The organism is Trinickia sp. Z7 (genome assembly GCF_056498045.1).
This window is the reverse complement of sequence record NZ_JAUEQW010000006.1, coordinates 287336-345006: the sequence shown is the minus strand read 5'-3', so window position 1 is coordinate 345006 and position 57671 is coordinate 287336. Positions and strand designations below refer to the sequence as shown.

The window sequence follows — 57671 nt, the reverse complement described above, 5'->3', positions numbered from 1 at the left end:
TCCGCCAGGTACGCCAGGAGCGCCGACACCTCGTGCGGCGCCTCGGCACCGCTGATGTAGCAGGCCACGTCGATGTCGTTTAGGGAACGCAGCGCCGTGCCCTTGGCGAGACTACCGGCAAGCAGCATCTTCTTCAGCGTGAAGTCCGGGTGCTCGCACAGGTAGGTTTCAAGCCGCTCGCGCAAGCGCTTAGCCTGGGCGCGGAATTGGTCTGCCTTGTCCTGGGGCAGGTTAACCCTGTCCTGAGCGAAGCGTGCGATCTCGGCATGACTAACGTGTTCTCGGCTCATCGGTTTTCTTCCTCGGGAGGCATGTCTAACTCGACATACAGAACATGTCCAGTATATAATTATCAGAAAATATGAGTCAACTTTTTTATGGCTAACTAGACATGATCGATGAACGCACCCCCTCCAACCTCTTCCAGGAGCGACTGAGGGCGGCCCGAGAGTTGCGTAAGTGGAGCCAGAGCGAACTGGCCGAGAAGGCGAGCATGCCGCCTAGCTCGATTGCGCATTTCGAATCCGGCTCGCGAAAACCGTCCTTCGATACGCTCAGGCGTCTTGCGAACGCACTCGAAGTCACAACGGACTACCTGCTGGGCAGGGTCGACGACCCGACACTGGCACAAGCTGCTGACCCGCTCTTCCGAGATGTCAGCAAATTGACGGGCAACGATCGCGAGCTAGCCAAGGACTTCTTGAAAATGCTCGCCGAGCGAAACAAGCAAGGGAAGTGATTAATGACGAGCCTGCTGCTGCGCCTCAAACTTGCAAAACAGCGCGGCGAGGCCGTCCTTGCCGAAGAGAAGGTCACAGACCTGCCGGTCGACCCGTTCGCGATCGCCCAAAAGCACGACATCGTGGTGCAGGCGAAGCCAGACACCGAGTCCGGCGTGTCCGGCATGCTGCTACGACACGGGAACGCCTTCGGCATCCTCTACGCCTCGGACATTCCTAACGAAGGATTTCAACGGTTCAGCGTGGCCCACGAGTTGGGCCACTACTTCCTCGACGGTCACATCGATCATGTGCTGCCGAACGACGGCATACACGCATCACACGCAGGCTTTTCATCCGGCGACCCTTACGAACAGGAGGCGGACAATTTCGCGGTCGGCCTCTTGATGCCAGCGAAGCCTTTTAAGAAGCTCATGGGCCGGGCCCGGCTTGGCCTCGCCGATATCGAGTCCGCACGCGAGGCATGCAAGACATCGCTGACCTCCACCGCGATCCGCTACGCGGAACTGACGGACGACGCCATTGCGATCATCCTGAGCACTGGTCGCGTCATTGACTACTGCATTCTGTCTGAGGCCATGAAGTCGCTGCCGGACCTGATCTGGCTGAAGCGCGGCTCGCCCGTGCCAACGAACACGGTGACGGCGCGCTTCAACGCCGACGGCAGCAGAGTGACTCGAGCAGAGCACGACGAGGATGAGATCGATGTTCTGGACTGGCTCGGTGGCAAGCGTTCAAGCATCGTTAAGGAAGAAGTAATCGGGCTCGGCCGCTATGGCAAGACACTCACGGTGCTGTCCTCTCGCAAGATCGGCCAGGAGACCTATGCCGACGAAGGCGGCGACGAAGACGATCTCGTCGAGAGGTGGACGCCGAGGTTCAAGAAGTAAATAGCGTGCGCACCGAGTCGCACCAAAACGGCCGTCCATCAAAGACGGACGATCTCCACGGCCGTCCACTTCTTGCGTAGGTATTCGGCCACGAGCCTGCGGTGACAGTGATGCGGCTTGTTTTCGCTGCAAAGCAGGCATCCCGCGCGCGGTCGGGTGCTCAGTCGCCAATGCAAGGACCTATACTGAATAGCCCACTCGGTCAAACTCCTTTTAATTTTGGAAAAATATGTTCACAGCCGAAGATGCACAGTTGATCCAAGAGGTTGATGATCATGAGGTGCCGCGCACCGACCCGACCGATAACCGGATCGAGGGCACCTTGCGCCGTTCCATTTTCGATATGAAGGCTCGTTCGCCTGATGCTCAGACCACTCTCATGTCGATCATCGAACATGGCGATTCAGACGATCAATTCGATGCCGACGCCGAGACTTTGCGCAACAACAAGTTCGACGTTCAGTTGGAACATGGCTATCGTCCCGGTGAACCAGCGCGCTTCCATCGGTTTATCATCAACTGGCATTACAGCGTGACCGGCGGGAAACTGTACTAAGTTGCCTACTCCCCTCCGCCATTACCGAGCGTTGCTGCTGCGAAAATTCTCGATATGTACGGCGTGAGGCTTGCGACCATCCAGAGTGTCAGCGATCCAGGCCAAGCTATCGAACAGCCGGTTGTGGCGGCGACACCGGAAGCTCGCTTTCGTCGGTCTCAGCTCGGCATTCGCCCAAGGAAACCGTTTTGTCACGGTTACTCGTGCTAACATTTTCCTCGCAAAAACCCCATGACTAATCAGTCTCAAGTGTATTTCTTGTAAAACTTCGCCAAAGTTCGAATCGAAGCAAAGACGGTCAGCGACACCGGCCCTAACAACGCCGCGATCGGAATGCGCAATGGAGCTATGAGCCAGATGGTCGACAGCAGTGGGATCAATCCAAACATCAACAACCGCTTGGCGTGGTGATAGCGTGTCGCCGATTCGTGCCCTGCCTCAGCTCGCCGGATACAACGGGCAACAAGCCCATCAGCGAGGCCGACAACAACGGCCAGGACGAACTGCGGAAGCGTCATCACGAGCATCGCCGCGCGAATCGCAACGAGCTTTACGCCATACATGGCCACGATGACCGCGTTGCTACCGTCGCCGAACAGCAAGCGTGCGAATGCGGCGCCTAGCCCTCGTTGCGGCGCTGCACCCGCGAGGTAAGCTCGTGCGGATGCATCGATCCCTGTCCAACCGAACCACATCCAATAGAGCCCGTCAGCCGCCTGGCGCCCGATTTCGGGCGCTGTTGTCTCCGCAAGGTAGTAGCGCACTAGCCCTTGGATGGCGCCAACCGGATCCGCCCGCCAGACTGTGTACGCCGCAGCGAGGTCCGCCACGACAGCTAGGAACGTGATCAGAATGAGCCAAAGCGCGAGATGAATAGCTAGGTCCACGATCCAGAAAAAGGACTTTACGCCATCGGCGTTTGCATCGCGTTGTCGTGCGTAGGTCATCGCGCGTCTCGCCCGAGTCAGCTTACAAATCGCTTCCGCGACCTTTGATCGTCAGCGCCGACCGCCAACCCGATTGCACTTCGGGCGGTTGTCGGATCCAGTCAGGCGGCGAGTACTCACCCGACTCCCCGTTGAGCTCGGCACCCGTTCCAAACGGTTCATCGCCGGCTCCGTCGGCCGTGAGGTCAACCTCTTCCCCTGTGTGCGAATGAAGCAGGTACTTGGCACGCATGTCGGCAACCACGTCATCCAGCCCGGGAACGCCGCTTAGCTCGTCGTTCGCAAGGATCGGCAGCCGGACCTTAACCAGTTGCCCTCCCTCGATGAGCGCGAACGCCTGTCCCTTGGGCAACTGCATAAGGTCGGCCGGCTGGAGCATCGGTGCCTCGCGCACAGCGATCCTGTCGTGCGTCTGCGCAGTGAACGCGGTTCCTTCGCCGCGCTTAACCGCATCCGTCGCGCTGGAGGCCGGCGTCAATGACTTCACGTCGACCATCGGCAATTGATCTGTGAGGATCTTCGCGGTCGCCGGATATTTGACCCGCAGCATCACCAGCGTATTGAAGTTGCCGAAGATCTGTTCCGCCTTGGCCCGCGACCCTACCTTCGCTTCGAGATCGGCGCTCGTCTGCGTATACGCAGTCACTTGGAAGTCCGCACCGCCCGCCTTGTTGACGAGAGGAATAAATTCATCTCCCACTAGCTCGTTGAACTCGTCGGCATGAATTGATACCTTGCGCTTCTGCCCCGTCATTCCCTGCCCGTACGCATGACCATATTTGTAGATACGCCCTGCGGTGGACGTCAGGTCAGCAAACATGGCACTCCCGACGACGCTCGCCACTTCGAAATCCGATAGCGCATCCAGGCCGACGTAGACAATCCCGCCGCGATCAATCACGCGATTCCAGTCGAACACTGGTCGCTCGTCGTTCGGATCGTCATAGTCCGGCGACAGCAGTTCTCCCATCTTTCCGGAGGTGAGCTTCTCCAGGAGCGGATAAAGCGAAGAAACGAGCTTTTCGAAGTACGTCCTGTCATTGTTAAGCACGGAGGCTAGCCCATCTGCGACGGGCTCATGCCAGTTGTTCGTCTGCATCAGCGTCAGCAGTTGCACCGCGTAGAGCGAGCGTCCGGTCTTCTTCGCCCGTTCGGCGATATCCTTTCCCTCATCCGGCAACTGGTCGCGCCAGCCCAGATGATCTCGATCGAGCCAGAATTCGAGGTACTGAAGCGCGAGGCCGTCGATGTTGACCGCGTTCTGGTAGATCAGCGCATAGGTGGGCCGCATACCGAGCGCCGTCATCGCGCGCGCCATCACGTTGACGAAGCGCCACACAAAATCACGGAACGCCGCCGATTGCCCTTCGTCCGGAAGATTGCCTGCAATCCGCGTGGCGACCTCCGTAATCCGTGAAAACGTGCCGATCGGACTGTATCGAGCGGATTTGTCCGGGTAACCGAGATGAAAGAAGGTGAACTCGCGCTCCCGGCCGCATCGGCAAGCTTCCGCGTACATACGAAGCAACAGGTCGACATCGCCCTTGGGATCGAAAACGATCACAACGTCACCCCGTCGGATGTCCTGGCAGACGAGAAGCTCGCATAGCCTAGTCTTCCCAACTCTTGTCGTTCCCAACACCGCCATGTGTCCCACGCGCTCCCCAACGTCGAACCAGATTTCGCGCTCGTTTGGCTCGACGCCATGTAGCTCCGCCGCGCCGCCCAGATTCGGCAGAGGGGCCACAGGATTCCACCAAGCGTTCCGCCTTGTCATTCTCGAAATCCATCCATCGGGCCATTCGCGCTCAAGGTCACGCGCGCGCTCGTAAAGGCGTCCTCGCGCTAGCAAATGTCGGTTTTCTGGCTGCCGCGCTTGATACAAGCGCTGACTGTGCAATGCTGTCCAACGAAAGCCCTTACCGAGGAATACCTCCGTTTCAGACCATGGCACCTCGGTAGGGAAAAGTCGGTAGTCCCGCAACTGTCGCAAGTTGCGGCGAAATCGCATTAGGAAGAACGCTTGCTTGGCTCTCACGATCGCAAGCAGTAGGAGAGCCGCGGTGGCCAGTCCACCGGATAACGGAGTAACCAGGAACAGCTGCGGACGAATCCACAAGACCCCGGCTGCGGCCAACGCGATCAGTGAAGATGCCAGTTCGACCGGCTTGCGAAAGTTATTCTCAAGCGGGTACGCCATCAAGACCGCCCTCGTTCGTTCGCGCGGTCGTCGACTTGCTTTGATTGAATCAGCGCATTGGCGGGAGGAACGGGGTTAAAGAACCGCTCCGGTTCCGGCACACGCATGACCATCAATTGCCGGCCACCAGCACCCTTGATGTTGTAGTGGAGTAAGAACGATCGTGCGACCCGTTGGCCGGCGCCGGTTGCGCCAATCGGTTCGCCGGGAACCGGATACCCTGATTTCTGAAAATCCCTCTGAACAATCTTCCAGCGCTCCGGCTCTTTTCCGTCGTTTGTAGGCTCGGCTTCGATGACATCGGGATGCTCGGACGCGTAGTCCTTGAAAATCCCCGGCGTAACAAGCAGCATTCCTTCAGGAACGAAATGCACCCGTGCCTTCGATTCGTTGTACGCCAGCTCACCACTAGCGACGCCCTCTTGCACCCAAGCTAGAAACCGCTCAGCGTTCGGCCGTGGTTTCGCTCGGCCCATGACATCGGCCCCCGAGGCATGCAGCCGACGAGCCTTCTGCTTCGGGCGCACAGGCTCGCGCAACTGAGTCGGCACTTCGCTCTTTGTGCTACGAGCCGATTGATCATCCTCGAGCAAAGCAGACGCCGTCTCGGCATCGGGCAGATACACAGGCTGCTCGCACGCTGCATCGGCATCGTCGCGAGGTGACACGCGCGCAGATGCGTCGGCTGGCTCATGCCGCAGGTCGATATCCTCAGACCCTGCGCCGGCGGAGCATTGTTCTGCGACCGTCCGCTCCGCATCTGGCTCACCGATCGTGTTGCCGCTACCAGACCCTTGCATTTCAGTCGGCCCGCTTTCCTCACAGGGCTCCTGTTCGGCAGTTGTCGCCTCCCGGCCCGCGATCGCATCCGCAGCATCAGCCGTATCCACCGGTTTCTCAGCAGCGTTGGGCACGATCGCTCCCGTCGGTAGCGGCTGCGGATACCGCGCAGGGTCCGCGTACAGCTTCGATAACGGAAAGCGTAGAACGGTAAAACACTGGCGCCACTCTCCAATGGAGACGTTCACTGTCCAGATTGCGCCGCCATCCCGCGCTGGAACGAGCGCCGCGTACTCCTGCCAAATATCGAACAGTCGATTGTTGTCTGCCGGCACGCCCGCGGCGCCTGTCTCTCGGATCTCGTTGTCAGCGAGGTATTTGCGCACCGCTTCGGCGATCGTGCCTGCAACGAACCACAGCGATTCTCCATCGCAATATCCGACGGCCCCTGCGCGGTTCAGCGCGAGTCCGCCATCGGCCAGCAGCCGTCGCAAAGCTTCCATCAACCTTTCGATTAGTGGCACTGTCCTGGCTGTCGCGAATCTTGTCCGGGAACCATATTTAAGGTTCTCTGCGACCGACCGCCGGTCCGCGTCGCTGACAATGCGATGTATCGCGCTTCTGGTAACGGGGCCCGTCTCATCACCAGCGGGTGCGCCGTTGTTGCGCGAGCTAGCGTGCCCCTCACTGCCCTCGCCTGCAAGGTAGGCGTGGAGTTCCTCGACAATCGGCGGGTATTGCGCCAACCACGCCAATGCGGCACTCGGCACCATCGGCTGGATCAACATGCAAGCCAACCGCGTATGAGCGCGGTAGTTGCGCTCCGACGGCTCTGGGAATGAGACGCTGTACCACGCCGCGCCCTGTGCTTTCATACTCCCGCCGAGCGGTACCCAGGGCTGCGTGTTTTGTCCCACCATCACTTCGACCTTCAGATCCGCCATCACTTTGCCGATGTCATGCAGAAGCGCGGCGATCAGCACCGCGTAGCTATAGCGGGCGGCATGCTGCAATTGCTCCTGTGCATCCGCCCCAAGAGGCAATCTCCAAGCGTTACGCGCATGTACCGCGTAATACGCAACTTCAAAACCATGAGCGATCAACCCGCCCGGTTGCGCATGATGGTGAGACTCGGACGCCGGCAAGAGCTGCACAAATTCTGTGAAGCGCTGCAGCAATGGTTCGACATCACGCGCCCAATTCTCCGGTGCAAACCCGAGGCTCGCGCGGATCCGTTCGATGCGTCCGGCGAGGCCTGTGGCAGCGATCAGCGAAGCATGATCCAGCACCGCCAAATGCTGGGCCGTCGGCGGCGCAACTTGGCGGCGAGCGGGCGCGTTCCCAACAACGGCCGGTGTTCCCTTGGAGGCGCAATGCGTAACCTGCAGACGCGTCCTACGCGGTCCGCACTGCAATGCGCCGACGCCGGCAGCGCACACCACCGCGCCGGCGAGTAACCAAGTATCTATCGTGGCCATGTCATTGAAGAAGCCGCAACCTTCCTTGAACGATCGCCACCAATCTAAAAACGGCCGTCGCGATTCCTTTCGGTTGCTCCCGTCCGGCCAATGCACCCCATGCGGCTATTCACTTGCCAAACTACTTTCCGGCTGCTAGCTACCTCGGACAGTTCTGCACTGCGGGATCCCTTTCCGGCGCTTTTGGCCGATCGGCCTTTCCCTTTTTCCCCGTTACCTCGAGCCTCTTTGCCCTTAAGCCTTTGCGGCATTTAGCGCGTGAAGCGATAGCTTCCGAGCTTCACGCGCGGCCTTTGGATAGGGCCCTTCTCCTTTGGCAGCCTTGGTTCCCCTTCCCCGCCTCTCCCCGCCTTTCAGGTTGTGCCGCCTTTATATCTCCGCGTCATGAACCACCGTCGCTTCCCACATCAAATGGCGCTTAGATTCTCGCGGGCGGCTTGCAACCATCCAGGCGAAGAATCGCCCTCAAAGCTGTTCAATTGAGCCGTCGGGTTCCCCTGAACCGACACGCGCTGTTGCCCGCCGTAAGAGGCACTCCCTCGCACTCTTCGGCGGGCTTTTTCTTTACGTCTCTTCAGAAATGACTCCATGAAAACGATCGCCGACGCCCTTCTTGTGGCGTTCGCCGCGAATTTGGTTTCAGGCACAGCACACGCTGAGGCATTCACCGCTCCCGAGCGCGCCTGTATCGCCGATGCGGCGCACTACCACTATGTCAGCCCTCGGCTGCTAGAAGCGATCGCACGCGTTGAATCCAATGGAAACGCCCATGCGGTTCACCACAACACAAATGGATCGTCTGACATCGGACTCATGCAGATCGATACCGCATGGGTGCCGACACTGTCGCGCTACGGCATCCGGCCGGATGCTCTTTTTGATCCCTGCATAAGCTCGTACGTCGCAGCATGGCTGCTCGCACGCAACGTCGCACAGTTCGGCCTCACGTGGAACGCCGTCGGCGCCTACAACGCTCGCACCCCGCGTAAGCGCGTGGAGTACGCATCGAAGGTGTACCGCGCGTTAAACGACCACGCTGACACAGTCCCCGTTCGTCAAGAACCTGCGAATCTGCAACATGCCCAAATGACTGTTGCCGGGTCGACGCCGTGAACAAGCTCACCCTCGCTACCGCGCGCGAAGTGCTACAGGAATACCTCAGCAGCGTTTGGGCGCTTGCGCAAGAGGCGGGCATTCAAGAAGTGATGGTTAACCGCGCCGATGACATCTGGATCGAGCGCCTCGGCACGATGTTGCGTGTGCCCGACTGCCACGTGCATCCCGACGCGTTGGACCGAGCGATCACGATACTCGCCAATATCAACGCTAAAGAACAAACGCATCTGCTCGACGCAAGGCTGCCGGGCCTTCGCATTGCGGCCGCCCGCGCCCCTATAGCGATCTATGGCGACATGCTGTGCATTCGCAAGCACACGCGTCATAGAGTCGCACTGACCGACTATGAGAAAGCTGGCGCGTTTCGCGTGCTACCCGCTTCGGTGCGTCCCTCTTCCACCCGGACCAACGAGGCACTTCTTTCTCGCCTGTCGACAGGTGGAAGCGCCGTGCGTGAGTTCTTCGAATGGGTTATGCGCGAGCGCATCAACGTCGCGCTTTCCGGCGGTACGTCATCTGGCAAGACGACGCTTCTCAATGCCCTTCTCGACGCGATGGATCCAGACGATCGGACCATCACAATCGAAGACACTGCCGAGCTTCAGGTCCGACTGCCGAACTACATCGGCCTTGAAACCAACCACGGCATATCCATGCGCGAGTTGGTGAAATTCTCGCTACGCATTCGACCAGATCGAATCATCGTGGGCGAAGTACGAGGCGCTGAAGCCTTCGACCTGATGGAAGCGCTGAACACCGGGCATCCCGGCTCGGTTGTTTCATTTCATGCGGATTCCTCGGATACCGCCCCGGCGCGCCTCGAATCACTGATCCGTATGAGCGACGAGGGGCGACTTCTTCCGCTGGAAGACCTACGTCAAAAGATCGCCTCCACATTCCGCTTCTTTGTCCATGCCGCGCGTCACGGCGCTTCACGCGGCCCTGTCGAGATCCGCGAAGTTCTCGGAGTATCAGGCGGCCGCTATGTGACGCGGCTGCTCTTTTCGAAAATCGCAAACGAGGAATTGATCGATGCGTAAATCGCTTCTTATGGCTGTGCGCCACCTCTCAAAACGTCTCAGGGACGTAAAAGCGTTACTCGCATGGCGGCCTTGTTTTCCTGCGGACAAAGATCGAGATGGAGAACGCCGTCTTCGGCTAGTAGCTGTGGCATTGTGGCTTGCGACCATTCCGACATTGGCTCACGCAGGCATATGGAACGGCGGCCTATGCAACGTCTATCAAGAGGTGCTCGACAACGAGCTGCTTGAAATCGTGTCCCTCACCATGCTTGTCGGCTCTCTGATCCTGTGGGGCTTGGACGACGGCCGTCACAACATCAAGACGAGCATCATTCGTGGCGTCGCGGTCACCATGGGCGTCCTCAACATGCCGTTGCTTTGGGCGCAGGTCTTTAACCACGGCGCCGCCTGCACCGGAACAATGTAACAGGGTACCGAGCCGATGAACGAAGACCTCGTCACCAGTCGCGACGACAACCATGCCGACAACGGGTTGGCAGTCAAAGTCGACAAAACGACCCTCGAGCAATTTCGCCTTCTCGGCGTCGATCGGCCGTGGACAGTGATCGAGGTCGCAACCGTGCTCCTGGTCGCCATCGGCCTCAAGAATTGGTACGTCTTGGCCGCACCGCTTTTGACGCACCCCCTGCTGTGGCTATCGGTGCGCAAAGATCCTGACCTCATCAAATGCTATCTCCGGTACCGCAAGCAAGGCGACTACTATGAGCCGCGCCAATTTCAGTATCAGCGTATCAACTGTCGCCCCAAAGGTTTCGGGCGCGGAGCCCTTGTATGAAGCGTCAAAGCGCCCCTATCACCTCACCGTTTGACGCGGAATCGCTCGCACAAATCGCACGTCAGATAGACGGCGATCGGCGCGCGGTGGCGGAGCTCGTGCCGTGGCTGTTCAAGTTCAACGATCAGTTGATCGTCAATAAGGACTCGGCTCTCATGGCGTCGTATGCATTTACCGGCCCCGACACCGACAGCCTATCGACGGCACGCGTTGCTGAATTGGTCCGCAATGTCATCCAAGCAATGCGGCCTCTAACCCGCGCGCCGATCTCGCTATGGTGGACGGTCCATCGTCGTCGAACCAGCCGCTACCTGACGGCCCCGATGCCGGACCCGATCGCCCAGCGCGTCGACGATGCGATGCGTCGAAGCTTCAGTACATCGTCGAACTATGTGAATCGCCATACCCTTTCGATCTGCATGGCGCCAGAGGTCGGAATCGACCGGTTTGCACGGCGGTTCATGCACGGAGTCACGCACGAGCGCATGCCAGTTCTCGCGTCGCTCTGGCAAGGCGTACGCGCCACGCTGTCGGACCAATACCTGTTTGCGTACGCCGCCGGTGAACTTGCAGTCGCGGTAGATGCGTTCGAGCGCATGCTGGAGGGTTTCATCGCGTCCAATCCGGATCTCTGTTGCGAGCGATTGGAAAACGAAAAACTAGGCGCATTCCTCCATGCTTGCGCCTCCCCTTCGGCCGATCATATCAACGCTCTCGCGCTTCCAGACACACCAGCTCTGGATGGGTCTATGTGCGACGCCGAGATCATTCCGGGCCACGACTACCTAAAATTCGACGCGAACGCACGCTGTCGAATCGGCATCGCGACCGGCATTCCAACCGGACGCGAGTTCTGGCCAGAGACGGTCTCACCTATCAGTCTTGATGGGTTGCTTAAGATCCCCGGCGAGCTCACGATCAGTCACGTCTTTCGGCTTGCGACACCGGGCGCTGCAATGCAGTTTCTCAATCGCATGCGCCGATACCACGAAAACCGGCGCCTCGACCTCCGGGGATTGTTCGCTGCCGCGATCCGCGGCGGCGATGTCGAGCATGCGCCACGCCAAAACGAGTCGCGGCGCCAGGCCGCAGCACAAGCCAATCGGCAGGCCGGAAAGGTCGAAATGGCCGAAGAAACCTACGGCAACTACAACCTCTCGATCCTCTCCTACTCAAGCGTCTACGAATGCCCCATCGGCGAAGGTGCCATTCTGGAAGCCGATGCGCACGCTCGCCAGGAAGCGCTTGCGGCGCACAAAGCTGTCGAAGAGGCGCTTCACGCCGCTCATATGGTGCCCGTGCGCGAGACATTGCACGCGCTTTCTGCGTTCGCTACGACGATCCCCGGAATGTGGCGTGAATGCGCGCGTTGGTCATTCCCCGAATCTCGCGTCGCGGCTCGACTGTTTCCGCTGCGCGGCGTCTCTCGCGGCGACCCGATTAACCGGCACCTGACCAAGGAGACCGGCCAGCTTTGCCCCGCTCTTGCCGCTTTCCCTACCGAATACGGAACACCGTTCTGGTTCACCGCATTCGTACAAGACGTAGGCCATATGCTCGTGTGCGGCCGGACGGGCTTCGGCAAGACACTGTTCCTGCTCCTTTGCGCGACGCTGTTTCGAAAGTATCCGAACGCGTGGACGATCGGGCTAGACAAAGACCGGTCCATGCGCATACCGACCGTGCTCCAGGGTGGTCGGTATATGACCTTCGAAGCCGAAGCGAACGAGGCAGAGCGTGCAAATCTAAATCCGCTCAGCCTACTCGCGAACGCAACGCATATCGACTTCCTCGTCGAGTGGATAAAGACGCTCGTCGAGGCTCGCGCCGCTTATCGACTGACGGCCCACGACATGCGGGAGTTACAGGCGGCGCTCTTCGCTGCCCGCACTTGCGGTAAGCGGCTATGGCGGCTGTCAACCATCCACGCGTCGATCGCGGCAGGGCCGATGGCTGACGAGTTATCGCTATGGGTCGGAGATGGTCCCTACGCCACCTATTTCGACAACCTCGAAGACAGTTTCGAACTCGCGGCGGATGACGATTCCGGCCGCTGGATCTCGATGGCGACCGATCGACTGCTCGCCACACCCGTCACTGGAAAACCGTTTCTGGCGTACCTGGCTTACCGCATCGAACAATCAATCGTTGCGCGTGAAACAGCGGGGAAAATCGGTCCGACGCTCGTTATGCTTCCCGAGATTTGGCACTTGCTCGATGACGACGCTTTCTCCGAACGCATCGGTAATTGGATCGTCACAATGCGCAAGAAGCTCGGCTGTGTCTGGATGGACGCGCAATCCCCCGAGCAGGTGTCGACATCCAAGATCTGGCCGCAGATCCGCGACAACGTACTCGTGCGCGTATTCGTCCCCACCGAAAACCTGACGCCTTCGGCACGAACGGCGTATCAGCGTGACTTCGGACTGTCCGACTCGCAAATCTCCGTCATACAGTCGCTCGTTCGAAAGCGCGACTACTTCATTACCGAGGTCAGCGGAGCGTCGCGCCGCATCTCGACTCGCCTCGACGCCGAAACAATCGCAATCCTGCGCTCCGAGATGAGCGCGCAAGTCCTGTTTGACCAGCACCTACGCTCCGGTGCGGCCGACTGGCGCGAAAGATACATCGCGGCGGCTATCGAGCGAACGCTACGTCAAGCCGAGGACGACTTGGCCGGAGCCGATCATGCCTAACACCGGAATCCAAGGTCGGCAACTGCGGATGCGACGGACTCGGGCGGTCGCATTGCTCCTCTATGTGGTCGTCGTCTTTGCTGGCCCAGCGCGTGAAGCCCGAGCGGGCGGCGGCGGGATAGCCGGCGGAGGTGCAACGGAGGTCACACAACTGGCCAACCACGCCGAGTTGGTCTCCTCGGTGGCGAATGAAGCCCAGATGGTCGAGCAGAACGTCCAGGCACAGATCACTCGGCTTCAAAACCTCATCCAGGTGCCGGGCGGCCTGATCAACCAGACCTTCTCGCCTTACCGCTCTCAGCTATCGAGCTATCAATCGCTATTCACCGCTGTATCTCAGCTTCGGGCAGCCGCCAATTCGGCGAACTCCCTCTTCGGCAGAAGCATGTCGGAAATGGGCACAACGGGCATGACACCCAACCAGTGGCTTTCGGCCTACACCAACCTGGCGGCCACCCGCGGCGGGCTCTATCGCCAGCAACTGAATACGGACATGTCGAGCCTCGACAACCTAGCCTCGCGTGCGCAAAACCTTCAGCAGATCCAGAGCCAAATCCCCAATGTCACCGGCAACGTCCAGGGCCTGCAGATGCTCAATCAACAATCGAACGTCCTGGCGGGCGAAATGGTCGACTTGCACGCGTTGGTCGCGCGGCAAGTCGCACAACAGATGCAAGACCGTGCCACACAAGCCGACGTTCAAGCCAACGCAGCCCGGCTTGCGCAAGCTCGCGCGGCGATGGCCAATAGCGTCAACGGACAGGAGCAACAAACGATTCAGGGGGCACCAGCCTTGAATCTGCTGCAGGATCAGTAGTAACCGCAGCCAACGGGTAGCAACCGAGACGGAGGTTCACATGCTCAAATCGTTTCTGCTGTCGCACTGGATTGCCATCGCCATTCTCGCGATGCTCGCGGCTAGCGTCGCGGGCTTGCTGACCGTGTACGCGGACCGCACTCAACGCGAGCAGGCCGCCTTAGTGCGGGATCAACAACTCGCCCGCGAACGGGCCGACAGAGCGGCGGCAATCAACCGCAAGGAGCAGGAGACTATTCGCAAGGCCCCCGCTTTCAAGTTATTGCACGACTAGGACGATTGACATGTTGCTTCGCTGGCTCATTCTGCACGTCTGCATCACGCGCGCCGAGCTCAAGCTGGTGTTGCGCGCTGTCGCGGACCAGCACGAGTCCGAACAAGCAACTGGCGATGCGAGGAAAGCGCGGATCGATAAGCGCATTGGCAGGAGCGCTCGCCTCGCATTTCTCATGGGCGTTTTGACAGTCCATGCGGAGAATCCGCGCCTGGTTGCCGCCGCCGTTGTCGCCGTACCGATGGCGACCATGTTGCTCGTTCTTCGAGTAACCGGGCTTCTGCGCTGACACCCAGGCGGCACAGCCCAATGAATGACGTTCTGTCCGTTCTCAATACTCTCTTCGCGCTGATGCAGTCTCAGGCGCGAAGCCTGGAGACCGTGTTTCTTCCGGACGGACTAGATTTGCTGGGCACCCTTGGCCTGATCATGGCGGTTTGGCACATGTTGATGTGGGGACTCGACGGCGACTTTCCGAGCTTCTTTGCCAATCTTTTCCGGCACATCATCAAGTGCGCGATTCTCTTCGTGATGCTGATGTCATGGACCAGCACGGTTCACGACTATTTTGTCGGCAACATGCAGACGATGGCCAGCCGAGTCGCAGGAAGCGAAAACGATCCGGCAGAGCTTGTCCGCGTCCTCGTCAGCGCGGGCGCAACGATCATCGAGGACGCACGGGGCGAAGCAGCGCAGACATGTGAACAGGTGCCCGACACCACTCCGGAGGGCATGGTCATTCCCGGCGCCACGCACCTCGAATGCGGCACGTCGTCTGCCGATACCGGCCAAGGGTCAACAGGCGCACTCGGCTCGATTTGGACGCTAGTCAAGAACCTTCCGCTCATCCTGTTGGCATTCTTCGCCAAGGCGCTGGCAATGCTTGCGGTTCTGATCATGACGCTTGTATTCGTGGTCGTGGTGCAGTTCGGCTCGCTGCTGCTCAGCATCGCGTTGTGCCTCGGCCCCGTCTTAGCCCCGTGGTATTTGCTGCCCGCGACCGACTTTCTCTTCGACGGGTGGCTAAAGTTCACCATTTCGGCAGGTCTCTACAAGGTGGTCGCGTGGCTCATGATGGCCATCGTTACTCGAGGCGTACTTCCTGCAATTCGATCGATCACTGAACAAGCGGCAGCGCATGCTGGCACCAACCCGGACGCCTACTACGCTGCGAACTACCTCGCAGCGTGTGCCATGGCGCTTGTGGCAGGCATCGGCGCTTACATGATGTGGCAGGTGCCGGAAATCGCGAAGGGGCTTGTTACCGGCAGCGGCGGAGGTGGACTCGGTGGTTTCGGCCGAGGCTTTATCGCAAGAAGAGTCATCTCGGGACAAAAGAGATGACCCAGTGCCGATCAATCCGGATGCCGATGATGCAGTCGTTCCGATTGCTGCATCGTGTAGTACCCGTCCCAATCTTCATCCTGACGGCGAATGTCGTCGCGAGGATCCTCTTGTCGCCGCGTGTTGATCAACACAAGCACCGCCGCGACGATCAAGCCCGTCAGCCACAGGGCCCAGTTCAATTGGTCGATCCCCACTTGCGATACGACGTACCCGGCAAATCCGAAGATCGGCAAGACGAAATACAAAAGAATGATTTTGGCGCGTTCCATCACATCACTCCGCTGGCTGCCTGTTGCATTTGCAGTCTAGGCCGCGAGGCTTTGATATGACAAGGAGTCGCGTCAACAATGTTCGAGTGGATAGGTAGTAAAACGATCGCTTACCCCGACGGGGAAGAATCGTTGGAGCCGGGTGCGCTGGCCCCGTCTTCGGCGAGAGACAAGTCCCGATCGCAAACGGACCGAGGTGTCTCCGCGTGGTTTGCCGCGTTTCAGCGCCCCATATGGGAAAAAAGGCTCGCGATCAAAGTCGCGACGTTATTTGCGCTAATCGCCATGGCCGAGGGCGCGGCGCTCGTCGTTCAGTCCGCGCATAGCGGACCAAAGCCCTACTTCGTCGAGCACGACCCCAAATCCGGCGCCGTATGGCGGTCGGACCGATATGCGCGCGACTACACACCCGATTCGGGAAACAAGCGCTACTTCCTCGTGAAATGGGCGTCGCGCGTTTTCACTATCGAAGCGGACACGCAGGATACGCTGACACGTGAAATACCGGCGGCATCCGCTTGGACATCCGGCGCCGCCACCAAAGAGCTCGAGACGTACATCACGCAAACGGATCCCGTCGCTCGGCGCGTGGTCGACACGCCCGGGCTGACGCGGCAGTTCATTGAGAACTCGACGTCGTTCTCGCCTGACGGTCGCCAGGCTTACATGATCGTGACGCTTGTAGAAAGCGTGGGCGGAAAGCCCCAACCGCCGAAGCAGTTGCTCCTGACGATCGACTCCCTCTTCGCACCAGAGCAACTACGCCCCGGCGAGGAAAAGGACAATCCCCTGGGGCTTCGCATCACGCATTTCACCGTCACGCCCTATACCGGCGTAAATCCCGGAGTAACGCAATGAAGTTGATGACGCTATCGAGAGCAGCGCGCCTTGCGATCGCACTGACTGCTGCGATGTCCGCTTGTGCAGCTCACGCGCAGGCGAGCGCCCCTATCCCAGTCTCGGATTCAGCGATCGACGCCGCAAAGACAGCGCACGTTGAGAAGCCGCTACGGCCCTCTCCAGCCGCCTTGGCCGGAGGGAACAGGAAGAGCATCGTCCCTCGTACGATTTCCAAATCGTGCGCGCCGCATGGTCCGACGGCGGCCGTCGGCGATCGATCACTCGTCAGCTACGACTACGATCCAGACTGCACCTTCCTCGTGCGGCTAAGGACTGACCAAGAGACGCATATCGTCTTCGCGCCTGACGAAGAAGTCGTTGGTGTCTACCTATCGAACACAGGCAAGCGTTGGCTGTATCACACGGCAATAACAAAGCGAGACCTTTTCATCGAGGCGCGCCTCGGCGCACTATCAAATGCGGCCACGATCATTACGAGCCGCCGACGCTATGAGCTCGAGCTACGCTCGACGGATTCCGGCTCGTTCAACCATCGCGTCTCGTGGGACTATGGCGACAATGACGCGGGCGCCGCAACAAAAGACTCGCCCTTCGGGGTCGAGTATGGCAACAACGTCCCGGCCACACCACACCGTGATGGTGATAGCGGGTCCGGCCCACGGATCGATTTGACTCATGCGAACTTCGACTACAAGGTCGAAGGCGATGCTCCATTTACCCCAACCCTCGTTGTCGACAACGGGCGCTTCACGTACCTGCAGCTGCCGCACAATGCTCGACTGCCGGCGGTCATGGTGCTGGACAGCCACGGCGACGGTGAAATCACGGACCTCATCTCGCTAGGCAACGACATCTACGAAGTACCGCAAATTACCGAATACGGGCTGCTGCTGGAGCGCGACAAGGTAAAGGTTCGCATCTACAACCAGAATCGAGATCGTTGCGGCACGCACGGCTGTACCCACAGCAACGATACATATCGACAGTCAGACGGCGACTCGCGCAACGCGAGCTTGTACGGCAGATCCTGAGGAAGGCCGATATGAATCAGCCAGCGCCACTCACCCCACAGCCGCTGCGGCGTACACGCATTCGTCGCGACTTCGTCAAGCTCTTGCTGCTTCTTCTAGGGTGTACGTTGTTCGCGATCGTCATCGTGCGGTACCTTTCGCATTCACATTTGACGGCAGCGGAACGCCGCGAACAGGAAGAACTCCGGGCTGCTGCCAAGGAGCCTGCCGCTCGTCCGGAGGCACTCGCTAAACGCCTTGAAGATCAGCGCAATCTAGCTCAAGCACGGTTGCACGCCGCTACCGCCCCTGCTGGGGGTACTCCGTTCGACGATTCAGGAATACCTAAAGGCAGGCCGGGCGATGGACCACTACCGCCAGGATTCAAAGTGCCAAGCGCGGATGGCGAGCGCCTTTCAGCGCAGGACCGCCTGGCGCTTCAGCGTCAGGCAGAGCAACTGGACAATCAGTCTCTGGTCGCGTACGAGGACACGTCTTCGCAGCAGGACACTTCCGCTGGCGGATCAAACTCGCTTTCAAGCGTTGTGGCGGGACTGACAGCCGCAGCGGAGGCGAATTCCCCGAACGCATCCGCAAATCAGGGCGCGGAAGGTGAGTCGAATGACGCCGTGGGATTGAGCCGGCTTGATGCCAACTTGCCGAACCGTGCCCGCAAAGGCAGCCGGCTCGCTGCCGGAATAAGCAATGCCTCATCGGCGCCGCTGGCGCCGACGCCCGCTCCATCGCCGTACATGGTCATGGAGGGAACGCCGATCAACACTGTGATGCTGGGAGGCACGAATAGCGATCTTCCGGGCACCTTCCGAGCGCTGGTTGACCACGACATCGTCGACAGTATCCGTGGCGAATGTGTGCTCATCCCCAAAGGCACAAAGATCGTCGGCATCGCACACAGCGACATCGCGATCGGCCAAGAGCGGCTACTGCTTGCGGGGACGCGCATGATTTGGCCAAACGGCGCAAACATGTCTCTGACGAAGATGGCAGGAGCGGACCCGAACGGAAACGCTGGGTTGACGGCCGATGTTAACAACCATTTCTTCAAGATATTCGGCTCGACGTTGTTGATAGCTGGCGTAGCGGCCTGGGTTGGCCACAATCAGTCGCAGCCAACGGGTACGACGATCAACATCAATGGTGGTTCGTCAAACGACATGTCCTCCGCTGCAGCGGAATCGTTGTCGCAGACGACTCACGCGATGCTGCAGCGAAACATGAACATCCAGCCCACACTCACTACCCGCCCTGGACAGCGCATGGTGATCGTAACGACACGGGACATGGTGATCCCGCCTCGCATTGTCCATAGCTTCTGCGATGCCTCAGCAGGAGGATCGTGAGACGCACATTCTTGGAACGCCGAACCCCTCACATCGATTCGGAGACTTGATTTCCATACGTGGTTGCCTATTATGGGCAATTGAATATGCCCTCCGGAGCTTGTCCGGCACCTTTGTAGTGGCAGTGCGAATGCGGTTCGTCTCCGTCCAGCGTAAAGCAATATCTGGATAGCCGCAGATCCTCGTGATTCGGAGTTTTCTTGCTAGCCCAGTTGGGGAATCGACCATTCCCCGCTGGGGCATCTTGGCGATTCCCCATTTCTTTAGGAGAGTCGTCATGTCTGAAGCCAATCAAGCGAAGAAGTATTTCGATCTGCACCTTTGCGGTCTCGGCTACCTTTCGCGCGTGCGCGAGGTTGCTTCGTCGGGTCGCGCTAAGGCGAAACCGTTTCTTGCCTGCTCGATCGCCGCGTTTCATGGTGATCCGGACGTCGAGAACGGCATCGTCTATCTGAACCTTGATCTGATCGTGTCCGGCGATAAGGCGAAGGACGTCATCATGACCTATGCCGACGACGCCAATGACCGAGATCGGAAAGTCCTCGTTTGCTTTCGCGCCGGCGACCATTACATCAGTACCTACGAGATCAAGAAGGGCGATCGAGCGGGTCAGATGGGCACCGTGTTGAAAGGGCGTCTTTTGAAGGTATCGTGGGTCAAAGTCGATGGCGAGCTCGTGTATCGCGAAGAGCAAGACGGGGACGATGAGAGCGAGAACACCGACGGCGAGGCAGACGATCGTCAGGATGGTGAACTCGATCACCACGATGCACGCGAGGAAGTCTCCGAGGTCAAGAAGCCTACCGTCAACAACGCTCGTCCTTCACCATCGGCCGAGCGCCGCGAAGGCGAACGCCACGGCAGCGGTTTCCTTCGCCGATCCGTACGCCGTTCGGCGGGAGCTGCAGCCTAAGCCTCTGCCATAGTTGATTTCACTTCTATGGGGATCTCGCTCCTAGCGGGATCCCTCTTCCATGCGACCTGTCGTCAACGATCCTCGGACACGGCATCGGCTATCGATGCCTCGTGCCCGCTTGCCGGAGCGAGCTTCGATTCGCTCGCTCCGGCAAGCGGGAGCTCATCGACGCTTCGCGCGCATTACCAGCAAGCCTTCATGTCCACCGCGGGCCTACAGCGGCCTCGAAACGCTGTGCCGTTAGCGCGCACTCGCGCTTAACAACTCCTGGCCGTGCGCTGAGGCGACAACGCGTACGCCAGGAGACATCCCCTAGTGCTCGGGCGCAGCCCTAAGGAATGTCTTCACCCGTTGATTCGCCGGTTCTGCGAATCCGTGTGTCGCACGTCACGCGACATGTTCGCAGTAACGCAGCCCGGTTCCGGCGCCTCGCGATCTTGGGGGCGTGGCTGCTCGCTTGAAGAAAGCGAACGGAATTTCTTGTTCAACCCCGCGGGGACCGCTCCCCGCCAGGGGTGCGCTCCGCGTCTCTGGAGCTCAACACCATGCAATTTCTGCAAAACTTGTCGGCTACGTTTAAGCGCACGGCACATCGAGGTCGGCTGCCGTTTCTCCCTGGATTCAACGAGGATCTTCCCGCCTTCATCGCAACAATCGACGTCGACTACGTGCAACGCGTGGTCGTAGGCGTGGAAGCGTCACATCGAGAGCACGCAATGCAGTTGCTGAAGCGTGCATTCGATGCGGGCACCTTGTGGAATGACTCGGCCACGCTGCCCATCCTCATGCACGCGTTCGAGCCCGTCAATCCTGACGGACCGATGCAGCTAGCGTCGCTCGATGAAGTCGATGAATTGCCGCCGGCGGATCCGTCGGTCGCGACGATGCGTTGTATCGGCGCCTCGCATGCCCTCTTGCGGTTCGCACGCACCGTCGATGCTTCCTACGTAGAGGCCGGTCCTCAGCCCGATCGCGATAGCAAGCATGTCGCGATTCAAATCCCCATCGATGAACTAATGCAAGTTCGGAAGCTGCTTCGCTCGCTGGAGGCCTGCTGATCGGCATTACGTGTGTGGTGTTTCCCTCGCTTCGTTCTATGTCCGCGGGGGAAACGACTTTCAATCTACTTCTTGGAGAATGCCATGACGTCCAATCACGCATTCACCGATAGCTGCCCCAAGATCGAAGCTCAACTGGTGCCCGTTCTGCGACGGATGCAGATATTTCCGGAGTACTTCGGGCGTCATATGCTGACCGCCGAGGCGATGGTGTATCAAACGCTCGGGTCGCTTTGTCAGGACTACGCCGGTGGGTACTGGGATTTTTATGAACTCAGTAACGGTGGGTTTTACATGGCCCCGAGCACCGACAAACGCATGCGGCTGCAATGTTCGGGGAACGGCTTCGACGCTGAAATGAGCGCTGACGCCGCTGGCATTGTTGCATGTCTTTTCGCGTTTAACGGGCTCGTATGGCGAACGCGCGATGTCCGGTTCGAGCGGCTGTTCTATAGCCTACGAGAGTTTGCAAGCGATCACGCGGAAGCTTGCGCGATCAGCGCTGCGATTGACTAGCGGTTTTCTCCCAATGCGAGGGTGCCCGGCGTGGCGCCCTCGCTTCACAACGTCGATGCCTGTTCCCGGCGGCGCACCCTCCATCCTCAGCAACACACGAACCGCGACACAATGCATATCCGACTCCATCGCATATGGCCCAGAGCAACCCCGCGGCGTTTGATTGCTCCCCCGTGCCTCGAACTTCGATCTCCAACCCGAGTCGTAAGCCATCGTCGATTGACAGCGCTCGCGGCTATCCGGTGTTTGGTTACGGCCACCGCGGGAGCAGCCATCGCGCTGATCGCTTGGTTTCCCGGCCATTGGCTCATTGCGCTGCTCGCGTTGCCAGCGATTTGGTCTCTCGCCAAGGGCCGCTGGTCAGCGACGGCTGTATGGATCGGGTACTACCTGACCGGCGCACGCGACATTCCGATTGCCAGCGAACGGTTCTTCTCTGGACATGGCGAACTAACTCCGTCGTCAGCCTTTGAGCTCGGCATCCTGCTTTGGCTTTCGCAAGCGATCGCGCTTGCAGCGCCTTGGGCGCTAGCAAAACCAAACAATTGTCAACGCGGGTATGCGTGGCGAGCCGCAATCGCAACGCTTCTGACGTGCGTCCCGCCGCTCGGCATCATCGGGTGGCTTTCGCCGTTCCACGTCGCTAGCGCGCTATTCCCCGGGTGGCAACTTGTCGCCTTGCTGCTCGGACTTTCGGCGATCGCAATCGCAGCAGCTGCGCCGCGAAACTTGCAGGCTCGTCTCGCGGCCTTGCCAATAGTGGGGTTGGCATTGGCGGCCCATCTCTCCTCGCAGCCGCATGCACCAACCGGTTGGGCTGCCGTGAACTCCAGCTTCGGCAAGCTCGATCAGTCGAATTACGGTGCCCTATTCCGCCGCTCGCAAGAGGCGATGCTTGCGGCGCAAGCTGCCTTCGACAAGGGCAATCACGTCGTGATCCTGCCCGAGGAGACCGTGGGACTGTGGCGCCCCGCTGTCCGCTTCTGGTGGCGTCCGTTCATCGCCAATCTTGCAAGTAGACAGCAAACTGTGGTTTTCGGTGCCGACCTGCCTAGCGACGAGGCGCACGCCACCGCCCCGACGCCAAACAACTACTTCCGTTATACCGATAGTGCGATCGTGCTCGGAGCGGCTCACGGACGATTTGACAGCCGACAGCCTGTGCCCGGCGGGCTTTGGCGTCCTGGTGCGCGCGTCAGTGCTCGCCTAGGTACGCTCGGACAACAATACACAAGCGTCGGCGAGAAGCTCGTCGGCTTTTCGATTTGCTATGAAGACTACCTTCTGTGGCCGCATTGGCGGCTTTACGTTCGCAGGCCCGATGTTCTCATCAGTATCGTCAACGACTGGTTTGCGCCCGACCTTGCACTCGCGAAAATTCAGCGACAAAGCATTGAATCGGTCGCTCGGCTGTCAGGCGTCCCGCTTCTGCGCGCGGTGAATCTGTAGTGCCACTCTCGCTCCGCAGGCACGGCCGGCGGAGTGCCTGCTCGACTGGCCTTTTAGTACATCCCTCTTCCAAAGTCGGCCACTATGCGCAGGTCGCAACTATATGCAGATCATGCGCTGGCACGTGGCCGATTCAGCGCCGGCGCGGCTTCCGGTGCGGTCGTTCAGCGTGGATCTAGACATAGTTTCTGGTAAGTGAAGTAGTCGCTTTGGCTTGACCATGATGGCAGGACGAATCATCACCGCTAGGTCGAGACCGACCTAGCAATGAGAACGAGGGCACATGCACGGCTCGAACCGCTCAGCAGACCAATATCGCCGTATGTAGCGCGAGGCCCCGGATTCACTCCCGGCAGCACTGCGGACGCTATAACTATGCGAAGAAGACCTCGGCCCAAATCCTCACCGAATCGAGCGCGGCGCCGTCGATCTCATGGCGTGTGCGCATAGTTGCGACCTGAGCATAGGGGTCGCTCTATGCCTCTTGCATGAGGCGCGCGCCCGAGACCATCGTCGTGCTCGATCTTGGGACGCTGTGCGGCCAGAAGCCGACGTTTGCTCATTGCCTTGCATGGGGAGCCTAACGGCCGCCGCATGTAGTAACTCCCACGCAGAGGCACGGCCTCAGCATCCTGTGACGACGCCCATCCTTGTTGTGGCCAAGACCGACGACTCCCTCCCGCTGGTGCCGGCGGCGGCTGCGTAGCGGCTGCCGGCAGTCTCGCCACTGCGAGCTCGTATCCCTTCGCCGCTTTCGGACATGCAACGGCGGCACACAGAACTGTTCGATGTTTTCGAAGCTTCCCACACAACCTGCCCTTGGCGGAATTCGCGCACTGGATCAGCTACGAGGTAAAGGCAGGCAACCTGCTGGCCTTGAACGTGGGCAATCGTAGACAGCGTGTTCCGTACCGGCATTTTGATCCGCTTGAGCACGGCCTGATCCAAGCGATGATGAAGCTGAACCGGGACGCCGATCCGTGGACGATCTACCACGCGCTCCTCGAATCACGTACAGCGTTGAGCCGCCGCAACGCGCTGTAGATCGTGACCTCGACCAATCTGAGCAAGGTCATCATGGCCGTTTTCAACGCCGTCAAGGAGGCCACCATGTTTGAGCGCATTTGGGGCGATCGTCAGCAGCCGTAGTGCCCGGCGAAGTCTCGTCGGAAGGCTAGATACTTGCGCACGGCGCGCAAACATCCCGAGCGTTCAGATTGCCACGGGGACTCCCTCTGACGTATCCCGCCGCGGCCTTCGAAAGGACCCTCGATTGATTTGACTACTGGTAAAATGGCGAACTCAAGATGGGTCGAGGCGAGCCAGGTGGTCGCCGCCGAGGATCAATATGAACGTAGGACAAGCGATTCGCTGGTTTCGCCAGCATCGGGGCATCTCACAGGGCGACGTGGCCCGCCGCGCCGCATGTTCCGTCTCTTACCTGTCGCTTCTTGAGAACAACAAGCGCGACCCTACGCTTTCTACGGTCGCGAAAATTGCAGACGCTTTGCATGTGCCCGTCGGGACATTGTTTCTGGTGGCTGCCGAGCCCTCCGACCTTGGGTGCATCGACAAACGTCTGGTTGATGAATTGCGGCGCGCGGTGGTGTCATCGGCGCCGGCTGATCGGAATGAGGGCGCGCATGGCTGATTCGCAGCTTGCAACGATTCGTAGGGAGGTAGCCCATCATGGCCAGCGCTGATCAACTCAGGGCGCTCGTGAAGTCACATATCAACCGTGACGATGGCCAGTTTTATTCCGTGGCGATGCAGGTGGCAGCGCATGAGGCCAAAGTCGGCCACGGCAAGTTGGCTGAAGAGATACGTGACATGATCGACGCCGCGAAGTCCCGTGGGCTCAACGCAGAGCCAGGCAAGCTGGTGCCGCTTGCCAAACCACGCGGCGAACTGGCCAATCTGCTCCATGTGACCTATCCCAAGAGCCGGCTGGTCGACATGGTCCTGGATGCAGGCGTCGTCGAGCAGATACAGCGCATCCTGAAAGAGCAGCGCTTGAACGCGCGCATACGCGAGCACGGGCTATCGCCGCGACGCAAGCTGCTGCTCGTAGGGCCCCCTGGCACAGGAAAGACGATGACCGCCTCGGTGCTAGCCGGCGAACTTGGCGTGCCGCTCTTTCTTGTGCGCCTCGATGCGCTGATCACCAAATTTATGGGCGAAACCGCGGCCAAGCTGCGCCAGGTGTTCGATGCCATCAGTGACGTGCGCGGCGTGTACTTTTTCGACGAGTTCGATGCCATTGGATCTCAGCGTGGGCTGGCGCACGACGTGGGAGAAATACGGCGCGTGCTCAACAGCTTCCTGCAGATGATCGAGCACGACCAGTCTCACAGTCTGATCGTCGCCGCGACCAACCATCCCGAGATCCTCGACTACGCGCTCTTTCGCCGATTCGATGATGTCCTGGAGTACCACCTGCCCAGCGCTCAGCAAGCGGGAGAACTGATCCGCAGTCGACTCGCGCGATTTGCGCCGAAGCCGCTCGCGTTGAAGTCCTTGGCGGCGAAAGCGGAAGGTCTTAGCTATGCAGAGATCCGGCGCGCGGTGGACGAAGCGATCAAGGAAACGGTTATGCACGAAGGCGAGCAGGTTTCGACGCAGATGCTCGTTCGAGCATTGGAGGAGCGACGTCGCCTGAGCGCACGACTCGAAAATAACAACAAGCCATCCAGAGATGCCACCAGAGGCCGATAAACGTCCCCACCTCGTACTTCACAACACGTCTGAGGCCGTTGCCTTTACAGCACACAGCCCGGGGGGCGGTTCGTCGCCTCCACTACCGGCGAGGGATCGACAAACACATGGCCAGGCGCTTCAGGGACAGCTGCAAGCGCTCAGACCATTGATGGCGCAGGCAACACAGGCCCAGCGAGAAAGCGGTATGGAAAGCGGCCTCGGCCTTCAGGTCGAATTCGAGGGCCAGCCCGACGTTGAACTGGCTTTCCAGAGCCTCGGAAACGAGACGAAGCACATCGAGTTGCTCAGCGTCCGCAAGGCGGGCGACGTGACCTTTGCCAACGTGTTCGTTCCTGATGGCAAGCTGGAGCACTTCGAGACCTACGTCGCCGAGTATCTGGCTGACCGCAAGGGTGCATCTGGTCAATCGCTCGACCACAAGCCGCTGCTGAACACCATCGCGTCTATCCGTCGAGCAGAGCTACGCGCGCTGTGGACCGACGACCCGGCGCTCCTACCCGACGACGCTAGCACAGCGTTCTGGTGGGAAGTGTGGCTGCCGGTACGAGAAGATCGGCAGAAGGTTGTTGAAGATTTTCGCAAACTTGCGCAATCCGCAGATTGCGAAGTCAGCGAGCACCAGGCGAATTTTCCCGAGCGAACAGTCATCACGATGTTCGGATCCGAAGCGCAGTTGAGCCAGTCGGTGCTGCTACTCAACTGCGTTGCCGAACTTCGCAAGGCGAAGGACACCGCTGAGTTCTTCGATGGGATGGGTGTTGAAGAGCAAGGTGCGTGGATGGACGACATGCTGGCGCACGCCGTTTGGCCTGCTGCCGGCGCGCCGCGTGTCTGCCTCATCGACTCCGGGGTCAATCGTGGTCATCCGATGCTGGCGCCGCTGCTGGACGGGCCTGACCAGCACACTGTCAACCCCGCATGGGGAGTCGACGACACAGCCAATCACGGGACTGGCCTGGCAGGTCTGGCTACCTACGGCGAGCTCACCGCGGCCGTGGGACAGGCCGCGCCAGTCACGTTGACGCATCGACTGGAGTCTGTGAAGCTCGTTTCCGAAGAGGGCGACAACGCAGGTGACGCCAGGCATCATGCCTATCTGTTCGCCGAGGCGGTCAGCCGACCAGAGATCACCCATCCCGACCGTGCGCGTGTTTTCGCGACGGCGGTCACCGCATCCGACTACCGTGATCGCGGTCGCCCCTCCTCGTGGTCGGCGATGCTTGACCGCCTTGCGTCAGATGTCGATGGCGGAGGCGAAACCCCGCGGCTGTTCGTTCTGGCATCTGGCAACACCCGCAGTCACGACGCTTGGATGACGTATCCCGATAGCTTGGCGACGAACCTCGTGCACGACCCGGGACAAGCTTGGAATGCACTGACCGTCGGCGCCTGCACGCACAAGATTGACACTGAAATCGCGGGCCTGGCGGCGATTGCTGCGGAAGGCGGCCTCAGCCCCTACACCACGACATCGCGTACATGGGACAGCGCGTGGCCCTTGAAACCCGACGTGGTTTTCGAAGGGGGCAATGTCGGCAAGGACAAGCTGGGTGCTTCCGCAGTTCCCGCTCTCAATCTGCTCACTACGCACAACGTGCCCGACGAGCGCTTGTTCACGACGACCAATGCGACGAGTGCGGCATCGGCTCTCTGCGCGAGGATGGCCGCCCAGGTCATGGCGGCGTACCCGCAATTCCGGGCTGAAACGGTCCGAGCCCTGATCGTTCACGCCGCTGAGTGGACGCCAACGATGCGGCAAATGTTCCTGCCTGCCGGTGGGCAACCCAGTAAGCAGGACTATGTGAATTTGATCCGTCATTGCGGCTGGGGAACGCCGGATCTCGAGCTCGCGCTCTGGAGCGCGGCCAACTCGTTGTCTCTGGTCATCGAAGATGCAGTCCACCCTTACACCAAGGAGAAGGGGCGCGGCGTGGTCAGCCGCGATATGAATCTGCATGCGCTGCCATGGCCGAAGGAGGAGCTTGAGGCCCTGCAAAACGCCCGGGTGCAGATGCGAGTCACGCTGTCTTATTTCGTGGAGCCCAATCCATCGGCCCGCGGTGCAACCTCGAAGTTCCACTATCCGTCGCATCGCCTGCGATTTGACCTCAAGCGGCCTCTTGAGGCATCAGTCGAGGATTTCGTGGCTCGGATCAACGCGGCCGCGCAGCAGGAAGACGATGGCGCTGCCGCCAACCCTCGCGATGCCGGGTGGCACCTGGGCGACCGACAGCGGCACCGTGGCTCGCTACATCAGGATGTCTGGGAAGGCACCGCCGCGGAGTTGGCCAGCCGCGGTTTTCTAGCCGTCTATCCGTCCGCAGGCTGGTGGCGCACGCGCCCTGGTTTAGAGCGCTACGCCTTGCCCGCTCGCTATAGCCTCATCGTTTCGTTGCGAACGGAGCAGATGGACATCGACCTGTACAGCGTAATCGCGAACAAGATTGCGATCGAGGTCTGATAGTCGGCTCGGCCCCCGCAGAGCGCTCATCTCCACGCGCGCAAAAGATGCTGCGAGCAATCTGGACACCGTCATTATGGCCGTTTCCAATGCAATCAGAGGTCAACACGTTTGGAAGCGCCGCTTCAGGGCGCTTCGAACGAGGCCAGCGGCCTAACCACTCGTGATCCCCCACTGGGGAGAAGATGACAGCAACGCGCCAGGAAGCAGCCATCCGATGGCCGACATGTTGGATGACCTGGTTGAGTCGCTCGCGGCCAGTGGCGCGTATTGGGTCGCCAGCGCGGCGAGCGAGTTCTACGTCATCCCCGACGGCGAGGTCGGATCGATCGGCGTAGTGACCGCGCACCAGGATGTGTCGAAGGCGCTCGGGAAAGCCGGCGTCCAGACGACGTTGACCGCGGCGGGCAAGTACAACACTGAGGGCAATCCGTTTGAGCCGCTCGGCACGGACGCCCGGCAGCACGTGCAATCGCGCGTGGACGACTACTACCGCATGTTCGTCGGTGCCGTCGCGAAGCATCGCGGTGTGCCGGAAGCCGCTGTTCGTAACGGCATGGGGCAAGGCCGATTGCTCGACGCTCAACGCGCGAAGCGCGAAGCGCGAAGCGCGAAGCGCGAAGCGCGAAGGCATGGTGGACGACATCACGACGATCGACGAGGTGGCCCGTCGGATCGCGCAGCGCAAAGACCGGTCGTCAACCAAGCCAGTGCGCATGCCGGTTGCGTCGCAGTCTCAGACACGCACTGCTGCGTTACAGCGCGTAATCGATATGTTCGATATCTGAGCGCGTGTCGAACGAGATTGTCCGTCGCGACCGTCCCAGTCCGTTAAGGTTTATTCGACGCCTGCCGACATGTGCAGAGGTATGCACATTCATGCGCCCGATGGCAGGCATCGAATAAACCTTAACGATTTCGGAAGCTCAGGTATCGGCAAAAACTGTCGCCGCGCGGGCTCGCCACCTACTTCGTCGGCCATGATGCGACGCCCGCTAGACGGTGTCATATGGCTGAAACGCGACGCGTTTCGGTAATTCGCCCCATTTGATGTTGGCTAGCGCCAAGCCATGGTCGAACTCTTCCCGAAGATGCACGTGCGGGAGTAGGCAGCGGCGGCATCGCACGTACAATTCTCGCGCAGCCTCACTAACGGGAGAAACGCATGGAGCAGGCTTACGCGGCAATCGGGCGTGCGGTCATCGCGATGCAGATGTTCGAGGTGGCCTTCGTGTCGATCCACGAAGGGTTCAAGATGATCACTGATCCCGCGTACCTTCAGGCGACGGGCGGGATGATCGAAGAGGGGCGGTACAAAAACGCAACCGCGAACGTGGTGAAGGTCCTCTCCCAGCGCGGGCAGATCGCGGCAGATTTGGAGGACCGACTCAACACCCTGATTGACCGCCGCAACGAACTCATGCACCGCTGGTTTCTTCGCAACGGCTGGCCCGCGAACGACGACAATGACCCGGCCAGCTATGCGGACGTAATCCGGCTCGCGCAGTGGGTTCGTACCGAGGCGGATGCGATCACGCACATGATGGCGGGCTACATGCTGAAGTACGCCCATCCCGACCGGCACGAAAAGAACCCCGAGGCGGTCAACAAGGCCGTCACAGAGATGTTCCATCGGGTTCACGTGCAGGAGTAAACGAAGATGCACGTGACAAAAATCGACGCCGCCCGACGGCAACTCGTTACTGCCATCTGCCTTTTTTTCGATGGCGGCGATCCCGTTTCCGTGTACTCGCTGGCATCGAACGCATGGGAGGTCATCGATGTGCTCTGCACGAGCGCGGGCGTGGAAAGCTTCTCCAAGCAGGCCCGCGAAAATCTGCCAGCCGGACACACGCTGAAGTACTACATCAACGAGCCGTGTCGAAACTTCTTCAAGCACGCCGAGCAAGACCCGAACCCCGATAGCTCGGTCGAACTGCGCGAGGCCAACGTTGCCGCCATCCTGTTTCTGGCAGTTGAGGATTACATTCGGTTTCGTCAGGGCGGCCCCGTAGAGGCACAGGTCTTTCAGCTGTGGTTTATCGCCGTCTTCCCGGAGAAAGTCGCCGAAGATGATCCTGTGGCTCAATCAAAACTCGAAAGCGCCAGACTCGCGTTTCCCGGCATCGCCACACTTGCTTCGTCCGACAAGAACGAGATGGGGCGGCAGGTACTGGAGGCCGCGCGCAAAGATGTCGGACTCGCGGCTGACCCGAAAACCGAGCCAAGCCTCTGACTGTCGATTAACCTCAGCGCATCCAGGTTGCTTTATGCCATTTGCATGAGAGGCCACGCCTTGCGGCGATCTCCGCGCTCGGTCGTCGAGCACTTGCCGGCCATGAAGCGCCGTTCGCATGCGTCGTCGGTCGGACATATAGGCGTCGGCTCGACCCCGTAAGCAGCCATCCGATTGCCAATGAAGAACGCTCCCTCTTCGGCGGAGCGGACGCTGGATGCGTTGGTCCACGTCTACCGATTCCTCAGGGTGTCAACAAGCAGGTTGCGACGTACGAACTGTCCACCCAGTCGTAGAGCTGGATGCGGCCGACCGCGTTGAGGCGATGCCCCAGCATCATCGCGAAGTGCGAAGGCGCCTTGATAAAGAGATGGATGACGTCCAACCGGTGATAGGAGCGGAAGTCGACCAAGGCAGACTTGGCCTCCGCCACAGCCCTATTCAGCTTCAGCGGACCGTCAATCGCATTGGCACTGGTGAGCTCCAGGCGCGGCGCCCGAGCTAGGTTTCCCGCAGTCGCAGCTGTGACGTCCGCGACAGCCCGCGTCGGGAACGCGATGCTCGCCACGCCCTCCTTGACACCGTCGTCGCCGCTGGTCGAATCAGCGGTGAAGAACGGGCCAGGCGCCTGCGCGTGTTCGTCAGTGCGAAAGCGCGCGCCGTTGTGGTCGATGTCAAGGATGAAACCCCGGGTGGCGGCAAACGTGTAGCCCAGCAAACAGGCCAGCGACATCCTCTGCTTGCTTGAAAGCGCGACGGTGGAGCGTGGGCGGCTGCGCTTGATGCACTTGCCGATGGCCGCCGCGCGAGCGGACAAGTGCTGCCAGTCGTCCATCTTTAACGCCTCGCGGCCAGGCCCATTGAACGGCTCGACGATAAGGCAAAGTTCATGCGCCGACACAGCGTCACCGAGGCTCAACAGGGTCGGTGTTTTTGCCCAGAGCGCCGCGTCGCCGGCCAGCACTTCGAGTAAAGCAGCCTCGATCTCCGCGCGCATCACGGGCCCACGCGCTGAGCGCGTCACTAGGCGAACGCAGTGCTCCCGGAAGGCGGCTGCGTCCTTGGCACGCAGGTTAATGCTCGGCAAGTAGCGTTCGATCTCGCCGGGGAATGCGGCATGCGCGCTCTCGTCAGCGTAGATGACGAAGTCCACCCGGTCGACCACGAACTGCGCCAGCTCCCGCGGCTGCTTCTTGTCCACGACCCATTGGATGATTTTATCCCGGGTTTGAGCGAGAAGCGGCGAGGCGGCATCGTACGAAGAGCCCACACCACGCAGGCGTGACACCATGGCGACCAAAGGCGCCGTACTGCCGTTGAAGTCACGGCACACCAGGACGAAGCGCGGAAACTCCGCTGGCGACGTCTCGTGGACCTTCTTGAACTGCTGGATTTCGTCCCAGAAGGCGCTCCAAGACAGCGCGTAGCCCTTGGCCTCGAAGAAGGTGCGCACGGTGGCGCCGTCCATGCCGAAATAGCTGACCTCGATATCGCCGACCGCTTCGCTCACGACGTGGCTGAACGAGCCTTGCGCGAGCCAGCGCGGGAGGTGCTGCAGAACGAAGGCATCCTGGTAGCCGAACCCTTCTCGTGCGATGGCCCCGCCAGTGGATTCGTTCGCTAGCAAGCTTGCTTTCATTCGATTCCCTCCAGGTCGAGGTGTGACAGGTGCACGCTGCCATCAGGCAAGTAGGTGTGGGCACTGCCGTCAAGTTGCTGGCCGTGAAGCCGGAACACGAGCAACACGGCGAAGTTCGCGCCGACGCTGCAGTCGGTCGCGAGCTCACGCATGGTAGCGTGGTCCTTGGCGCTGGGTTGCACGCTGAACAGCGGATGCGAGTGCCATTCGCCAAGGTAGTTGAAACGCCTGAAGTCGTTGCCGTTCGAGCGGCAGTACGTCTTGATGGCCTTGACCACCCCGCCCATGCCGCGAACAAATGCGGCGCAGGCGCCAGGCTTGTGCACCGTCAGACTGCGCACTGCGAAGTGGTTCGTGCCGACATGCTCGCCCAGCAGCACGCCGCCACACTCACGAGCGCCGGCGCGCCGGAGCGCGGCCATGAGAGGCGCCTGCACTTCAAGCGGAACCGTCACCCGCAGCACCTGCGCCCCCTTTCACGGCGTTCAAGAGCGCGCCGAGTGCGGCGGTCTCATCATCGGACAAAGGCAGTGCGGCAGCCGCGGCTACGGCGCCCGGGCACTGGATGGGGATGGTGTCGAATGGCTGCTTGAACTCCCAGAACTTCTTGAACCCGAGCAGGTAGGCTGCGACCGGGTATTCGGACTCGTCACCGCTGCAAACCGCGTCCAATGCGAAGGCCGTCATGGCGGCGGCAAGGTAGCTCACTTCCGCATCGCCGGCCACGAGGATCTTGTCAGGGGTATTGAGCGCGTAGCGGTTGGCCTCGAGGCGCGGCACGGGCTCCATGGTTCCCATGGCCCCAAAGATGTGGGTGCGAATGCATAGTGGGTCGGCGTCCCGACCCGGCCTGCTGCGCGCCATCAGCGCGCCGAACCCACCGGCGAAGACTTCGCCCCAGACCAGCTGCACCTGCGCGCGCTTGCACACAGCGGCGAGCGTTAAGAACGTGTCCGGGTTGGCGGTCGCGTCGATGACCAGATCGCTACTGCCGATGAGCTCGGCCAGCGAGGCTGCAGCGAGCGGATTTTCCTGGCCAGCCACTTCGAACGACAGCGATACCACGTTGGCGTCCGGTGCCACAAGACGAATGCGCTCGGCAACTGCTTCGACCTTTGCGAAGCCTACGCCCTGCCAGTCGAGTTCGTTACGCACGAGATTCTGCGGCAGCAGCACGTCGGCGTCGATCAGCGCGAACTTGCGCATGCCTGAACGGGCCAGGGAGACGGCGATCTTGCTGCCCAGCGACCCGAGGCCAACCACGGTCACCGTCAGTGTGCTCAATTTGGCGCACGCCGCGGGCAGACGGGCCTGCTCGCTTGCGCTGACGTCGATGACGGCCAGTTCGGTGACCGAGTCGGCCTCGGCCGACGGCACGAAAAAGGCGCGGACGTGATGCTGGGTGTCGAACACGACGATGGTCTTGTTGCTCGCCTCACCGACCATCGGCCACCCATCTCCGACAAGGCCCGCCAGCTCGTCCAGCGTAGTGACCTTGGTGCTGGGTGTCTTCTGAATTGAGATCGCCCAGCCGCTGCCGGCACTGGCCCCCGGCAGGACTGGCATGCCGGCCAAGCGCTGGGGCGGGTCATCGCCCAGCTCGGTCGCCAAGGTCAACTCGCATTCGCCCAGCTTGGTCGTTGCGGTCTTCATGGGCCACGCCGGCCGGTGCGATGCGGCTGCGAGCCGTTCGACGAACTGTGGCGTGACCAAGAACCGGTGGCTTTCGCCCCGCAGGGCCTGCCCATACGTAAGGTGATGGCGCGACGGGGCCGACGGGGTCTGGGGCAAGGCGACCTGCAGTACCTCGCTCCAGAGCAGCTTGTTCGCGCTTCGCACCAGATCGACCCCGGTGACGCTCGGGTCCCAGTTGTCGGGGCCGCGCTCCAGACAAAGCACGCCGCTGCCAAGGTACTGATGCCTGCTCCAGGATTCGCCCGGGCGCTGGGGGCGGATAAACGCTGGTACATCCGGAAAGTAGCGCGGATAGACCAGCACACCCTCGAAGGTGGCGTGCAGCAGCGCCAGCGTGAAGCGCAACTCCAGCTCGCCGCCGGCGGTGGCGCGCCACCCCTGCATGCGAAACCATGCAGCCTCGTGCGCAAGGGCGTCAAGCAGGCGCTTTTCCCGCGCCATGCGCTGGGGATGGTCGACCAGCAAGCCCATCAGGCGAACCCCGCGTGCTTGTTGGGCAGCACCGGCGAGCCGGGGAAGGTGAGGCCCGCGCCGACTGCGGGGCGCAGCAGGGACGATGCCGCAGACTTGGTGGCACCTGCAGCAGCCGGGAAGCGCGGCCCGAGGATGGCACGCCACTGCTTCAGGGCTTCATCGTCGTCGGTCTCGTTCTTGGCCTTACGCGCCAGGGCCGCGTGCTCCTTCACCATGTCGTAGAAGGTCTTGAACTCGTCGAACGTGACGTTAGAGAACACATCGCTGCCTGGTACGCCCGGGTCCTCGACGAACGGCACTTGGCCGAGCAGGACGTGGACGCTGTAGGCGTCGCGGATGCCCTCGAGGACCTCGACGAACAACGTCTGGTAGTTCACCTGCGAGTAGCTCATGTGCTTGGCGACCAGGCACTCGAGGATGAAGCCCTTGGGCCGCCGCAGGGCCGACAGGTGACACCGGCGCCACCACTTTACGATCTTCACGAGCGGCTTGAACCGGCTACCCGTGTCGCGGTTGACGTCGACGGTCCACTGCGTGTGGGCGGCTGGGTTCGTCGTGAGCCACTTCTTGAGCTCGATGTCAGGGATGAGGTAGGCGTCTCCGTCCTCGATGACCGGGACGACATCCATGTCGACGCCAGCCAGGGTCACCGCGATGGAGCGCCGGTTGACTTTCAGGTTCTGGTAGCCGGCGTCGACAAGTGCCTGATGCAGTGCATCGAGGACGTCGTGCGGGTCGTCCTCATTGGTGTGGTTGGTCACCACGATGATGTCGACGTCCGGGCGCTGCAGCACCTCGCCAATCTTTTGGGGGCGGATTGCCGTGTCGCGCCTGTAGGAGCCAGACAGGAACGTCTGAACGTGCAGCATTGAGAAGTTTTCGTCGGTGCGCAGTGCTTCGCGCAGCGCGTTGTGTGCGCTGGAGCACGCGCTTACCGTCGAGGCTGACGGCTCGATTTCGCTGAGGAAGTCAAGAAACTGTTGCTGTGTCGTCATACAAGGTCCTACTGGCAGATTGTTGCATCCAGGGCCGCGCTGTGGCACAGTTTGTTGTTCTATGCAAACAACGCGGTCTAATCATGCCAGCCGGCGATCATACCCAATATAACAGGGCTTTTTGTGTATCCGTTGTCTGGCTGGGCAACAGTATAGCACGGCGCTCGGTGTCGTTGGAAAGGGGTGCGCAGCTCCCGGCAACCCGCTATGCTGTTGGGCAAGGACCGCGGTGGCAGCGCAGGGCTCTGCCAGGCGCCTGCCGCACTCGCTCACTCAGGAGATTTCAGTGGCACAAACTGGCTTAGGCGTTGCGCTTCGCACGCTTCGAGAGCGACGAACGCTCTCACTTCGAGAGATGGCCCAGCTCTCATCCGTCGATCACGCATACGTCCATCGTCTGGAGACCGGCGAGAAAACCAGCCCATCCCAAGAACTGATCGGCAAGCTGCTCAAGGTGCTCAAGCCTGCCGAGCGCGACGCTGAGATGGTGAAATGGCTGGTCGACCATCCTGATGTCGATCCGGATTTGGTGGGTTATGTGCTGAGCCAGCCGGACATTGGAGCGGACATCTTTGCCGCGGCCGCAGGCGTTCGCCATCGTGGCAATGCTCGCCCGGACCCTGCGACGCTCATCGCCCGCATCAAACGCGCATTCGAAGAAGACGACGAGTAACCTTATGGACGAAGCCCAGGTTCAGCAGCGCGCCCGTGCCTTCATCTCCGACCTGGAGATCAGGGACGTGCGCGACGACCTGTCTGTCTACGTGAAGGCGGCCAACGCGAAGATCGTTAAGGACGAACTCGGCGAAGGTGAGTCTGGCTACACTGTCACGAAGCCCAATGGCAAACACGTCATCACAGTGAACTCGTTGGAGCCGGAGGAACGGCAACGCTTCACCATTTGCCACGAAATTGCCCACATCGAGTTGAGGCTGCCTTCTAGCCACGAGGAAGTCCCCTCATGGTCATACGCAAAGCGTCACATCAACGAGGTGATGTGCGATATCTTTGCAGCGGAATTGCTGATGCCCTACATGCAGTGGAAGGCGCTGGTGCCCAAGACTGAGCCCTCGCTGGACGTGCTCGAGTACATGGCTGGCCAATTCCGTACCTCGTTCCCCGCAGCGGCGTCTCGCTACGCGAACCTCGCGGACATCCCTTGTGCATACGTGACCATGGAGCGCGGAGCTATTCGCTATGCCGCTCGCTCCACGTTGCTACGCGAGGTCGGCGCTTGGATTGCGCCAAAGTCGCCTATCCCGCCAGGCTCGGTGGCGCACCGTTTGCGTCAGAGCGGGGCGAGCCAGGCAGAAACCGGCGAGGTAGCGCAAGACATATGGTTCGAGAACTGGGACAAGGGACTCGACCTGTGGGAGCTAGCTCGCCACTACGCGAGGACGGACACGACCGTCGCGCTGCTATGGTTCGAGGAAGAAGACCTGCCCGAAATCGAGAGGACGCGGTTTGGCGTTCGAACCGTCGAGGACGACGGCCTGAGCGAACTTACCGGCGAGTTGCCTTGGCCTGGCCGAAGCCGCCGTCGTTAGAGGTGCGCATGGAATGAAGACTAAGACCATGAAGGTTGAAGAACTGTCTTCGTCATCTCCCGCGTACCGTGACTAGTTAATTCTTGTGCTGCTGGGCGACAGTTTGAAGTTCTGCGCGACGGCAAATGGATTGCGGGGCGGTTCGAACGGCCGAAACGCAAATCCTCCGCCCCGGAATATCCCTACGGACCGGATCGAGCGCCTGTGGTGGTTCGCCCGCAGAAATCGTCGCACCGCGAAAGCGGACACTCGGGGTGGGTTGCCGCGGGGCGATGCTCAACGAGCGTTGCGGCCGATGTCCTTCCGAGGATTTCGTCGCGCGAACGGCCGTTCCACCTTACAAAGAGTCGTTGACCTTTCGGCGTGCCGTCGGTCCGTTCAGGGTCGTCTCATGCCATTTGCATCGCTGCGACGCCTGAGATGATCATCGCGTTCGGTCGTCGGGCGCCGAACGTTAAGGTTTATTCAACGTCTGCCGTCGGCCGGATGAATGTGCATACCTCCGCGCATGTCGGCAGACGTTGAATAAGCCTTAACGACTACGGCCGCCGACACCGAGTCAAGCATCTGATACTGTCCTGAGACGCCTAGCCCCAGCCCTATCGCTCTCGCAATACCGAGCCCACTCCTCCATCATCGCTCGTCTTCGCTCGAGCATATCGCCTCGCCGATAGGCGCCTTCGACCTTGCTCTCCACCGCGTGAGCAAGCGCCATCTCGGCGAGAGAATCCGGATACTCGGTGGACTCAGCGACCCAATCGCGAAAGGTCGATCGAAATCCATGCACCGTTATCTCGCCGTGCCCCATCCGCTCGAGCATATTGAGCATCGCCATATTCGATAGCGGCTTGCCCTTTCTTTGGCCCGGAAACAAATAGCCCTGCGCCGCTGTTTTCATCGCCTCGCGAACGATCCGAACCGCCGCCCCCGACAGGGGCACGCGCAATTCCTTTTCCATTTTCATTCGATCCGCGGGCACCGTCCAGATTCGCCGCTCCAAATCGAACTCTTCCGGCCTAGCAAGCAACGCCTCGGACGTACGCACGCAGGTAAGGATCAGCAAGTGTAGGACGCGAGCTGCCGGCGCCGGTCGCGCCGCGAGTTCGGCCATGAAGCCCGGAATTTCCGTGTACGGCAACGCTGGGTGATGTTTGACCTTCCGAGCCCGGTCACGCTTCGGCAAAATCTTGTCGAGGTGCCCGCGCCAACGCGCAGGGTTTTCACCGCTTCGCTTGCCGAGCGCTTTCGCCGCGTCGAGAATCGCTTCGATTCGTCCGCGGACACGGTTCGCCGTTTCCGGCTTCTTGACCCAAATGGGTTGGAGTACGCGTACGACCATCGGCGTGTCGACATCGCGCACATCGACCTTGCCGAGAATCGGATAGGCATACGTGGCGAGCGTGTTCTCCCACTGCTGACCGTGCTTCTTGTTTTTCCAACTGCCCTTATGGCCGGCAATGTAGTCTGCCGCCGCCTGGCTGAACACCAGCACATCGGGCGACGCTTGAGCTGCCCTCTCGCGCTCCGCCCTCCGCGCGTCGATAGGATCAACGCCCTCAGACAACAGCTTCCTGCAACGAGCAGCTTCGGCGCGCGCCTCAGCGAGCGATATGGACGACAGCGCCCCAAGGCCCATCTCACGAGAGCGCTTGGCAAGTTGATATCGGAAAATCCACGAGCGAGAACCGCTCAGGGTGATCTGTAGGTGAAGACCGCCGCCATCGGCGTAATAACCTGGATCGACTTCACGCGCCACTTGCAATGCGCTCAGCCGATGGAGCTTCCCAGATGCGCCCATTTCCTACCCCCAATCCTACCCCCAACTGATGGTGCGATTGTGCGAGTAGCGCTGAGAGGACGCAAGAGGATCTACACCCCCAACTTGCCCGCCAGATAAGGCTGAGCGAGATTTCCTGAGAACCGGCGAGAACGCCTGAGAAGCTTGACTGGCGGAGAGAGGGGGATTCGAACCCCCGATAGGCTGTTAACCTATACACGCTTTCCAGGCGTGCGACTTAAACCGCTCATCCATCTCTCCGAGAGCCGAGGATTATAGCAGAGTCTGAAAGCGGTGCGCACGCGTTCCTTGCATTCGACAACCGAGGTCTGGTCGCGCCTCTGCATCGGGCCACTTAGCCGAGCCTCACGACGGATTCGTCATAGAATCGGACCCGTCCTCGAACACCGACTCGGAGTTCCTCACATGACGCATTCCATCCACGGCAACAAGCGCTGGCTAGCGCTTATCGTTCTATGTCTCGGCGTGCTCATGATCGTGCTCGATACGACGATCGTCAACGTTGCGTTGCCATCGATCGCCGCGGATCTCGGCTTCACAGAAACGTCGCTGGTATGGGTCGTGAATGCGTACATGCTCACCTTCGGCGGCTGCCTGCTGCTGGGCGGACGCCTCGGCGATCTTTACGGCCATCGCAAGCTGTTCCTCGGCGGCATCACGCTCTTCACGCTCGCCTCCCTCGTCTGCGGCCTAGCCAACTCCCAAGGCCTACTGATCTGCGCCCGTGCCGTCCAAGGCTTGGGGGGCGCCGTCGTCTCCGCCGTTTCGCTGTCGCTCATCATGAATCTGTTCACCGAAACCGGCGAACGAGCCAAAGCGATGGGCGTGTACGGCTTCGTCTGCGCCGGTGGCGGCAGCATCGGCGTATTGCTCGGCGGGCTGCTCACGAACCTGCTCAGTTGGCACTGGATCTTCCTCGTGAACCTGCCCATCGGCATTGCCGTCTACGGGCTGTGCATGGCTCTCCTGCCGCCGGCGCCCGGCCATGCTCACGGCGAGCGGCTCGACGTGGCCGGCGCTGTGACCGTCACGGCTTCGTTGATGCTGGCCGTCTACGCCGTCGTCAACGGCAATGAAGCGGGTTGGACCTCGGCGCAAACGCTCGGCCTCTTGCTCGCCGCGCTCGTGCTGCTGGCGGTGTTTCTCGGCATCGAAGCACGCGCGCAGCATCCGTTGATGCCGCTCGCCCTCTTCCGCCTGCGCAACGTCGCGACAGCCAACATCGCCGGCGTGCTGTGGGCCGCGGCCATGTTCGCTTGGTTCTTCATCTCCGCGCTGTATCTGCAGCGCGTCCTCGGCTATCGCCCGTTGCAAGTCGGCTTGGCGTTCTTGCCGGCCAACCTGATCATGGCGTTGTTTTCGCTCGGCCTGTCGGCGCGCGTGGTGATGCGCTTCGGTCTGCGTCTTCCGCTTGCGGTAGGCCTGCTGGCCGCAGCATGCGGTCTAGCGCTGTTCGCACGCGCGCCCGTCGACGGCACCTTCGTATTCGACGTGTTGCCCGGCATGGTCCTGCTCGGCCTCGGCGCAGGCATTGCGTTCAATCCCATGCTGCTCGCCGCCATGAGCGACGTCGATCCGAGCGATTCCGGCCTCGCATCGGGCATCGTCAATACTTCATTCATGATGGGCGGCGCGCTCGGCCTCGCGGTGCTGGCAAGTCTCGCCGCCGCGCGCAGCGACGCGATGCAGGCCTCGGCAAGCGCAGTGACGGCGCTCAATAGCGGCTATCACGTCGCATTTTGGTTCGGGGCCATCTTCGCCGCAGCGGCAGGCACGATTGGCGGCTCGTTGCTGCGTCCGGGTCGGCCAAGCGGTGCAGACACGCAACCGGCTGCGGACAACGACAGCGCACCGGCAGCCGGCCATGCACCCACCAACAGAAAAGAGGCCACACGGGAACACTACTAATCGTTCGGCACACGCCTTTACGGATGCCGAATGTAATCGACAAGCGCCTTCGTATAAGCATCGGGCGCGCGATCGAACAAGCTCACCGCAATCGTCGCCACGAACCCAGCCGGAACACCGAATACGCCGGAACTGATCGGATCGATGCCGAACCATCGCTGCCCCGCGAACCCCGTCAGTTGCCTGAAATACGGATACGTCGAGACGATGTAATACACGCATACGCCCAAGCCCGCGAGCATGCCGGCCACCGCGCCGCGCTGGGTCGTGCGCTTCCAAAACACGCCGAGCACGAGCACGGGGAAGAAACTCGACGCCGCAAGAGAAAATGCGGCCCCCACCAAAAACAAGATGTTCCCCGTATTGAGCGACGCCACATACGAAGCCAACAACGCCACGCCCAGCAGCAATATCTTCGAAATCGTCACGCGCCGCTGACTAGACGCCGAGGGATCGACCATGTGGTAGTAGACATCGTGCGATAACGCATTGGCGATCGTCAGCAACAAACCATCGGCTGTCGATAACGCCGCGGCCAGCGCCCCCGCCGCAACCAATCCGGATATGACATACGGCAACCCCGCGATTTCCGGCGCCGCCAGCACCACCATATCGGGTTGCATTCGAATCGCCGACCAGCGGATCACGCCCTCGCCGCCCCCGTCGCCAATGCTCAGCAGCGCCGGCTCCGCGCGATGCCACTGCGTCACCCAAGCAGGCCAGTCGGACATCGGCCTGCCCACGAGATGCGTCAACACCTCGTACTTGATGAGCACCGCCAGCACCGGCGCGCTCAAATAGAACAACGCAATGAAAAACAACGTCCACGCAACCGAACGCCGCGCCGAGCCGACGGACGTCGTCGTGTGATAGCGCGTCAGAATGTGCGGCAAGCTCGCCGTGCCGAGCGACAAGCACAGCAACAGCGACAAAAAATTGCGTTCGTGGGTGCGCCGCTCATCGTCGTTAGCCGCGGGAAACGGCTCATGCATCGGCACCGGATCGGTCGCGCGCGCGAGCAGATCGTCGCGCGCCTGCGTCCAAACGATGCGCGCGGCGTGCGCATCGCGAGGAAAGGCTTCGAGCGCCGCCTCGCGCTGGTGAATCTCCCTGAGCGGCCCATTGCGGCGACGCAAGGTGTCGAGTTCGCGCATGAGGTGCGCTTTCTCGTCGAGATACGAACCCGGCAACGCCGCGATTTGCGCGTCGATGCGAGCGGCTCGGTCCCGATACGCCGCGCGCACGCTGCGCTCTTCAGGCGCGTCGCGCACCGCGCGGTCGAGCTTCTCCATGCGCTGCATGAGCCGGCCATAGGTCAGTTGCGGCACCCATCCGAGGCCATCTTTATGCGCGATCATCGACACCGGTATCAAGAACGCGCTGATGAGAATGATGTACTGCGCCACCTGCGTCCATGTCACCGCCCGCATGCCGCCTAGAAACGAACAAACGAGGATGCCGGCCAGCCCGCATGCAATGCCGATCGCGAAGTCCACGCCGATGAAGCGCGTCGCGATAAGCCCCACACCTTGAATCTGCGCGACGAGATAAACGAACGAACACAGAATGGCCGCCATCGCGGCGATACCTCGCACGACGTTGCTCGAATAGCGGGTGCCCAAAAAGTCGGGGATCGTATAGCGCGCGAGCTTGCGTACGTAAGGCGCAAGCAAGAACGCAACGAGGCAGTAGCCGCCCGTCCATCCCATCAGATAGGCGAGCCCGTCGTAGCCTGTCGCGTAGATCGAGCCGGCCAAGCCGATGAAGGAAGCGGCGGAAAGCCAGTCCGCCGCCGTCGCCATGCCGTTGAAGGCGGCGGGCACGCGCCGCCCCGCTACGTAGTATTCGACCAGATCGGACGTGCGCGACAGCAAGCCGATCACGGCGTACACGGCGATCGGCACGAATAGAAAGACATAGCCGACCCAAACACCCGGCCCGGCCACACGCTCGACATGCCACATCACATAGATGAACAGCAGGAAGCCGAACGTATAGAGCGCATACGCGCGCACCAGCCGGTTCACGAGCTTCATCGCGCGGCGTCCCTAGCGGCGTCGCTAGCGGCGTTTTCCATGGCGTCGCTCGCGGCATCGGCAGCGGCGGCCCGCCGCAAGCGCTGGTCAGCGCGCGTCATCGCCGCGATGTAAATGACGATTAGCAGCAAATAAATGAGAATCGCGCCCTGAGCGCCAAGGTAGAACGGCAACCGAAACCCGGCCACACGCACGCTCGACAACGTCCTCGCAAAGACCGGGACGACGAATGAGACGGCAAAGCCGATCAACATCAGCACGCTGATCAGCATCACGTTGAAGCGCCAGTAACGCCGATGGGCAGCGGCCATCGCGCGCGATACCGGAGGCGGTTCGAGCGAGGTTCGTGCAATGGGATCGAAAGAGCGTGGCGCGGCCATGCGCCTATGTATCAAAAAGGCGCGGCACGGGCAATCGGGATTGTCCGTGCCGCGCCTTATCGCCGCGCCGCAAGTGGCCTAAAACGAGAGCCGCACGCCCTGCCACGGCATGCGCGGCGCCGCCCGTCAACGCACCTGCGCGAGCTGATCGAGAATCGCGGGATTCTCCAGCGTCGAGACGTCTTGCGTGATCTCTTCGCCCTTGGCGAGCGAGCGCAGCAGGCGCCGCATGATCTTGCCGGAGCGCGTCTTCGGCAGGTTGTCGCCGAAGCGCACGTCCTTGGGCTTCGCGATCGGCCCGATCTCCTTGCCCACCCAAGCGCGCAACTCGTTGGCGAGCTTCACCGCCTCCTCGCCTTCCGGACGCGGCCGCTTGAGCACGACGAATGCGACGACGGCTTCCCCCGTCGTATCGTCGGGGCGGCCCACCACGGCCGCTTCGGCGACGATCGGGTTGGACACCAGCGCCGACTCGATCTCCATCGTCCCGAGGCGGTGGCCCGAGACGTTGAGCACGTCGTCGATGCGGCCCATGATCGTGAAGTAGCCCGTTTCCTTGTCACGCACGGAGCCATCGCCGGCCAGGTACAGCTTGCCCCCCAACTCGGCCGGGAAATAGCTCTTCTTGTAGCGTTCCGGATCGCCCCAGACGGTGCGCAGCATGGCCGGCCACGGCCGCTTCACGACCAGAATGCCGCCCTGCCCGTTCGGCACGTCCTGCCCCGTCTCATCGACGATCGCGGCCATGATGCCCGGCAGCGGCAAGGTGCAGGAGCCCGGCACGAGCGGCGTCGCCCCGGGCATCGGCGCGATCATGTGCCCGCCCGTTTCGGTCTGCCACCAGGTGTCGATCACGGGACAGCGCCCACCGCCCACTTGCTCCTGATACCAGATCCACGCTTCGGGGTTGATCGGCTCGCCGACGGTTCCGAGAATGCGCAAGCTCGACAAGTCGTAGCTCTTCGGATGCACCTTGGCGTCGGCCTCGGCGATTTTGATCAGCGAACGAATGGCCGTGGGCGCCGTATAGAAGATGCTGACCTTGTGCTTCTCGATCATGTTCCAGAAGCGGCCGCCGTCGGGGTATGTCGGCACGCCTTCGAACACGACCTGGGTCGCACCCAGCGCAAGCGGCCCATAGGTAATGTAGGTGTGGCCCGTGACCCAGCCGATATCGGCCGTGCACCAGAACACGTCCGACGGCTTCCAGTCGAACGTCCACTTGATGGTCTGCGCGGCCCACAGCAGGTAGCCGCCCGTGCTGTGCTGCACGCCCTTGGGTTTGCCCGTCGAGCCGGACGTATAGAGCACGAACAAGGGATGCTCCGCACCGACCCATTCGGGTTCGCAGGTATCGGCTTCCTGTGCGGCCGCCTCGTGCATCCAGATATCGCGCGATGCATTCCACTCGATCTTGCCGCCGGTGCGGCGATAGACGATCACGCTCTTGACGGCTTCGCATCCGCCCATCGCAAGCGCTTCGTCGGCGATCGCTTTGAGAGGTAAAGCCTTGCCGCCGCGCATCTGCTCGTCCGCCGTGACGAGCGCAACCGCGCCGACGTCCACGAGCCGCTCGTTGAGCGACTTGGACGAAAACCCGCCGAACACGACCGAATGCGGTGCGCCGATACGCGCGCAAGCCTGCATCGCAACGACGCCCTCGATGGACATCGGCATATAGATGACGACGCGATCGCCCTTCTTGACGCCGCGCCGCTTGAGCACATTGGCGAAGCGGCAGACGCGCTGCAACAAGTCTTGGTACGTGACGCGCGTGACGGCGCCGTCGTCGGCCTCGAAGACGATCGCCGTGCGATCGCCGTTGCCCGCTTGGACATGGCGATCCAGGCAGTTGTGCGACGCGTTCAGTTCGCCGTCCTCGAACCATGTGTAAAACGGCGCATTCGTTTCGTCTAGCACTTTGGTAAACGGCTTGCGCCACGTGAGCGTCTCGCGCGCGAGCTTCGCCCAAAAGCCGTCGTAATCCCGCTCGGCCTCGGCCATCAGCGCCCGGTATGCGTCCATTCCCGAAATCGTCGCCCCGGCCACCACTTCCGCGGACGGCGCGAACACCCGACTTTCGTGAAGAACAGATTCAATCGCAGACATCGACAACTCCCTTATGGACAAGATGAAACCTGAATCCGGCGCCAGCCGTTTTCGGCAGCGAACGCATGCCGCAAGGCCGCGCGAGAAAGCATGAATGCCGCTTCGCAGCGAAGGCGGCCGCGGTGGTGCAGTATTCGGCAAAGACCGGCGCCATCAGCGCCGCTGACCGCCGAACCGATACGTGGCGCCGCGTCCCGCTCCGATAGTAGTCACCGCACAGTAAAGGCAACAACTTACCGGCTACTTACAATGCGCGCCATAGACCGTTCGGACGGTTCGGTGAAACGCCAAGCGCGTTGCGGGGCCTCGCTCCGCGGGCTCCCTGCGGGTTTACGCTGCCGCACGCATACTCCTACAATGCTAGTCGAACTTTCCCCTTGGGTTACAGCTTGAATCGATACGCCTGGTTCCTCATCGCCGCGATGCTGCTCGTCGGCAGCAACGTCGGCATCGGCAAGTCGATCGTCGCTTTCGTCCCCGTGCTCGTGTTCGCGTTGCTGCGCTTCGTCATAGCGCTCGCCGTGCTCTGGCCGCTGCTGCGGCCGTCGAAGATGCGGCGGGTCGCGCGCGGCGAATGGCTCAATTTGTTTCTACAAGCGCTGTTCGGTACATTCGGGTTTACGCTGCTCATGCTGAGCGGCGTGGCGCGAACGAGCGCCGTCGCCGCCGGCGTCATCACGAGCACCATCCCCGCCGTCGTCGCGCTGTTCGCATGGGTGTTCCTAGGCGAACGGCCCAACCTGCGCGCAGTTGCGTCGATCACGCTCGCAATGGTCGGCATCGTCGCCGTCAATCTATCTCAAACGCAAGCGTCGAATGGTGCGGTTTCCCATACCGGATCGCTCATCGGCAACCTCATGGTGCTGGGCGCCGTCTGCTGCGAATCGCTCTATGTCATTTTGTCGCGGCGACTCACCCAAACGCTCGCCGCCATCGATATTTGCGCCTACACACATTTATTCGGGTTTTTGCTGATGCTGCCGCTCGGCGTCAAAGCGCTAGCCGGCTTCGACTATGGCGCCGTGCCCTCCGGCATCTGGGCGCTGACGCTCTGGTATGGACTTTCCGCCAGCATCTTTTCCTTTTGGCTGTGGATGAAAGGCATTCGCCACGTGCATGGCTCGCTCGCGGGCGTCTTCAGCGCCGTCCTGCCGATTGCCGCGGCGGCCTACGGCATCGTGTTCCTGCACGAGCGTCCGACGCTCGCCCACGGCATCGCGCTGGCGTGCGTCGTCACCGGCATCGCGATCGCGAGCGTCAACCTCCAGCGTTCGCCGCCCGTCGCACCCTGAAAGCAGGCCGCCGAGCGGCGCGGGTGGGACGGCCGCTTGCGCAGCGCGGTACAATAACGCGTTTTTTTGCGCGCTTTCGAAGCCCTTCCGGGCTCGTTAAAAGTGCGATTGTTTCGACTTGCCGCTCCGTCCCCACAGCACCCAGCCATGACAGTCATCAAACAGGAAGACCTCATCCAGAGCGTCGCCGACGCGCTGCAGTACATCAGCTACTACCATCCGCTCGACTACATCCAGGCGCTCGGCCGTGCGTATGAGCTCGAACAGAGCCCTGCCGCGAAAGACGCGATCGCGCAGATCCTGACGAACAGCCGCATGTGCGCCGAAGGCCACCGGCCGATCTGCCAGGACACCGGCATCGTCACGGTCTTTTTGAAGATCGGCATGGACGTGCGTTGGGGCAGCGAGACCGGCGCGGCCACGATGAGCGTGACCGACATGGTCAACGAAGGCGTGCGCCGCGGCTATCTGAATCCCGACAACGTGTTGCGCGCCTCGATCGTCAATCCGCCCGAAGGCGCCCGCAAGAACACGAAGGACAATACGCCGGCCGTCATCCATTACGAGATCGTGCCCGGCGACAAAGTCGACGTGCAGGTCGCAGCCAAGGGCGGCGGCTCGGAAAACAAGTCGAAGTTCGCGATGCTGAACCCGTCCGATTCGATCGTCGATTGGGTCTTGAAGACCGTGCCGACGATGGGCGCGGGCTGGTGCCCGCCCGGCATGCTCGGCATCGGCATCGGCGGCACGGCCGAGAAGGCGATGCTGATGGCCAAGGAATCGCTGATGGATCCCATCGACATCCAGGACATCATCGCGCGCGGCCCCCGCGATTGGATCGAAGAGCTGCGCGTCGAGTTGCACGAGAAAGTGAACGCGCTCGGCATCGGCGCACAGGGCCTCGGCGGTTTGGCAACGGTGCTCGACGTGAAGATCATGGCCGCGCCCACGCACGCGGCGTCCAAACCGATCGCCATCATCCCGAACTGCGCGGCGACGCGCCATGCGCACTTCACGCTCGACGGCACGGGAGCGGCCCATCTCGAAGCGCCGCCGCTCGACGCTTGGCCGAAGGTGCATTGGCAACCGAACACGGAGACGAGCAAGCGCGTCGATCTGAACACGCTCACGCCGGAGGAAGTCGCGAGTTGGAAGCCGGGGCAAACGCTGCTGCTGTCGGGCAAGATGCTGACGGGGCGCGACGCGGCGCACAAGCGCATCGCCGACATGCTGGCCAAGGGTGAGAAGCTGCCGGTCGACTTCACGAATCGCGTGATCTATTACGTCGGCCCGGTCGACCCGGTCCGCGATGAAGTGGTGGGGCCGGCCGGCCCGACCACGGCCACGCGCATGGACAAGTTCACCGAAATGATGCTCGCGCAAACGGGGCTCATCTCGATGGTCGGCAAGGCCGAGCGCGGCCCCGTCGCCATCGACGCGATCAAGAAGCACAAGGCGGCCTACCTGATGGCAGTGGGCGGCGCGGCATACCTCGTGTCGAAGGCGATTCGCGGAGCGAAGGTGCTCGCGTTCGAAGACCTCGGCATGGAAGCCATCTACGAGTTCGACGTCGCCGATATGCCGGTGACGGTCGCCGTCGATTCGACCGGCACTTCGGTGCACCAAACGGGTCCGAAGGAGTGGCAAGCCAAGATCGGCAAGCTCCCGGTCGTCACGGCGTAAGCGGTCTATCTCTAAAGAGAGCGCTTTGCTTGACGAGGAAAGCCGGGTGAATTCTCGGCTTTTCCGATGGCACACTTATCCGTCCGGCCAGTGCGGAGCATCAAACCTTGGCTTTTGCGGGTTGAGCGTTTATCGTTGGCGTTCGACAGACACGGCCCACACGAAGGAACCGACATGCAAGGCGATATCAAAGTCATCGAATACCTGAACGCGCAACTGAAGAACGAACTGACGGCGATCAACCAGTACTTCCTTCATGCGCGCATGTACAAGCATTGGGGGCTCGAAAAGCTCGGCAAACACGAGTACGACGAGTCGATCGGCGAAATGAAGCATGCCGACATGCTGATCGAACGCATTTTCATGCTCGACGGCCTGCCCAATCTGCAAGACTTGCACAAGCTGCTGATCGGCGAAGAAACCAAAGAAATTCTCGAGTGCGATTTGAAGCTCGAGCAAGGCTCTCAGGCAACGTGCAAGGAAGCGATCGCTTATTGCGAATCGGTTCGGGACTTCGTCTCTCGAGGCATTTTCTCGACGATCCTCGACGATACCGAAGAGCACATCGATTGGCTGGAGACGCAACTCGATTTGATCGACAAGATCGGCATCCAGAACTACCAGCAATCGGCGATGGGCTCGTCCTCCGAGTCCTGATCGAGTCGATGACGCACGCCTGAGCCGCCCGCCATGATCGTTCAGCACGAATCCCCCTCCCCCGCGCCCGCGTCGCCGGGCAACCAAGCGCCGATCGGCATTTTCGATTCGGGGCTCGGCGGGTTGTCGGTGCTACGCGCCGTCCGGGCTCAACTGCCGCATGAAGCGCTGCTCTATGTCGCCGATTCGCAGCATGCGCCCTACGGCTCGCGCGATAACGAGTTCATTACCGCGCGCACGCTTGCCATCGGCAAATGGCTCGCCTCGCAAGGGGCCAAGGCGCTCGTCGTCGCCTGCAATACGGCAACGGCCGAGTCGATCGCGCTCGCACGCGCGCAACTATCGATCCCGATCATCGGCGTCGAGCCCGGCATCAAGCCAGCGGCCAGTCAATCGGCGTCGCGCATCGCGGGCGTTCTGGCAACGCAGGTCACGTTGCGCAGCGAGCGCTTCCGCTCGTTGATCGAGCGTTACGCGTCCGATTGTCGGTTCATTTGCCAGCCGGGGCACGGGCTCGTGGAAGCCGTCGAACGGTGCGAAACCGACACGCCCGCAGTGCGGGCTTTGCTTGCAAGCTATATCGAGCCGATGCTGACGGCCGGGGCGGATACGCTCGTGCTGGGCTGCACGCACTACCCGTTTCTCGATACCGCGATACGTGAGATCGCCGGGTCGCGGCTGGCCCTCGTCGATACCAGCGTGGCCATCGCGAAGCAACTCGAGCGCGTGCTCGATGCGAACGCTTTGCGCGCGCCGGCTGGCGTGCTTGCGCCGCCATCGCGACTGTGTTCGACCGGCGACGGAGCGCACTTGCACAGGCTCGCATCGACGCTGCTCGGGCTGGATGCACTGGTGGAACGCGTGACGATTGATACGCACCCAGTCGTCCACGGCAACCCCGAGGCGGCCTGAGCGCTGCGCGTTCCTGCCGAGCAGGCGTCGCCGGCCACTTCGACGTTCAACGTTCGCGTCGGCTTTCTCCGGTTGTAAATTAGGGTCGCACGCCTATCAGGGGTGTTGCTCCGTTGATACAAAAAATCGGACGCTGCGCTTGCCAAGCACAGAAAACGTAATGATAATAGTTCGCATTAACGTTTTGCTGTAATCAAGCCATGATCGTCTGTGTGTGCAAGTCCGTATCCGACCGCAAGATCCGCGCAGCTATCGCGGACGGCGCCGGCACATTCGAAGAATTGCAATTCGAGCTGGGTGTGGCGACGTGCTGCGGCAAATGCGAGCAGTCGGTGCGCGAAGTGATGGCTCAGTGCGGCATTTGCGAAAGCCAATGCGGCGTCGAGCGGCAGGCCCCGGCTCAACCCGCTCACGTAACGTTTTACGAGCGCAAAGCTGCCTAAGTACGCGGCACACACCTTTTCCGCTTCCTCATCGGCACGCCAGTTCGCTACCGCCAGCAGCCGCCCGTTTCGCTCAAGGAGTTCGAGATGGAATTGCTTATCGGTTTCGTTGCGACGGTGTGCATCTCTTGGTTGATCTGCCGCCCCTAGTTCGCATCCGGCCAATTGCGGATGCAGCCTCGCACCACGTTCGCGATAAGATGCAAGCTTCCCTCTTGCTGCTCGGCTTTGTGCCGGTCGCATTTTCGGCATGTTCCCTTCGCGCATCGTCCCCGCTTTCGTTTTTGTGGCTCTCGCCCACGCGGTGCTGCTCGCCATCCTCGCGGGCCACACCAACGCACCGGCTCCCCGGCAATTGCAGTCCACGGCCATGATGGCGCAGTTGCTCACGCTCACGCCCGCGCCCAATGCGGACCGCACGCTCGCGCCGCCCATTTCCGAGCAATCCGCCCGAACACGGCAGCCTCGAACGAACAGCCGCCCAGCGCAACACGGCGGGCCACGGCATGCGCCGGAGCCGCCCGCTACCGTAGTTCGACCTGCGGCCAATGCCGCGCCGTACCCTACCGCACAAGCACCGGCCGCGACGCCGGATCAACCCGTCAGGCAGGCCGCGCAGGCCACTGCGACCGCAGGCCCAGCAAGTGCCGCGAACAACGCCGCCCACCAGCCGGAAGCGGCGCCCGCGAACGCCGCCACGGCAGCAGCGTCCGCTGCACGCGAGACGATCGCGTTGGCTGCACCGAAGCGCGTCGAGCGCGCGGACTGCCGCATCGTCAAACCGTCGTACCCCGAATTGTCCAAGCGGCGCGAGGAAACCGGCACCGCGACCGTGCGGTTCGTCATCGATACGACCGGCGCAATCGGCAATATCAAGCTGGTCGAGAGCAGCGGCTTTTCACGCCTCGACGACGCAGCCATGCAAGCCCTGAGGGAAAGTGCGTGCCGCCCTTACGATGAAAACGGCGCCCCAATACGCGTCTCGTACGAACAAGCCTTCACGTTCGGGCTCGACGACGATTGACCGGCGGCTGGGGCCATCGCACCGGCACTTGCGCCATCGCCTCGCTCCTATGCAGGGGCGGCACGAGCCGTGTTTTCCGACTGCCGAACATGTGTTCGAGCGCGATCGCGCGGGCCACCGGCCACTGCGCATCGGCGGCGAAGATGCAGGGGATATGAAGTAAAAGGCCCTCATCGGGCGATGAGGGCCTTTTTTTGCGCGCACGCAGCGCCTTCGGGCGGCGGACTCGTTGGCCATCGGACTGGCTCGAGCACCGCATGCGATCGCCGTACCCTGTACGAACCACGCTTTCAGCCCTATCAGGCTCGCTATAAAAGCAGCCGTCTGGTTTCGCATTGGACACCCCAACGCGAAGGCACTTCACTATAGATCGGTGCGCTCCACGCTACAAGACGGGCGCCATTGAAACTACTGATCGCCAAGCGCAGCTTAAATGGCAAAAACGATGCGCTCAGGCGCTCGCCTCATCACCGTGCGGGCTCGGCCACCGTCGCCGGCACGGCCATACTCGCCAATTGCGCTGCCTTGAACTGCTCGCGAGTCGGACATTCGGCCATTTTGTGAGTATTTTCGTCGAGCTTTTCGACGAGATAGTCGACGAATGCGCGCACCGCCGGCACCATGCCTTGCCGCGATACGAACACGGCAAAAAGCTGCGGCGTCGGCAGCATCCACCCTGGCATGACGGGGGACAACTGGCCCGCGCGCAACGCCGCACCGTACATCATCTCCGGCAGCGCAGCGATGCCGATGCCGTCGAGCACTGCTTCTCGTATCGTCGACAAATCGGCCGTGACGAGACGGGGCTCGTGCTCGTGAACATGCCGATGCCCGTCGGGCGCGATGAGGGTAAAAACGTGACGGCCATCCGCACTGGGCGTGTCGAGCGTCTCGAAACGCCCCAAATCGGCCGGGGAAACGGGCGGCGCGTGTTGGCTCAGGAGACTCGGCGCACCGACCAGCAGTTGCTGCGTCCGCCACAACGGCCGCACGACGATGTTTGCATTGTCCGGCGGATCCGAACGCACACGCAGCGCCACGTCGATCGAATCCTCGTAAAGATCGATGACGCGATTGGTCACACGGATCGAGACGCGCACCTCGGGATAGCGCAGCAGAAATTCGGGGAGGATATTCGAGAGGATCGTCTGCGATACCGTGACCGGCACGCTCACGCGCACGGTGCCTCGCGGCGCCGAGCGCAGCTCTTGCACGGCATTCATCGCCGCTTGCGCTTCGGCAAGCATGACTTGGCAATGCCGAAAGAAGCGCTCGCCTGCCTCCGTCAGCGAAAGCTTGCGTGTAGAGCGCTGGAGCAAGCGCACGCCGATCGACGTTTCGAGTTCGGCCACGCGCCGGGAGAGGCGAGATTTGGAAATGCCCAGCACGCGCTCGGCAGCCGAAAACCCACCGTGCTCGACGACTTGCGCGAAGTACATCAAATCATTGAGATTTTGCGAATCGAGTTGCATGTCATCGTTCCAACGGTAGGACAATCCATTGCTGCGGCTACGGCTAAAACGCGCGCGCACCGGTTCATATAATAGACCTCACCTGCTGAACCAACGCCCACGCGTTTCACCGAGGATCATCGTTCATGGCCATATCCCGCACGGTTCGCCACACCATCGCGGCTGTTCGCACGGTCGAGGGAGGCGGTTTCGTCGTTCATCGGCCGTTCCCGACCCGCATGTTATCGGACTTCGATCCGTTCCTGCTGCTCGACGAAATGGGTCCCGTCGACTATGCGCCAGGCCAAGCGAAGGGCGCGCCCGACCATCCGCATCGTGGCTTCGAAACCGTCACGTACCTGCTCGAAGGTAGTTTCGCGCATCGAGATTCCGCCGGCCATCGCGGTGTGCTTCGTCCCGGCGACGTGCAGTGGATGACGGCCGGCGCCGGCGTCGTGCATAGCGAAATGCCGGACCCCGCGTTCGCTCGGGGCGGAGGCCGCGTGCACGGATTGCAGTTATGGGTGAACTTGCCGCGAAAAGACAAGATGATCGAGCCGCGCTATCAGGAAATTCCGTCGCAGCGTATCCCGACGGCGACAAGCAGCGACGGTAAAATCAGCGTCCGGGTCATCGCAGGCGAAGCGCTCGGCGTCAAAGCGGTGATCGAAACGCGCACGCCCATCCTGTACCAACATTTCACGCTCGAGGCGGGCGCATCGATTACGCAACCGGTGCCGCGCGCTTATCGCGTCTTCGCGTACGCGCTGAACGGTACGGGACGCTACGGCGACGAACAGCGCGAAATCGGCGCGCAGCGGATGGTGGTGTTCGGCGATGACGGCGATGCCGTTACGCTAGCCGCGGGTGCGGATCGACTCGACGTTCTGCTGATCGGCGGGGTGCCGTTGAACGAGCCGGTCGTGCGGCATGGCCCCTTCGTCATGAACACGGAAGACGAAATCCGACAAGCCATCGTCGACTATCAAGCCGGACGGATGGGCCAGATCGCTCATTGAAGCGGCAACGGCCGGCACCGCGGTGCGGACCGCACCGCGGCGCGAATGTCCGCGAATTGCGTCACAATAGCCGCTCGCGCCACACGAGCATGCAAGCAGACCGCCCGGACGGCGCACTTTCCAGGAGGATGGGCATGAGCGAGCGCGTTGTCACGGCAACCATCGGTGCGGTTAACTATCAAGTCGACTTCGACGACGGCGCCCATCATTTGTGGCACGCCGACGAGCCCACCGCGCTGGGCGGCGGCGACCGCGCACCCACCCCGGTATCGCTCTTGCTCTCCGGTTTGGGCGCCTGCACGTCCATCACGTTGAAAATGTATGCGCAGCGCAAAGGCTGGCCGCTCGCGGACGTACACGTGTCGTTATCGATAAGAACCGGCGATTTGGGCTCGACGATCGATCGCAAAATCGTCTTGCACGGCGAACTCACCGATGAGCAACGAGAGCGTCTGCTGCAAATCGCGAACGCGTGTCCCGTTCATAGGATCTTGACGCGCCCGATCGAGATCAACACGGGGCTCGCCACCACGTTGCCTGCTATGCCAGACGACGCGTAAGCAACCCGTACGCCGTATGCGAACAGCAGAAGGAATATCACTTGAATTTTGAACACCTCGTCCAAATCAACGATCCGCTCAACCCGCTTGCGGAAACGCTGACGCGCGAGCAGCTGTGGGAAGGTCTCGTGCTGCGCGCCGAGCAACCCCAGCTCTTCGTCCTGGGACTCGACAGTTGCACGATCCTGTCGCGCACGGGCGATACGCTCGAGCGCGAATTGCACTACGGCCATGCGACAGTGCGCGATCGCGTGACACTTAAGCCGCGTGAGAGCGTGCGCTACGACATTCTCGCGACGGAAGCTTATGTCGGAGGGTCGCTCACGATGACAATCGAGCAGCCGGACGCGCTGCAACTGTTTCTGCGGTTCGAATACGAAACGACGCTGCCCACACCCGATACGGAAGACGCCCGGCAAACCAGCGAGATCGTGAAATCGGCCTACCGTGAAGCCGATATCGACACCGTGCGCCTCATTCGCGAATACTCCCGCGCCCCGCAGCGACCCGACGCGCTTCACTGACACGGCACGCAGCGCGGATCGCTCGGAGAGACGGCCATCGGGCGCGATGGGCGCGCCCTATCGATACCCTATCTCAATGAATTTGTTTTTTGCAATCGATAATGATTCTCATTTATAATTCTTCTCATCGAATCTCCCAACACGCTAAGAGCATGAGCGAACCCACTCGGCAGCCTGTGTTAACGTTGAAAGCGTCCACCAGCAGTTCAGCGCGTCCGCGCTCGGCAAGCCGGTGGCCTGCAGCGCTCGTCACGCCGCGAACCGGTGCTCAAACCGGCACTCATTCCGAAAAGCACCGCGAAATGCACCGCGAAGCGGAATATCACTCCCCGCGGAGCGCGGAGAAAACGGAACGCACGCTTTCGAGCGATCACCTATTGCAAGGCCAACCTCTCGTCTTCATCGCTCACAACGGCGAACGGTATCAGTTGCGCCAGACGCGTCTTGGCAAGCTCATTCTGACGAAGTAAGTACCGGGTATTGTGGGGACCACCTCTTCGAGAGGTGTTAGGCAGTAGCCAGCGCAACGGCAAGCACGCGAGTCTAGACCCCTTCGTGCGCAGTTTTCAGCTACGTTGCAGCCAGCCATGCCGTTTTTTTTAGAGGGCGATTTCTTCGCGCTCGTTGCAGACGAACGCGATCTCGATCCTTTTGCTGAGCCGCCCGCGTTTTCGCTTCTTGCTTCTTTTCCTCTTTTCTTGCCTCGCTCGCGCTTGCCCCAATCGAACGGAGGGGCAAACGCGATGCCTAAACTCCGCAAAGCATCCCTAACGCGTAAAGCCCCAGAACATCAACCACCACGCGCTGTCCGCCACCGCTAGCGCTGCGACGAAGCACGTCATCGCACCCACTCGCGTAACAACGCGCGACGCATATCGACCCGTAATGCCCCAGGCAAGCCGCGCGCTCCACGCATTCGCGATTGCCAGTACGCCGATTCGAACGGTCGACGCCCAATCGAGCGGAACGTGCTCGGCTCGCAGCAACGACAATGTCGTAGCGGACAACCCGAGAAATACGCCCGTTCCGGCAACGGGGATGAGCGCCTGCGCGAGGTGATGCAATCGCGCACGGTCGAACCGGCCGAGTACACGTGTGCCCGCGGCCAACAATGCGAGCAGCGTGGTGCCGTAGACGAGCGCCGTCGCCAAGATGTAGCCGATCAGCAAGGTGCCGTCGAGCCAAGAAAAGACGTCGTTCTGATCCGGGTAATGCGTGAAGACGAACCACGGGGCGTTGGTATCGAGCATCCACGTGAAATCATGGTCGACGAGCCAGGTCGCGAGCCATTGCTTGAGGTCGATGAACCACGGGCTCACCGTCCAGTGAAACGCTCCGATCGCGATGCCGAGCAGACCGTACAGAATGAGCGCGGTGTCCCAGCCGTTGGCGGCATCGCGCCCAAGTTCCACGACTTCCTGCGAAGGCGAGCGCCAGGCCAGCGAAATCGCATCACGGTGGCCGCTGCAACGGCCGCACATATGGCAGGCCGCCGCCCCTTTCATGCTTCTCAACGGAACCAGCGGCGCGCAATTGATCGGGATGACGCGATGACCGCGCTCGCCCGCCGTGTACGAGCGCCGCCATGCGGCCTCGTCGACCCGATAGTGAAACGGCGCAAGACGCGCCAGCAGCGAAAATACGCCGTTGACGGGACACAGATAACGACACCAGATGCGTTTGTCGCGTCCATACAGGAAGCCGATCACCATCGCCGCCGCCGTGGATCCCCCCAATACGAGCAGCACCGCCCGGGGATACTGATAGACGCTGACCATTTGGCCATAAATCGTCGTCAGGCCGAACGCGACGAAGGGCCAGCCGCCCCACCGCATCCACCTCGGAATCGCCCGCCCCCGGCCGTGACGGCTTGCGAACTCCGCCAAAGCGCCTTCGGGGCACAGCACGCCGCACCAAACGCGGCCGAGCAAGACCATCGACAGCAGCACGAACGGCCACCATATGCCCCAAAAAACGAACTGGGCCGCCAGCGTCAGATTGTTCCAGAGATGCGCAGCGTGATCGGGCAGCGGCAAGCACGCGGGCACGATGATGAGGAAGGCATAGATCGCAACGACGGTCCATTGAATGGCACGAATCGTGGCGCCATTGCGCTGCATCCATGCGCCGACGCGGGCAAGCCGCCCGCCGCCGGCGTCAGACAATGCCGGCGTACTCATGCCGTGCGCCCAGCTTGCGCGGCCGGCGCCCGACCGGCGCGCCGCGCCAACCACCCCACCACGAGCCAGTACAACGCATAGACGATGAGGTTGGTGAGAGACGGATGCGCGCGATAGCCCGTAAGCGTTGCAACCAGCGAACCGAAGGTGCTCGAATCGTCGAGGATCGCAGAACTATTCCATACCTGCGAAATGCCGAGCGGCAGGATTTCCTTGTCGATCAGCTTGTCCGCGCCCGTTTGAAGGAGGCCGGCGCCGAGCAGCAACAACATGATTTCGGTGACGCGGAAAAAGCGGCGCCACGAGAAGATGCGGCCGCCCAGTTGCAGAATGTAGAAGGTCAGCAATGCGAGACCGAGCCCCAATGCAATGGCGAGCACGTCGCTTTCGCTCACGTGTCCCGACTGCCCGAACCCGAGCCCGTAGAGGAAAATGACCGTCTCGCTGCCTTCTCGCGCAATCGCCAAAGCGACGAGCACGGCGACGCCCCAACCGTTGCCATCGCGCGTGCGCTCCTGCAGCGAGCGCTCCATATCACGCTTGAGCGTGCGACCGTGCCGCTTCATCCATAGCACCATCTGCACGATCAGCACGCACGCGACGAGCACCATGCCTATCTGGAAGTAATCGGCAGCGTCGCCCGAAAGGAATTCGCTGAACCCGACGAGCGCCGCACCGAGGCCCACGGCCGCCAGCATGCCGGCGCCGACACCCGCCCATAGATACGGCAACCCGCGCCGCGCGTCGGTGTCGCCATTCTTCAGCCACGCGTACAAAATTCCGACGACAAGCAAAGCCTCGACGCTCTCACGCCATACGACGAACAATACC

56 protein-coding genes and 1 tRNA gene (2 of these 57 running past the window's edge) are annotated in these 57671 nt (G+C 61.3%); 39 read left to right on the top strand and 18 right to left on the bottom strand.

The features are described from left to right. On the bottom strand, positions 1–290 hold the 5' end (the start) of the coding sequence (locus QQS38_RS13980; RefSeq protein ID WP_479645963.1) for a CBASS oligonucleotide cyclase. 682 nt of this gene lie to the left of the window's left edge; only the first 290 of its 972 coding nucleotides appear in the window; it begins with the start codon at positions 288–290; the stop codon falls past the left edge of the window. Between the two features lie 101 nt (positions 291–391). On the opposite strand from QQS38_RS13980, the gene QQS38_RS13975 reads away from it, so the two are divergent. Further along, positions 392–739 carry a helix-turn-helix domain-containing protein gene (locus tag QQS38_RS13975; RefSeq protein ID WP_479645962.1) on the top strand — a complete coding sequence of 116 codons (348 nt, stop codon included), beginning with the start codon at positions 392–394 and terminating at the stop codon, positions 737–739. A gap of 3 nt (positions 740–742) precedes the next feature. Beyond that, on the top strand, positions 743–1630 hold the full coding sequence (locus QQS38_RS13970) for an ImmA/IrrE family metallo-endopeptidase (RefSeq protein ID WP_479645961.1): 888 nt from the start codon (positions 743–745) through the stop codon (positions 1628–1630). A gap of 38 nt (positions 1631–1668) precedes the next feature. Here the strand turns inward: QQS38_RS13970 and QQS38_RS13965 are convergent, their stop codons facing one another. Then, positions 1669–1806 carry a DUF488 family protein gene (locus QQS38_RS13965; protein ID WP_479645960.1) on the bottom strand — a complete coding sequence of 46 codons (138 nt, stop codon included), beginning with the start codon at positions 1804–1806 and terminating at the stop codon, positions 1669–1671. A gap of 53 nt (positions 1807–1859) precedes the next feature. On the opposite strand from QQS38_RS13965, the gene QQS38_RS13960 reads away from it, so the two are divergent. Continuing rightward, complete coding sequence (locus QQS38_RS13960; protein ID WP_479645959.1) at positions 1860–2186, top strand: hypothetical protein; 327 nt, start codon at positions 1860–1862, stop codon at positions 2184–2186. Between the two features lie 245 nt (positions 2187–2431). On the opposite strand, the gene QQS38_RS13955 is transcribed toward QQS38_RS13960, so the two are convergent. From QQS38_RS13955 to mobH, 3 genes are read right to left on the bottom strand one after another with little or no spacing between them, the layout of a single operon-like run. Next, positions 2432–3133, bottom strand: coding sequence for an IncC plasmid conjugative DNA transfer DtrJ family protein (locus QQS38_RS13955; RefSeq protein WP_479645958.1), 702 nt, complete (start codon positions 3131–3133; stop codon positions 2432–2434). Between the two features lie 22 nt (positions 3134–3155). Beyond that, positions 3156–5333 (bottom strand): type IV conjugative transfer system coupling protein TraD, encoded by a 2178-nt coding sequence (gene traD / locus QQS38_RS13950; protein ID WP_479645957.1) that lies wholly within the window; start codon positions 5331–5333, stop codon positions 3156–3158. Continuing rightward, a complete protein-coding gene (gene mobH / locus QQS38_RS13945) occupies positions 5333–7687 on the bottom strand; it encodes a MobH family relaxase (protein WP_479645956.1) in 2355 nt (784 codons plus the stop codon). The genes traD and mobH overlap by 1 nt, the downstream gene beginning before the upstream one ends. A gap of 492 nt (positions 7688–8179) precedes the next feature. Between mobH and QQS38_RS13940 the strand changes: the two genes are divergently transcribed. Genes QQS38_RS13940 through QQS38_RS13900 form a run of 9 tightly spaced genes read left to right on the top strand, consistent with a single transcriptional unit; the run spans position 8180 to position 15656 of the window. Next, positions 8180–8704 (top strand): lytic transglycosylase domain-containing protein, encoded by a 525-nt coding sequence (locus tag QQS38_RS13940; RefSeq protein WP_479645955.1) that lies wholly within the window; start codon positions 8180–8182, stop codon positions 8702–8704. Beyond that, positions 8701–9747, top strand: a complete 1047-nt coding sequence (locus QQS38_RS13935; protein ID WP_479645954.1) for a CpaF family protein — start codon at positions 8701–8703, stop codon at positions 9745–9747. Before QQS38_RS13940 ends, QQS38_RS13935 begins: the two co-directional genes overlap by 4 nt. Continuing rightward, positions 9740–10156, top strand: coding sequence for a hypothetical protein (locus QQS38_RS13930; RefSeq protein ID WP_479645953.1), 417 nt, complete (start codon positions 9740–9742; stop codon positions 10154–10156). The genes QQS38_RS13935 and QQS38_RS13930 overlap by 8 nt, the downstream gene beginning before the upstream one ends. A gap of 15 nt (positions 10157–10171) precedes the next feature. Beyond that, positions 10172–10525: a VirB3 family type IV secretion system protein gene (locus QQS38_RS13925; RefSeq protein WP_479645952.1), complete on the top strand. Its 354-nt coding sequence runs from the start codon at positions 10172–10174 to the stop codon at positions 10523–10525. Next, positions 10522–13221: a VirB4 family type IV secretion system protein gene (locus tag QQS38_RS13920; RefSeq protein WP_479645951.1), complete on the top strand. Its 2700-nt coding sequence runs from the start codon at positions 10522–10524 to the stop codon at positions 13219–13221. Before QQS38_RS13925 ends, QQS38_RS13920 begins: the two co-directional genes overlap by 4 nt. Continuing rightward, positions 13214–14038, top strand: coding sequence for a conjugal transfer protein TrbJ (locus QQS38_RS13915; RefSeq protein WP_479645950.1), 825 nt, complete (start codon positions 13214–13216; stop codon positions 14036–14038). The genes QQS38_RS13920 and QQS38_RS13915 overlap by 8 nt, the downstream gene beginning before the upstream one ends. Positions 14039–14078: 40 nt before the next feature. Then, positions 14079–14312: a hypothetical protein gene (locus tag QQS38_RS13910; RefSeq protein WP_479645949.1), complete on the top strand. Its 234-nt coding sequence runs from the start codon at positions 14079–14081 to the stop codon at positions 14310–14312. 10 nt (positions 14313–14322) lie between these two features. Then, positions 14323–14601 carry a hypothetical protein gene (locus QQS38_RS13905; protein WP_479645948.1) on the top strand — a complete coding sequence of 93 codons (279 nt, stop codon included), beginning with the start codon at positions 14323–14325 and terminating at the stop codon, positions 14599–14601. Between the two features lie 20 nt (positions 14602–14621). Then, on the top strand, positions 14622–15656 hold the full coding sequence (locus QQS38_RS13900; protein WP_479645947.1) for a type IV secretion system protein: 1035 nt from the start codon (positions 14622–14624) through the stop codon (positions 15654–15656). 11 nt (positions 15657–15667) lie between these two features. Here QQS38_RS13900 and QQS38_RS13895 read toward each other — a convergent pair whose 3' ends face one another. Next, positions 15668–15928: a hypothetical protein gene (locus QQS38_RS13895; RefSeq protein ID WP_479645946.1), complete on the bottom strand. Its 261-nt coding sequence runs from the start codon at positions 15926–15928 to the stop codon at positions 15668–15670. A gap of 78 nt (positions 15929–16006) precedes the next feature. On the opposite strand from QQS38_RS13895, the gene QQS38_RS13890 reads away from it, so the two are divergent. The 14 genes from QQS38_RS13890 (at position 16007) to QQS38_RS13825 (ending at position 30514) form a co-directional block, all read left to right on the top strand. Further along, positions 16007–16786: a VirB8/TrbF family protein gene (locus QQS38_RS13890; protein ID WP_479645945.1), complete on the top strand. Its 780-nt coding sequence runs from the start codon at positions 16007–16009 to the stop codon at positions 16784–16786. Continuing rightward, positions 16783–17820 carry a TrbG/VirB9 family P-type conjugative transfer protein gene (locus QQS38_RS13885; RefSeq protein ID WP_479645944.1) on the top strand — a complete coding sequence of 346 codons (1038 nt, stop codon included), beginning with the start codon at positions 16783–16785 and terminating at the stop codon, positions 17818–17820. The genes QQS38_RS13890 and QQS38_RS13885 overlap by 4 nt, the downstream gene beginning before the upstream one ends. Before the next feature lie 11 nt (positions 17821–17831). Beyond that, a complete protein-coding gene (locus QQS38_RS13880; RefSeq protein WP_479645943.1) occupies positions 17832–19160 on the top strand; it encodes a TraB/TrbI/VirB10 family type IV secretion system protein in 1329 nt (442 codons plus the stop codon). 277 nt (positions 19161–19437) lie between these two features. After that, positions 19438–20073: a DUF3577 domain-containing protein gene (locus QQS38_RS13875; protein ID WP_479645942.1), complete on the top strand. Its 636-nt coding sequence runs from the start codon at positions 19438–19440 to the stop codon at positions 20071–20073. A 548-nt stretch (positions 20074–20621) separates the two neighbouring features. Further along, on the top strand, positions 20622–21134 hold the full coding sequence (locus tag QQS38_RS13870) for a hypothetical protein (RefSeq protein ID WP_479645941.1): 513 nt from the start codon (positions 20622–20624) through the stop codon (positions 21132–21134). A gap of 72 nt (positions 21135–21206) precedes the next feature. Continuing rightward, positions 21207–21650, top strand: a complete 444-nt coding sequence (locus tag QQS38_RS13865) for an antirestriction protein (RefSeq protein ID WP_479645940.1) — start codon at positions 21207–21209, stop codon at positions 21648–21650. A 678-nt stretch (positions 21651–22328) separates the two neighbouring features. Next, positions 22329–23099 (top strand): carbon-nitrogen hydrolase family protein, encoded by a 771-nt coding sequence (locus QQS38_RS13860; protein ID WP_479645939.1) that lies wholly within the window; start codon positions 22329–22331, stop codon positions 23097–23099. Positions 23100–23918: 819 nt separating this feature from the next. Continuing rightward, positions 23919–24143: a hypothetical protein gene (locus QQS38_RS13855; RefSeq protein WP_479645938.1), complete on the top strand. Its 225-nt coding sequence runs from the start codon at positions 23919–23921 to the stop codon at positions 24141–24143. 304 nt (positions 24144–24447) lie between these two features. Beyond that, positions 24448–24750: a helix-turn-helix domain-containing protein gene (locus tag QQS38_RS13850; protein ID WP_479645937.1), complete on the top strand. Its 303-nt coding sequence runs from the start codon at positions 24448–24450 to the stop codon at positions 24748–24750. A gap of 38 nt (positions 24751–24788) precedes the next feature. Next, entirely contained in the window at positions 24789–25814 is a 1026-nt protein-coding gene (locus QQS38_RS13845) for an AAA family ATPase (RefSeq protein WP_479645936.1), read from the top strand. 187 nt (positions 25815–26001) lie between these two features. Next, complete coding sequence (locus QQS38_RS13840) at positions 26002–28278, top strand: S8 family peptidase (RefSeq protein WP_479645935.1); 2277 nt, start codon at positions 26002–26004, stop codon at positions 28276–28278. Positions 28279–28495: 217 nt separating this feature from the next. Beyond that, a complete protein-coding gene (locus QQS38_RS13835) occupies positions 28496–29113 on the top strand; it encodes a S49 family peptidase (RefSeq protein ID WP_479645934.1) in 618 nt (205 codons plus the stop codon). A gap of 330 nt (positions 29114–29443) precedes the next feature. Then, a complete protein-coding gene (locus QQS38_RS13830) occupies positions 29444–29932 on the top strand; it encodes a hypothetical protein (RefSeq protein ID WP_479645933.1) in 489 nt (162 codons plus the stop codon). A 6-nt stretch (positions 29933–29938) separates the two neighbouring features. Beyond that, on the top strand, positions 29939–30514 hold the full coding sequence (locus QQS38_RS13825) for a hypothetical protein (protein ID WP_479645932.1): 576 nt from the start codon (positions 29939–29941) through the stop codon (positions 30512–30514). A 244-nt stretch (positions 30515–30758) separates the two neighbouring features. On the opposite strand, the gene cap4 is transcribed toward QQS38_RS13825, so the two are convergent. Genes cap4 through QQS38_RS13805 form a run of 4 tightly spaced genes read right to left on the bottom strand, consistent with a single transcriptional unit; the run spans position 30759 to position 35317 of the window. Then, entirely contained in the window at positions 30759–32153 is a 1395-nt protein-coding gene (gene cap4, locus QQS38_RS13820; RefSeq protein ID WP_479645931.1) for a CD-NTase-associated endodeoxyribonuclease Cap4, read from the bottom strand. Next, entirely contained in the window at positions 32150–32617 is a 468-nt protein-coding gene (locus QQS38_RS13815; protein ID WP_479645930.1) for a Mov34/MPN/PAD-1 family protein, read from the bottom strand. The genes cap4 and QQS38_RS13815 overlap by 4 nt, the downstream gene beginning before the upstream one ends. After that, the gene (locus tag QQS38_RS13810) at positions 32592–34319 is read right to left on the bottom strand and encodes a ThiF family adenylyltransferase (RefSeq protein ID WP_479645929.1); all 1728 of its coding nucleotides are present in this window, start codon (positions 34317–34319) and stop codon (positions 32592–32594) included. Before QQS38_RS13810 ends, QQS38_RS13815 begins: the two co-directional genes overlap by 26 nt. Next, positions 34319–35317, bottom strand: a complete 999-nt coding sequence (locus QQS38_RS13805; protein ID WP_479645928.1) for an SMODS domain-containing nucleotidyltransferase — start codon at positions 35315–35317, stop codon at positions 34319–34321. Before QQS38_RS13805 ends, QQS38_RS13810 begins: the two co-directional genes overlap by 1 nt. 229 nt (positions 35318–35546) lie before the next feature. On the opposite strand from QQS38_RS13805, the gene QQS38_RS13800 reads away from it, so the two are divergent. Further along, positions 35547–35990: a helix-turn-helix domain-containing protein gene (locus tag QQS38_RS13800; protein WP_479645927.1), complete on the top strand. Its 444-nt coding sequence runs from the start codon at positions 35547–35549 to the stop codon at positions 35988–35990. A gap of 4 nt (positions 35991–35994) precedes the next feature. Next, entirely contained in the window at positions 35995–36864 is an 870-nt protein-coding gene (locus QQS38_RS13795; RefSeq protein ID WP_479645926.1) for an ImmA/IrrE family metallo-endopeptidase, read from the top strand. A 559-nt stretch (positions 36865–37423) separates the two neighbouring features. On the opposite strand, the gene QQS38_RS13790 is transcribed toward QQS38_RS13795, so the two are convergent. Then, positions 37424–38662 carry a tyrosine-type recombinase/integrase gene (locus QQS38_RS13790; RefSeq protein ID WP_479645925.1) on the bottom strand — a complete coding sequence of 413 codons (1239 nt, stop codon included), beginning with the start codon at positions 38660–38662 and terminating at the stop codon, positions 37424–37426. A 149-nt stretch (positions 38663–38811) separates the two neighbouring features. Then, a tRNA-Ser gene (locus QQS38_RS13785) sits at positions 38812–38902 on the bottom strand. Between the two features lie 165 nt (positions 38903–39067). Here QQS38_RS13785 and QQS38_RS13780 point away from each other — a divergent pair. Continuing rightward, positions 39068–40570 (top strand): DHA2 family efflux MFS transporter permease subunit, encoded by a 1503-nt coding sequence (locus tag QQS38_RS13780; protein ID WP_479645924.1) that lies wholly within the window; start codon positions 39068–39070, stop codon positions 40568–40570. 17 nt (positions 40571–40587) lie between these two features. Here the strand turns inward: QQS38_RS13780 and QQS38_RS13775 are convergent, their stop codons facing one another. From QQS38_RS13775 to acs, 3 genes are all read right to left on the bottom strand, one after another. Continuing rightward, positions 40588–42606 (bottom strand): sodium:solute symporter family protein, encoded by a 2019-nt coding sequence (locus QQS38_RS13775; protein WP_479645923.1) that lies wholly within the window; start codon positions 42604–42606, stop codon positions 40588–40590. Beyond that, a complete protein-coding gene (locus QQS38_RS13770; RefSeq protein ID WP_479645922.1) occupies positions 42603–42917 on the bottom strand; it encodes a DUF4212 domain-containing protein in 315 nt (104 codons plus the stop codon). Before QQS38_RS13770 ends, QQS38_RS13775 begins: the two co-directional genes overlap by 4 nt. Positions 42918–43112: 195 nt before the next feature. Beyond that, a complete protein-coding gene (gene acs, locus QQS38_RS13765) occupies positions 43113–45095 on the bottom strand; it encodes an acetate--CoA ligase (protein WP_479645921.1) in 1983 nt (660 codons plus the stop codon). A gap of 389 nt (positions 45096–45484) precedes the next feature. Between acs and QQS38_RS13760 the strand changes: the two genes are divergently transcribed. The 6 genes from QQS38_RS13760 (at position 45485) to QQS38_RS13735 (ending at position 51106) form a co-directional block, all read left to right on the top strand. After that, positions 45485–46387 (top strand): DMT family transporter, encoded by a 903-nt coding sequence (locus QQS38_RS13760; RefSeq protein WP_479645979.1) that lies wholly within the window; start codon positions 45485–45487, stop codon positions 46385–46387. Positions 46388–46534: 147 nt separating this feature from the next. Further along, positions 46535–48070 (top strand): fumarate hydratase, encoded by a 1536-nt coding sequence (locus tag QQS38_RS13755; RefSeq protein WP_479645920.1) that lies wholly within the window; start codon positions 46535–46537, stop codon positions 48068–48070. Positions 48071–48244: 174 nt separating this feature from the next. Next, positions 48245–48727 (top strand): bacterioferritin, encoded by a 483-nt coding sequence (gene bfr, locus QQS38_RS13750; protein ID WP_479645919.1) that lies wholly within the window; start codon positions 48245–48247, stop codon positions 48725–48727. Between the two features lie 33 nt (positions 48728–48760). Beyond that, the gene (gene murI / locus QQS38_RS13745; protein ID WP_479645918.1) at positions 48761–49639 is read left to right on the top strand and encodes a glutamate racemase; all 879 of its coding nucleotides are present in this window, start codon (positions 48761–48763) and stop codon (positions 49637–49639) included. Positions 49640–49839: 200 nt separating this feature from the next. Then, a complete protein-coding gene (locus tag QQS38_RS13740; protein ID WP_479645917.1) occupies positions 49840–50082 on the top strand; it encodes a (2Fe-2S)-binding protein in 243 nt (80 codons plus the stop codon). Positions 50083–50368: 286 nt separating this feature from the next. Next, positions 50369–51106: an energy transducer TonB gene (locus tag QQS38_RS13735; protein WP_479645978.1), complete on the top strand. Its 738-nt coding sequence runs from the start codon at positions 50369–50371 to the stop codon at positions 51104–51106. Between the two features lie 467 nt (positions 51107–51573). Here the strand turns inward: QQS38_RS13735 and QQS38_RS13730 are convergent, their stop codons facing one another. Next, on the bottom strand, positions 51574–52578 hold the full coding sequence (locus QQS38_RS13730) for a LysR family transcriptional regulator (protein ID WP_479645916.1): 1005 nt from the start codon (positions 52576–52578) through the stop codon (positions 51574–51576). A 125-nt stretch (positions 52579–52703) separates the two neighbouring features. On the opposite strand from QQS38_RS13730, the gene QQS38_RS13725 reads away from it, so the two are divergent. The 4 genes from QQS38_RS13725 to hemP all read left to right on the top strand — a co-directional run bounded on the left by QQS38_RS13725 (position 52704) and on the right by hemP (position 55130). Further along, on the top strand, positions 52704–53576 hold the full coding sequence (locus QQS38_RS13725; protein WP_479645915.1) for a pirin family protein: 873 nt from the start codon (positions 52704–52706) through the stop codon (positions 53574–53576). A 134-nt stretch (positions 53577–53710) separates the two neighbouring features. Next, positions 53711–54136, top strand: coding sequence for an OsmC family protein (locus QQS38_RS13720; RefSeq protein WP_479645914.1), 426 nt, complete (start codon positions 53711–53713; stop codon positions 54134–54136). A gap of 41 nt (positions 54137–54177) precedes the next feature. Beyond that, on the top strand, positions 54178–54660 hold the full coding sequence (locus QQS38_RS13715) for an SRPBCC family protein (RefSeq protein WP_479645913.1): 483 nt from the start codon (positions 54178–54180) through the stop codon (positions 54658–54660). A gap of 101 nt (positions 54661–54761) precedes the next feature. Next, on the top strand, positions 54762–55130 hold the full coding sequence (gene hemP, locus QQS38_RS13710) for a hemin uptake protein HemP (protein WP_479645977.1): 369 nt from the start codon (positions 54762–54764) through the stop codon (positions 55128–55130). 297 nt (positions 55131–55427) lie between these two features. On the opposite strand, the gene QQS38_RS13705 is transcribed toward hemP, so the two are convergent. Together QQS38_RS13705 and QQS38_RS13700 are read right to left on the bottom strand one after the other, a co-directional pair. Then, on the bottom strand, positions 55428–56840 hold the full coding sequence (locus QQS38_RS13705; protein ID WP_479645912.1) for a 4Fe-4S binding protein: 1413 nt from the start codon (positions 56838–56840) through the stop codon (positions 55428–55430). Next, positions 56837–57671, bottom strand: partial view of an FTR1 family iron permease gene (locus QQS38_RS13700; RefSeq protein WP_479645911.1) — the 3' portion only. Its footprint extends 8 nt past the window's final position; 835 of the gene's 843 nt are visible here — the last part of the coding sequence; the start codon falls outside the window, past its right edge — the gene reads right to left on this strand; it ends in the stop codon at positions 56837–56839. Before QQS38_RS13700 ends, QQS38_RS13705 begins: the two co-directional genes overlap by 4 nt.

Bases quoted from the DNA above. Each gene is read 5' to 3' on its own strand.
- QQS38_RS13975 (WP_479645962.1), top strand. From the start codon at position 392: ATGATCGATGAACGCACCCCCTCCAACCTCTTCCAGGAGCGACTGAGG.
- QQS38_RS13970 (WP_479645961.1), top strand. From the start codon at position 743: ATGACGAGCCTGCTGCTGCGCCTCAAACTTGCAAAACAGCGCGGCGAG.
- QQS38_RS13960 (WP_479645959.1), top strand. From the start codon at position 1,860: ATGTTCACAGCCGAAGATGCACAGTTGATCCAAGAGGTTGATGATCAT.
- QQS38_RS13955 (WP_479645958.1), bottom strand. From the start codon at position 3,133: ATGACCTACGCACGACAACGCGATGCAAACGCCGATGGCGTAAAGTCC.
- traD (WP_479645957.1), bottom strand. From the start codon at position 5,333: ATGGCGTACCCGCTTGAGAATAACTTTCGCAAGCCGGTCGAACTGGCA.
- QQS38_RS13940 (WP_479645955.1), top strand. From the start codon at position 8,180: ATGAAAACGATCGCCGACGCCCTTCTTGTGGCGTTCGCCGCGAATTTG.
- QQS38_RS13930 (WP_479645953.1), top strand. From the start codon at position 9,740: ATGCGTAAATCGCTTCTTATGGCTGTGCGCCACCTCTCAAAACGTCTC.
- QQS38_RS13925 (WP_479645952.1), top strand. From the start codon at position 10,172: ATGAACGAAGACCTCGTCACCAGTCGCGACGACAACCATGCCGACAAC.
- QQS38_RS13920 (WP_479645951.1), top strand. From the start codon at position 10,522: ATGAAGCGTCAAAGCGCCCCTATCACCTCACCGTTTGACGCGGAATCG.
- QQS38_RS13915 (WP_479645950.1), top strand. From the start codon at position 13,214: ATGCCTAACACCGGAATCCAAGGTCGGCAACTGCGGATGCGACGGACT.
- QQS38_RS13910 (WP_479645949.1), top strand. From the start codon at position 14,079: ATGCTCAAATCGTTTCTGCTGTCGCACTGGATTGCCATCGCCATTCTC.
- QQS38_RS13905 (WP_479645948.1), top strand. From the start codon at position 14,323: ATGTTGCTTCGCTGGCTCATTCTGCACGTCTGCATCACGCGCGCCGAG.
- QQS38_RS13900 (WP_479645947.1), top strand. From the start codon at position 14,622: ATGAATGACGTTCTGTCCGTTCTCAATACTCTCTTCGCGCTGATGCAG.
- QQS38_RS13895 (WP_479645946.1), bottom strand. From the start codon at position 15,928: ATGGAACGCGCCAAAATCATTCTTTTGTATTTCGTCTTGCCGATCTTC.
- QQS38_RS13890 (WP_479645945.1), top strand. From the start codon at position 16,007: ATGTTCGAGTGGATAGGTAGTAAAACGATCGCTTACCCCGACGGGGAA.
- QQS38_RS13885 (WP_479645944.1), top strand. From the start codon at position 16,783: ATGAAGTTGATGACGCTATCGAGAGCAGCGCGCCTTGCGATCGCACTG.
- QQS38_RS13880 (WP_479645943.1), top strand. From the start codon at position 17,832: ATGAATCAGCCAGCGCCACTCACCCCACAGCCGCTGCGGCGTACACGC.
- QQS38_RS13875 (WP_479645942.1), top strand. From the start codon at position 19,438: ATGTCTGAAGCCAATCAAGCGAAGAAGTATTTCGATCTGCACCTTTGC.
- QQS38_RS13870 (WP_479645941.1), top strand. From the start codon at position 20,622: ATGCAATTTCTGCAAAACTTGTCGGCTACGTTTAAGCGCACGGCACAT.
- QQS38_RS13850 (WP_479645937.1), top strand. From the start codon at position 24,448: ATGAACGTAGGACAAGCGATTCGCTGGTTTCGCCAGCATCGGGGCATC.
- QQS38_RS13845 (WP_479645936.1), top strand. From the start codon at position 24,789: ATGGCCAGCGCTGATCAACTCAGGGCGCTCGTGAAGTCACATATCAAC.
- QQS38_RS13840 (WP_479645935.1), top strand. From the start codon at position 26,002: ATGGAAAGCGGCCTCGGCCTTCAGGTCGAATTCGAGGGCCAGCCCGAC.
- QQS38_RS13835 (WP_479645934.1), top strand. From the start codon at position 28,496: ATGGCCGACATGTTGGATGACCTGGTTGAGTCGCTCGCGGCCAGTGGC.
- QQS38_RS13830 (WP_479645933.1), top strand. From the start codon at position 29,444: ATGGAGCAGGCTTACGCGGCAATCGGGCGTGCGGTCATCGCGATGCAG.
- QQS38_RS13825 (WP_479645932.1), top strand. From the start codon at position 29,939: ATGCACGTGACAAAAATCGACGCCGCCCGACGGCAACTCGTTACTGCC.
- cap4 (WP_479645931.1), bottom strand. From the start codon at position 32,153: ATGAAAGCAAGCTTGCTAGCGAACGAATCCACTGGCGGGGCCATCGCA.
- QQS38_RS13810 (WP_479645929.1), bottom strand. From the start codon at position 34,319: ATGGGCTTGCTGGTCGACCATCCCCAGCGCATGGCGCGGGAAAAGCGC.
- QQS38_RS13805 (WP_479645928.1), bottom strand. From the start codon at position 35,317: ATGACGACACAGCAACAGTTTCTTGACTTCCTCAGCGAAATCGAGCCG.
- QQS38_RS13795 (WP_479645926.1), top strand. From the start codon at position 35,995: ATGGACGAAGCCCAGGTTCAGCAGCGCGCCCGTGCCTTCATCTCCGAC.
- QQS38_RS13790 (WP_479645925.1), bottom strand. From the start codon at position 38,662: ATGGGCGCATCTGGGAAGCTCCATCGGCTGAGCGCATTGCAAGTGGCG.
- QQS38_RS13780 (WP_479645924.1), top strand. From the start codon at position 39,068: ATGACGCATTCCATCCACGGCAACAAGCGCTGGCTAGCGCTTATCGTT.
- QQS38_RS13775 (WP_479645923.1), bottom strand. From the start codon at position 42,606: ATGAAGCTCGTGAACCGGCTGGTGCGCGCGTATGCGCTCTATACGTTC.
- QQS38_RS13770 (WP_479645922.1), bottom strand. From the start codon at position 42,917: ATGGCCGCTGCCCATCGGCGTTACTGGCGCTTCAACGTGATGCTGATC.
- acs (WP_479645921.1), bottom strand. From the start codon at position 45,095: ATGTCTGCGATTGAATCTGTTCTTCACGAAAGTCGGGTGTTCGCGCCG.
- QQS38_RS13755 (WP_479645920.1), top strand. From the start codon at position 46,535: ATGACAGTCATCAAACAGGAAGACCTCATCCAGAGCGTCGCCGACGCG.
- bfr (WP_479645919.1), top strand. From the start codon at position 48,245: ATGCAAGGCGATATCAAAGTCATCGAATACCTGAACGCGCAACTGAAG.
- murI (WP_479645918.1), top strand. From the start codon at position 48,761: ATGATCGTTCAGCACGAATCCCCCTCCCCCGCGCCCGCGTCGCCGGGC.
- QQS38_RS13740 (WP_479645917.1), top strand. From the start codon at position 49,840: ATGATCGTCTGTGTGTGCAAGTCCGTATCCGACCGCAAGATCCGCGCA.
- QQS38_RS13730 (WP_479645916.1), bottom strand. From the start codon at position 52,578: ATGCAACTCGATTCGCAAAATCTCAATGATTTGATGTACTTCGCGCAA.
- QQS38_RS13725 (WP_479645915.1), top strand. From the start codon at position 52,704: ATGGCCATATCCCGCACGGTTCGCCACACCATCGCGGCTGTTCGCACG.
- QQS38_RS13720 (WP_479645914.1), top strand. From the start codon at position 53,711: ATGAGCGAGCGCGTTGTCACGGCAACCATCGGTGCGGTTAACTATCAA.
- hemP (WP_479645977.1), top strand. From the start codon at position 54,762: ATGATTCTCATTTATAATTCTTCTCATCGAATCTCCCAACACGCTAAG.
- QQS38_RS13705 (WP_479645912.1), bottom strand. From the start codon at position 56,840: ATGAGTACGCCGGCATTGTCTGACGCCGGCGGCGGGCGGCTTGCCCGC.